Here is a 41,814-nt window from a genome sequence, read left to right as displayed (position 1 = left end):
GAATCTTAGCCAAGATACCCTTAGTATCCAGGCTGCATAATGCCAGCAATTCCTCGCGACTACCTTGCTCGACGAAGCGATCCGGCAGGCCGATGTTCAACACCGGCATCAGAATGTTCTGTGGCTGCAAGAACTCGTTCACCGCACTGCCGGCACCGCCGGCAATCACGTTCTCTTCAACCGTGACGATCACGTCATGGCTTTTCGCCAGCTCTAGAATCAAGGCTTCATCCAGCGGTTTCACAAAGCGCATATTCACCACCGTCGCGCCCAGCTGCTTGCCGGCTTCCACTGACGGTGTCACCATACTGCCCCAGGCCAGAATCGCAATGCGGCTGCCTTGATGGCGGATTTCGCCTTTGCCGATGGGGAGTTCGGTCAAGGCCTTATCGACCGTGGCCCCCGGCCCCTTGCCGCGCGGATAGCGCACCGAGGCCGGGCCTTTGTGCTTGAAACCGGTGGTCAGCATCTGCCGGCACTCGTTCTCATCGGCCGGCGCCATCACCAGCATATTCGGAATACAGCGCATATAACTATAATCAAACGCCCCGGCATGGGTCGGACCGTCCGGCCCCACGAGACCCGCTCGATCCAGGGCAAACAGCACATCCAGATTCTGCAAAGCGACATCGTGGATTAACTGATCGTAAGCGCGTTGTAAAAACGTCGAATAAATCGCCACCACCGGCTTGGCCCCCTGACAGGCTTGACCGGCCGCCAAGGTCACCGCATGTTGCTCGGCAATCGCCACATCGAAATAGCGTTTCGGAAACTGCTGGGAAAACGCCACCAAGCCCGAGCCTTCGCGCATCGCTGGGGTAATCCCTAACAGCCGCTCATCCTGCTTGGCCATATCGCACAACCAAGTGCCGAACACTTCCGTATAGGTCGGGTGTGGCGAACGCGCGGCTTTAGGTAAATAATCCTTGCTCGGATCGAAAGCCGGCACCCCGTGATAGGCTAACGGATCTTTCTCGGCTGGCGCATAGCCTTTGCCTTTCTTGGTCACCACATGTAAAAACACCGGCCCGGACAAATCCTTCAACTTCTCTAAAGTCGAAACCAGCATCGCCACATCGTGGCCGTCGATCGGCCCGAAATAATTAAAGCCCAACTCCTCGAACAAGGTACCCGGCACAATCATGCCCTTCACATGCTCCTCGGTTTTCCGGGCCAGTTCCCACACCGACGGCATACTAGCCAAGGCCTTCTTACTCTCTTCCCGTACCGACGAATAAAACTTGCTCGACAACACCTTGGTCAGATAATTATTCATCGCGCCTACTGGGGGCGAAATCGACATATCGTTATCGTTCAAAATCACCAACAGATTGGCATTCACATCACCGGCATGATTCATCGCCTCGTAGGCCATGCCGCCGGTGATCGAACCGTCACCGATGATCGCCACCATCTTCTTGTCTTCCCCGCGTAACTGCGAAGCAATCGCCATGCCCAGTGCCGCACTGATCGACGTTGACGAATGGCCGACGCCAAAGGCGTCGTACTCACTTTCCGAGCGGCACGGAAACGCCGACACCCCGCCCAAGGTGCGAATCGTCGGCATCCGCTCTTTCCGCCCCGTCAAAATCTTATGCGGATAAGCCTGATGGCCCACATCCCATACCAACTGATCCGAAGGCGTATCGAACACATAATGCAGCGCCACCGTCAGTTCCACCGTGCCCAGGCCAGCCGAGAAATGGCCGCCGGAGATACTGACGGTATGGGTCAGATAGCGACGCAACTCATCGGCCAGGGGTTCGAGTTGTTCAGGCTTCAGGGCCCGAACGTCGGCGGGAGTCTGGATGGTGTCTAGGAGCGGGAAATCAGAGGCTGTCATGGGTTAAAAAATTCCTTTATATGTTTGCGCCGCAATATTCCGCGCCAGCCCAGTAGACGCAAGCGGAAAACCGGAAGGATTGTGGCGCAAGAAGTATAAATCGTGCAGTTCGCTACGCTTAGTGTGTACGTTCGATGATATACAGCGACAAATCGCGTAACAAATCCGCTTCGCTGCCAAAGCCGGCTAGGCTGGCGACGGCTTGTTCATGCAGCTCCTGAGCTTTTTCCTTGGCGCCGGCCATTCCCAACAGTGCCGGGTAAGTCGGTTTGTCGTTATCGACATCTTTCCCTTGGGTTTTACCCAGTGTAGCGGTGTCGCTTTCAACATCCAGAATATCGTCTTTGACTTGAAAGGATAGGCCTATGCATTTGGCGTAGTGATCCAGTTTTTTTGCGACTTCGGCATCGAGATCCGGTTTGGATAGCGAAGCCAGATTGACGCTGGCGCGAATCAACGCGCCGGTCTTGTGGATGTGCATGTTTTCCAGTTCCGGCAGAGTCAGCTTGCGGCCGACAGAACCCAAGTCGATGGCTTGGCCGCCAACCATGCCTTGCGAGCCGCTGGCGCGGGTCAATGCCGCGATCATTTTGACTCGGGCTTCCGCGCCCGCTTGAATGGCTGGGTCGTTGGCTAATATGTCAAAGGCCAGTGCTTGCAAGGCATCGCCTGCCAAAATCGCAGTGGCTTCATCGTAAGCCTTATGACAAGTCGGTTTGCCGCGGCGTAAGTCGTCGTTGTCCATCGCCGGCAAATCGTCATGAATTAAAGAGTAAACATGGATAAATTCCACCGCGCAAGCCTGAGCGTCCAGCTGGTCTTCACTCAAGCCCAAGGCTTGGCCGGTGGCATAAGTCAGCAACGGGCGAGTGCGTTTGCCGCCGTCCAGTACGCTGTAACGCATGGCTTGATGCAAGGTTTGCGGCAGAATGTTCTCGCCGGGTAGCCGGGCGTCCAACGCCCGTTCGACGCGGTTCTGGCAGGCGGTAAGGTAGGCTTTTAAGTTACTCATCGGTGAATGGCTCCAAAGTTTGCTGGCCGTTTTTTTCTAATAAAATTTGGACTTTCTGCTCGGCGTCTTGCAGTGCTTGCTGGCAGGTACGAGTTAGTCTGATGCCGCGTTCGAAGGATTTTAAGGATTCTTCCAGGGAAATATCGCCGCGTTCCATCAGCTCGACCAATTTCTCCAGTTCTTCCATCGCTTCCTCAAATTGGGATGCGTTTTTACGTCTCGACATATTATAAAGTGGCTTGCGGTGCTCAAAAAATGACCAAGCATTATAGTATGAATTGCTCTGCCATTGAGTTTGGATTGCATCTGTTGTTTTCGATTTAGTGGCAGCAATTCGGTTCGTTCAGTTGTTCGCTAATACTGAGGCGTCAGCGGCTGCAGTTACAGTGACATTTTTGAGGTTGCCCAGGTTTGCCTGGATTCCAAGGCTCCAGCTTCCCGAGCCATTCACGTGCTCCGAACCTAAACACTTAGCGGGGGAGGCATCCGAAATGTCACGTTGCAATTATCCCTATCCCGTGTCCACCTGAACCGCTCTCCGCTTACGCCCTTATGCGATAGCTTTTACGCCGCTCGGTACGAACCGTTCGCAAGCCAGACCAATTAACCTTTCGAAGTTTTACGATATTTCGTGCAAAAAACGATATGCCGTGGGCGATAGGCTGTATTAGCGGTGCTGTTTGTCGATGGCGGTTTAAAAATAATTGTTTTTATTCAATGGTTTATTTTGTTGTTACTTGGGTTTTTGGAAAGTGGCATTCCATTTGCCATTACAAGTCGAAGTTCATCGATTTTTACGACAGATTGTTTAAACATCGGATCGGTGGCTTTCTTCTAAACCAAATTATCGAACCGTTCGGCCGCCGTTTAGGCGCACCGAATCAAACTTTTTGAGGATATATCATGAAAACAACCAGCCGTTTTATCAGCGTTTTATTCGGTGCAGTCGTGGTCTCGTCAGCCAGCGGCGGCGCCGTTGAGAATGTCATAGACAATTCCGCCCCGTTGGTTTATTACGAATTCAGCGCCGGAGGAGTCACCACTTATTTCACCGATTGCAAAGGCATGGGTTCGCAGAACGAAGTGGAGCAAACCAGGGTTAGTGCGCGGGGAGAGAACCTTACAGTTAAGATACCCGGACGCTTATCGGCTAAAAATATTACCTGCAGTAAAGGTTTGACCAAGTCGATGGATCTCTGGACTTGGCGACAACAGTTTGTCAGCGGTAGGTCGGGCCGGTCGCGGGTCGATGCGACGCTGATAGCCTATGACCAGGCGATGACGCCCATCGCGGAGTGGAGCTTCAATGGCTTGTGGCCTGCTGCTATCGATTTCAACGAAACAACGTCCGGCAAAGAAACCATTGTGTTCGCCGTCGACCAAGTTCTACGTATGCGCTGATCGAAACCGGGGCTGGCGCCAAACAGTTGGCTTGTCGTCAAAAATCGGTGGCGGCGCCCTGGAAAACGGCGTGGGTCCGGCTTTTCCAGTGCTTAGGTAATTTCAGATGGCGCTTACGGAAGTCGAGGCATGGTGAGCCGGTTGATGAGGACCGGTGTTCCGGAGCCTCTCTGGCGCGCGTTGCTGACATATAATGGTCAGCCGACACACTGTTATTTCCTATTACGAGACATCATGACCCAAGAATATAACGCGGCCGCCATAGAAGTACTGAGCGGCCTGGACCCGGTGCGCAAGCGCCCCGGTATGTATACCGATACAACCCGCCCCAACCATTTGGTGCAGGAAGTGGTGGACAACAGCGTGGACGAAGCCTTGGCCGGCCACGCCGATACCATCAATGTTGTACTCTATAAAGACGGCTCGGTGCGGGTGGATGATAACGGCCGCGGCATGCCGGTGGACATACATCCCGAGCAGGGCATTCCCGGCGTGGAAGTGATCCTGACCCAACTGCATGCCGGCGGTAAATTCTCCAACAAAAATTATCAATTTTCCGGCGGTCTGCACGGTGTCGGTGTGTCGGTAGTGAATGCCCTGTCGGAAAAACTGCTGGTTGAGATCAAGCGTGGCGGCGGTGTTTATCAAATGGCGTTCGCCGGCGGCGACAAGGTTGGCGAGCTGCAGCAAAGCGGTACGGTCGGTAAAAACAACACCGGTACTAGCGTGCATTTTTGGCCGGACGGTAAATATTTCGATTCCAATCGGGTATCGGTCAGCAAGCTGAAACATGTGTTGCGCGCCAAGGCCGTGTTGTGTCCGGGCTTGAAAATTATTTTAAATTCCGAACTCAGCGACGAACAATTCGAATGGTGCTACCAGAACGGCTTGCAGGAATATCTGCTGGACCGGGTCGGCGACGCCGAAATCTTTCCGCAACCGCCGTTCATGGCCAACATGGCGGCCAGCAACGAAGCGGTGGAGTGGGGCATAGTTTGGACGCCGGACAGTTTGCCGGAAACCATCGCCGAAAGTTATGTGAATCTGGTGCCGACTGCCCAAGGCGGTACTCACGTCAACGGCTTGCGCGCCGGCTTGACCGAAGCGATGCGTGAGTTTCTGGATTTTCGCAATCTATTACCGCGCGGGGTGAAAATTGCCCCGGAAGACGTTTGGGAAAGCTGCCATTTTGTATTGTCGGTAAAACTGGAAGACCCGCAGTTTTCCGGGCAAACCAAGGAGAGGCTGAGTTCGCGCGAATGCGTGACCTTTGTATCCGGCGTCGCCAAGGATACGTTCAGCCTGTGGCTGAATCAGCATCCGCAGGAAGGCGAAAAGATCGCCGAAATCATCCTGGCTAGCGCCCAGAAACGCCTTAGAGCAGGCAAAAAAATCGTCCGCAAGAAAATCACCAGCGGCCCGGCTTTGCCCGGCAAACTGGCGGATTGTTCCGGACAGGACTTGAGTCGCACCGAACTGTTTTTGGTCGAGGGCGATTCGGCCGGCGGCTCGGCCAAGCAGGCGCGGGACCGAGAATTCCAGGCCATCATGCCGTTGCGCGGTAAAATTCTGAACACCTGGGAAGTCGATTCCGGCGAGGTGATGGCATCTCAGGAGGTACACGACATCGCGGTGGCGCTGGGTATAGAGCCGGACAGCAACGACCTGCAAAATCTGCGTTACGGCAAGATCTGCATCCTGGCCGATGCCGATTCCGACGGTAACCACATTGCGACTCTGATTTGCGCGCTGTTTTACCAGCATTTCAATGCCTTGGTCAGAGCAGGGCATGTGTTCGTCGCCATGCCGCCGCTGTACCGGATCGATGTCGGCAAGAAGGTATTTTACGCGCTGGACGAATCGGAGCGCTTGGGCGTGTTGGCGCGCATCGAAGCCGAGAAACTCACCGGCAAGATCAACATCCAGCGCTTTAAAGGCTTGGGCGAGATGAATCCCTCGCAATTGCGGGAAACCACGATGAATCCCGACACCCGCCGCCTGGTGCAGTTAACGGTAGCCGAAAACGACGATACCCGCGAACAGATGGATCTGTTATTGGCGAAGAAGCGTGCCGGCGATAGGAAAAGCTGGCTGGAAGATCGGGGTAACTTAGCGCAAATATAAGCGACACTCTGGCCGGAGTTAGAGGGCTCCGGCTGGCTTGACCGTCAAATATCCATCAACAGCATTGGAATGCCGTAGGTCAGTATGAAGTAACTAAATGCGTAAACTACGCTGACGCTGGTTGGGTAACTGAAGAAAGCCCGAAAAATATAGCTGACGATAGAGATATACCAGACAACCAAAAACACCGCGATGCCTATGCCAATTTCTTCGCGGTAGATATGGTGTTGCAATACCAGCCAATAGTCGAGAGCCTCGGCAGCGACAGCCAAGGTCATGATGAAATTCTCGCAGACGAAAATCGAGGTATACAGCTGATTAAAACAGACCCATTTTTTTTCCATCAGCAATAAGATCGCCACCGAGCCGAAAGCCATGACGGTGCGGCCCAAAACTTCCAATGTGCCGTCCGCCGGATCGGAGATCAAGCCTTCAACAATCATCCCGGAAATCAGATAGAACGCCACGTTTTTCCACATAAACGAGTTGGGCGGGACTAACTCGGAGGGGTTGTTCAGAAACCAGCAAGAGGATAGATACTTCAGCAGTAGATTCATAGTCGACACTTATATTCGATAAAAGCAGGTTTTATCGAATTGAAAAAACCGTCCATTATAGACGGGCGCTAGCATAACGGGGTTTTGACTTCGTTTTAGGTGCGTATTTGGAGTATAAGGTGCCGCCGTTTAAGGAGATGCAGCCTGCGGTTTTACCGATTCGTTTGTATAATAGCCCTTCATTTCTCCGCGTGTGGCCAGCAAGTGCCAACGCTCATGCCCAATCAAACTCCGGAACCTTCATGATCGAACTAGGCAAATTCAACACTTTAACCGTCGTCAGCCAACGTGATAATCAGTATGGTCTGGATGGTGGGGCGCTTGGCGAGATTGGCTTGGCGGACAAAGATGCTGCGGATAATCTAAAGGTTGGCGATACTGTAAACGCCTTTGTCTTCATTGACGGTAAGAATCAAACTATCGCTACCCTGCAAACGCCGCTTGCGCAAGTCGATCAGGTAGCTTGGTTAAAATGTATATCGCTCAGCCATGCCGGTGCGTTTTTGGGATGGGGATTGCCCAAGGATTTGTTGTTACCGTTCAGCGAACAGAAGGGGAAAGTCGTCGAAGGCCGTTCTTATCTGGTGCGTCTGTTTTTAGACGAAAACAACCGCATCGCCGCCACGATGATTTTGGACGATTTCATTCAGGATCAGGCGTTTTATTACAAAGACGGTCAGGCGGTGCAACTCATTATCGCCGACGAAACCGACTTGGGTTTTAAAGCGGTGGTGGATAATCAATATTGGGGCGTGTTGTATAAAAGCGAGACTTTTCAGCCCTTGCAAAAAGGCCAGTCATTGACCGGCTATATTAAAAAAGTCCGCCCCGACAATAAGCTGGATTTGGTCTTGAGCCAGGAAAAATACGGCCAGAAAGTCGATGCCACGTCTGAGAAGATTTTGACGATACTGGCGAAGCGCGGTGGTTATGTGGCGCTAACCGACAAAAGTGCGCCGGAGATTATTTACGACACCTTTGGCGTCAGTAAAAAAGTCTTCAAGCAGGCCATAGGCGGCTTGTATAAACAACGGCGGATCGTCATCGAAGAAACCGGTATCCGTTTGGTCGATCAAGCTTAAAGAAAATGGAGAGACGCAATAGTTTGCGTCTCTCCCGAGGATCAGCTTTAGAGACTAAGGCCGATATTGCGAGAACACGTAATCGGTTTTTTGCTCCGATGCATGGCAGGCAAAGCAAGAAGTGCCGCCGTCTTTCACCAGCCGTTCGGTTTTGCTGTTGCCGGCAAAGCCTTCAAAACCCCAGCCGCCGGTCGCGGCAAATTTTTTCGCGTCTTTCAGCATCACGCCCACCAGTTTGCGCTCGCCTTCCTGTATGGTTTTATCCTTCTCCTGATACTGCAATAAATCGAACACCAGCACCGAGCCGTCTGCGTACTTACCGGTTTTCAAACCCGCTTCCGCTTGTTTATTGGCGTAGACATGGTGCAAGCCTTGAAACGGATTCTCCAGGGCGTGGCCGGGTTGAATCAGCATGCTTTTAGCGTGCAGCCAGTTGCGATAGCCCTCCGGAAACGGTACGGCCTGATCGGCCGCAAACGCGGTAAAGGCAACTGTGCCTAGCAGGCCCGCCATCAACAACGAAATGCTTTTTTTCATGATCGTATCCCCCATAAAAAGTAAATGCCATATAATTTCGAATCGAAACTATAGGGTCTTTTTAAGCGGGTTTGCGGATTTTGTCAAACAAATAGTGATGCGCTATTAGTTTGCTTGGCGAAGCGCGGCTGAATAGTAGGTGCGGTGTTAAGCGGGAATGGCGGTTAAGACGAAAGCAGGGGAGGGAAAGATGGCGTGGCGTTGGGCTGCAAAGGCTTGCAACCCAAGTGACCAGCTAATTAAATCTTACCGTCCAACCCCATCTGAAAATATTTATGGGTGATTTTTTCTTGGTTTTCCAGCAGCCAATCAATATCCGGCGTGTTGGTCATGGCTTTATGAATGGCTTTGGCCATGGCCTCGCGGTGGATGTTGAACAAAATTTGATGATCCAGCTTGTCATCTTTGATCACGCTGGGATTCAACCATACCGAGCAAATAATCCCCAAGTCGTTGGCTTTTTCTTTGGGAATATCACCCGCGCGCACCGCATCGAGCACGCCGTTGGCAATCGCCGCCTGCACGGTGCCCATTAAAATATTGGTGTAACGGCTGTTTTTAACCGTCACCTTGCTGACCATCAGCGTGACCGGGCGTACCTGAATATCGGTATTTAAAATCGCGAATACTCGGGTGTGGCCTTGCACTTGATCGCCGGTTAGGGTGGCAATCGCGGTGCCGACCGGTCCGTCCAGTTCGCCGATGATGATTTCCGGTTCTGCGGCGGTACCGGCTGGTCCGCCCGCTACCAGGGCTTCGCCGGTGCGCATAATGATTCTTTCGCTCATGTGGGTCTCCAAATGTATGTTGAGGTTAGTAATTTTCCGGAGGGAGGGGGAGCTAGGCGTCACCGCTCAACACCATCGCCCCGTATTCTTCCGGTGTGATTATCCCGCCCAGACTTTCCGCCACGTGACTATCGCAAGCTGGCAACACATCCTGCACCGCATCGATACGCTTCCATTGCGGCAACGGCGTGTCTTGATGGGCTTGCGGGACGTATTTTGAGCGGGAAACGCGGCTCATGCGATGGATATAACGCGGACAGTTGATAAATATCTCGCTGATCGCCACACGCACGATTAGCTCGGCGCCAGGGTATTCGGCCAGCAGCGGATCGTTGGTTTCAATGCGGGCGTCGCCATGCACTCGAATTCGGTGCGGTGTTTCGAAGTCGATAAACAGCATGCCGATTTTCGAGTTGCCGTTGATATTGCCCATCGACAAAAACATGCCGTTGCCGTCGTAACTGGGGAAGGCCAGTTCTCGTGGATTAACCACTTTCACCAAGCCGGGATTGCCGCCCTTGTAAGAGCAAGTCGGATAACCGCGTTGGTCGATAGTCGTCAGAAAGAAAAAATCCCGGCTCTCGATAAATGGTTGATGTTGCTCACCAATTTGCCGTTCCACTATCATTTGTTCCAGACGGTCCGCGAGCTTGACGGTGTCGTGTTGCTCTTGCAATTGCCGGTGCTGTGGGCTGTAAAAGTCGCTCATGGGCGATGCTCCTGTTTGGGGTAGTGCGGCGATTCTAACAGGAATGATGGCTAGTCAGGTTTTACGGTTGCATGAAACAGAACGCCGGTTCGGATTGCTGCGAGGAGCGTGGGAACGATAAAAAACGCCTTATTTTCTCAGCCAATTGAACGCCGCGCTTAATTTGCGCTTGGCGTCGTTTTCGATGATTTGGTCGTGAGCCAGCACAATCCGCTCAACATCCAACGCCAGCAGCGCATCGACCGAGCGCGCCAATTCGGTTTTATCTTTAACCAGCAGTTTCATGGTTCGCGACATTGCCAGTTGATCGTAGACGCCGAGCAGTCTCGCTACCACGCGCGCTAATCCGATGTGTTCAGCGCCGAAGCAAAACAGCAGATCGGTAAGAATCAACGTACCCGTTGCCTTGTGAAACCAAACCGTCTCGTTGATGATGGGTAGGCCTTCCACAAATACGGGGATTAATTCGGTCGTCCAGGCCGGTGTTTCCGATGGCGACAACTCCGGATAAGCACACAAGTCCGGGCGCTTATCGGCTAAGCCCTGCGCAATATAGCCTTGGGCATTCGGGAACGCCTTCATGAATGGCGTAAAAAACAGGTGGTGGCTCTTGTTTGGTGCAAGCACATAACGCACCGGCCCGATTTCGGCAATTTCAGCCACCAGTTGGGGTGACGGCTCGATCGGCGAATGCACCCAAATCGAGCCGTCCCGCAGTTTGACGAAAGTGGCTCTGGTGCTTAGATTTAACGGACCGAATTGAATGGCTTGTTGCGCATACCAGATTTGGCCGGGAACGAGAGTTTTTAGGACCACTTGAGCTTGGGGGGCTGGGTAAAACTGGATATGCTAAAAGACGAAAAGTACGATGTCAAAGCCTTGAATGGACAAGAAGAGTTAGTCCGCGTGGGCACAAAAACCGTGCGCACCCTAGGCAGCTAAAAATGCTGTTGTAGCTCGCGATCCACCTCCTGTATTAGCATCATAGTCTCACGGCAAAAGGTTAATGCCGGGACAACGTTGTTCGATTGAATAACAAACTGGAAACCTTCGGGGAGCTCTTGGCTGGATGACATAATCGATAGTGGGTAGTGGTGAGTATTTCCTCTACGAAGCTCATAAAGCTGCTTTATGATGATGTGCCGCCCAAAAGTGCTTACATAATCTGGTTTGTTTTGTTTTAGGAATACACCGACATAACGATTAAGAGTAGCCAGCACCTCGTTGTTTTTGATTGGGGTACCCGTTTTTGGGTCGCAAAAGCCGTAATAGGCGCGAAGTGCACTTATCTCAAAATAACTGTAGGCTGCACCGAAAAATGCACTAATAAGCCAACGAAATTTATCCTTATCTTTTTCTTGAGTCGCAAGATCAAGAAAATACTTGCATTCAGCAACTTTATCGTTTTGATCGGCAAGGGCCTCAAGATGATCGAGAATATTAAGCCCGTCATTAAACTCATTGGGGTCGTAATGCATTTACTATCATCGCTCAATTCAAAGAGGGTAAAGGTTTGTACAAAACTTCCAACACAACTAAAAACGCAATTCTTATTGAATCCAGATGTCTATTATGAGTAATAACTCTCTGAGTTTCTAATAGGCCAGTTTAAGAGCGTTTTGATTAGTGTGATTTATCTCTGGTAATTTAGTGATTGACGTCTCGCTTGAATTAAATTGAAGCGTTCTAATCTTAAAGCATTAAACTCAGCAAAAGATATTTGTTGTCTGTCAAGTCGTTCAGCGAGGGCAATGCAGTAAGCATGGTATTCCTCGTCATCCTGATCATATTTCCAGTTTGCATCAAGGTCGGTCCGACCCGCAAGGTGCTTGTCCATATCTCGCGTTTCCTTTGCGGCTTGAACCCAGGTGATCTGGCCTGCAGTTGCTTTTTGCTCTAGCCGTGCCTTTGACGTTTCAAAGGCATTCTGGACTCTGCGATTATCGAGGCCGAGTCCCAGACCAGCGCAGGCGGGTAAACAGCAGAGCAGAAAAAGAACAATGAATTGCTTTAGCATTGTGAGCCTCTATTTACAATAGGTTTGTTGCTATTCGGATAGACTGAATGTGCTTAATTGGGGGCCTGAGAAGGATGTAAATTTTGAACAGGTAGAGATAGGAATCTCGATCAAATTCTTCTGGCTATCTGTGAACAAATAAGACTTTGGCGGTAAGATTCGTTAAAGTTAAATCAATTCTATTCAAGCAAACACCTTCCAAAGCATCGCCATAGTAAAAGCCAAATTAAACCCAATCATCCATTTCAACAGCTTAAACTCGCCCTCGGCATACATTTGATACTTCAGCATTTGTTCCTGAACAAAGTGCAGATGATCTTCCTTGCTGAGTTGCTGGATGGCTTCCGCAGCCTTGATTGCCTTGGACTCGCTGACGCCGGCTTCTTTCAGCGCTTCGTAGACTTCTGTAATCATCGTGGCCATGTTGTTCCTCCGCTAACGTGTCGCCAAAGTATACCAAGTTTCATCGGCTCGATATTTCAAGCCGATTTAACATTCCCCCCATGCAACCCACACTCCTTCTTCGCTGCATCCTCCCACCACCAACGTCCCGCGCGCTCGTGCTGATTCGGCAATACCGGTCGGGTGCATGGCTCGCAGCCGATGCTGATGTAGCCGTGTTTATGGAGTTCGTTAAACGGTACCTGATAGGCTTCGATGTAATCCCACACCTGCGCCGACGACCAGTTCAGCAGCGGGTTGAATTTGATCAGCTGTTTGCCGGGACCCGCGAAACCGGCGTCCAGTTGCACTTCCGGGATGTCGCCGCGGGTGTCCAGGCTTTGGTCTTTGCGTTGGCCGGTAATCCAGGCGTCCAGCGTCGCCAGCTTGCGTTTTAAAGGCTCAACTTTGCGGATGCCGCAGCATTGTTGGTGGCCGTCTTCGTAAAAACTGAACAGACCTTTTTCTTTGACAAAAGCATCCAACTGCTCGCGATCCGGGCTCAAGATGTCGATGTTGATGCCGTAATGCTTGCGCACTTGTTCCATGAAACGGTAGGTTTCCGGATGCAAGCGGCCGGTATCCAATGAAAACACCTGGATGTCTTTTCTGATTTGCAAGGCCATGTCGATCAGCACGATGTCTTCTGCACCGCTGAAAGAGATGGCAATGTTATCGAAATTAGCCAGTGCGGCTTTTAAGATGGTGCGCGGATTTTTGCCTTGCAGCTCGGATTGGGCGGTGCTTAAGTCGAATTCAGTCATGGATTTAGCTCTGGGCAAAGTAACGGGATAAATACTCGTCAAAGTCCAACTTGTCGTTGGCTTCGATGTCGGCTTGTTTTTGCAACGACGCGGCAGCCATGTCCTCGAATTGCCGTTGCGTCTCATCGTCCAGGGGTTCGGCGTTGAAATAATGTTTATGCAAGGCCGAGGTGTTACTGGCGAAGCAGCCAAACTCCTGGCCGTTCTCGCGCATGCAGGCCAGAATCCGTGCCGACGGCGTCAGCGCCGGGTTGTCCACTACTGCCAACTGATGTTGCAAAGCCAATTGGTAGGGGCGTTCCAAACTGCCTCTATCCAGTACCGCGCATATAGGTTGCATGGCATACAGGATGCTATGAGCCCATTGCTGTAAGGTGACGGTGTCGCCGTTGCGGTTTAACTGTAAACCGGGGCGGCGGCCCTCATTTGCGACCAGCAATTGGTTGCTGTTGTTAATCTGGAATTCGTCCGGGCCTTGTGGCGGGCTGTCCTGCAATAGGCAGTACAACAAAAACGCCTCGACAAAGCGGGCGGTGCTTTCGTCGATGCCGATCGGATTCAGCAGATTCAAGTCCAGCGAGCGCATTTCCACATACAGCACGCCGCGCCGTTTCAGCGCCAGCGTCGGCTTCTCGCCGGATTTGGCGATCTGCTTGGGGCGCATGGTGCTGTAAAACTCGTTTTCGATTTGCAGGATGTTGGCGTTCAGCTGCTGATACTCACCGTCCACTTTAACGCCGATGGCTTCGTAGTCCGAATAGGGTGTGTTGATGGCTGCGCTTAGGCTGTCCACGTAGCCGTCCAGCGAGTTGTAATCGATCTTCAAGCCCGCCTGGTTCTTGCTCTTGTAACCGATGTCGCTCATGCGCAGCGAGGTCGCATAGGGGTGGAACACGGTGTGCTCGTCAAACTCCTTGAATTGCTCCATCAATTGCGGGCGGCTTTTGAAAAAAGTTTTGCAAATCGCCGGCGAGGCGCCGAACAGATACAAAATCAACCAGCCTTGGCGGTGGAAGTTACGGATCAAACCGAAATAAGCGTTGGAGATAAAGTCTTCCAGGCCTACCGTGCAGCCGCTTTGCTGGTACAGCGCCGGCCACAACGCTTCCGGCACCGAATAATTGAAATGGATGCCGGCGATGGCTTGCATGGTGCGGCCGTAACGGTGCCACAAACCTTTACGGTAAACGTGCTTCATCTTGCCGATGTTGGATTTGCCGTACTCCGCGATGGGGATGCTCAAGTCGCCGTCGATACCGCAGGGCATGCTGGTGGCCAGCAGCATTTCCTCGCCTAGATGCGGGTAGACAAACTGGTGGAGCTGGTGCATGTAGTCCAGGGTTTGGCGGATGTCGGCAAACGGCGGAGTGATGAATTCCATCAGCGCTTCCGAATAATCGGTGGTGATGTAAGGGTGGGTCAATGCCGAACCGAGCGCCGTGGGGTGAGGCGTTTGGGCGATCTCGCCATGCTCGGTGATGCGCAGGCTTTCTTTCTCGATGCCTTTCAGGCCTTGTTTTAACAGGTATTGTTGATCGTTATCGATCAAATATTTAAGACGGTCGGGTAAACGGCAGTAAGTAATGAGCATAGAAAATTAGGCGCCTTCCGCGGCTTGGGTAAGCGCGGCATTATATAGGGTGGATTTTGAATTGTTGAAATCGGCGTGCTGTACATTGAATTAAGGAGATTGGGGATGTGCGTTACTATTTCAAGGCGTAGAAGGCCGTAGCGGATTTCGCATGGATCGGGCGGTTGCGGATGATGGCCTGATCTATGGTCTAATACCTCGACAACTTTTTTGCCGGTTTAGATTTAGCAAGTAATGATTTATGACCAATAACCCCGCCCTGCAAACCCTGCGTAGCGTGTTCGGCTACGACAGTTTTCGCGGCCAGCAGCAACAGATTATCGAACAATTGATCGGCGGCCGGGATGTGTTGGTATTGATGCCGACCGGCGGCGGCAAGTCCTTGTGCTATCAGATTCCGGCCCTGGTGATGGACGGCGTCGGCATCGTCATTTCGCCGCTGATTGCGCTGATGCAAGATCAGGTCAGCGCCTTGCATCAAGTGGGCGTGCGAGCGGCCTATTTAAATTCGACGCTGGCGCTGGAGCAGGTGCGCGAGATCGAACAGAAGTTGCAGAACGGCGAGTTGGATTTGCTGTACATTGCCCCTGAGCGCTTATCCAACGCCAGAACCCAGGCCTTGTTCGCCCGCTGCAAGATCGCTTTGTTTGCCATCGACGAGGCGCATTGCGTATCGCAATGGGGCCACGATTTTCGCGCCGATTATTTGTTGTTGTCGGTGTTGCACGAACAGTTTCCGCAAGTACCGCGCATCGCTTTAACCGCCACAGCGGACGAGCGTACCCGCCAGGAAATCATTACCCGGCTGGCGCTGGAACAGGCTCAGGTGTTCGTCAGCGGTTTCGACCGGCCGAATATTCGCTATCGGATCATTCAAAAAGACAATGCCCGTCAGCAATTATTGACCTTTATCCGCAGCGAACACCCCGGCGACACCGGCATCGTTTATTGCTTGTCGCGTAAAAAAGTCGAGGAAACCGCCGAGTGGCTGAACGGTAAGGGCTTGAAAGCCCTGCCGTATCATGCCGGCATGGAGCATAGAGAGCGGCAGAAGAATCAACACCAGTTTTTGATGGAAGACGGTTTGATCATCGTCGCCACCATTGCTTTTGGCATGGGCATAGACAAGCCTAACGTGCGCTTCGTGGCGCATCTGGACTTGCCGAAAAGCGTGGAAGCCTATTATCAAGAGACGGGCCGGGCCGGCCGCGACGGCCTGCCGGCCAACGCCTGGATGGCTTACGGCTTGCAGGACGTATTGACGCTAAGGCAAATGCTCGGTTCATCCAATGCCGACGAGGCGCACAAGCGGATTGAATTGCACAAACTGGATGCGATGCTGGCCTTGTGCGAAATGGTCAGTTGCCGGCGGCAGGCGCTGCTTGGCTACTTTGGTGACGTTCTGGAGCAGGGCTGCGGCAATTGCGATACTTGCCTGGAGCCGGTGGAAACCTGGGATGGCAGCGTTGCCGCGCAGCAAGCCTTGTCGTGCATCTATCGCACCGGCCAGCGTTTTGGCGTGACCTATTTGATTGATGTGTTGCTGGGCAAAAGCGACGACCGGATGCGCCAGTTCGGCCATGACAAGCAGTCCACCTTCGGGATCGGTAAAGCGCTGGACGAAAAACAATGGCGCTCGGTGTTTCGGCAATTGGTCGCCAAGTCTTTGGTGGAAATCGATTTCGAAGGTCACGGTAGTTTGAAATTGACCGACGCCTGCCGGCCGGTGTTGCGGGGTGAGCAAACTTTGATGTTGCGCAAGGATGCGCAGATCGCCAAGACCCGCCGCGAAAAACCCGAAAAACGCCAACCGGGTGGCGCGGCGGACAGCGCCTTGTGGAATGCTTTGCGAGCCAAACGCAAAGAATTGGCCGACGAGCAGGACGTGCCGCCCTATGTGATTTTTCACGATGCGACTTTGATGGCGATGGTCGATGCTCGGCCGCGTAATCATCAGCAATTGAGCATGTTGTCCGGTATCGGCCAACGCAAACTGGAATTATACGGCGATGAGTTTTTGGCGGTGTTAGCCCAATTCGACGACGAGCCGCCGGTGTCAGCCACCGACACGGTTGCGGAAAGTCTGGATTTATTCAGATTGGGCTATAGCGTCGAGCAAGTGGCGAAACAGCGTGGCCTGAGCGAGGACACGATTTACAATCACATGGCCAAAAGTCTGGAACTGGGGCTGGTGGCGCTGGGCGATGTGTTGAGCTTGTCGCCGGCGGAAGTCAGTGAAATCGAAGCGGTGTTGTTAAGCTTGCCGGAAGAACAACGCAATGCCTTGAAGCCGGTCTACGAGCAACTGGGCGGCGCTTACAGTTACGGCGTGTTGCGTTGTGTCAGAGCGGCTTTACAGCAGCAGCTTGGTTGAGTTTGTCGTGCGTGAAGCGGTAATCAGTCTTAAGGCAATGATCCAGCCACTTTTGCAGGAAATAGTTTAAGCGCCATTTGTAGTTTCTGATTTCCACTAGACTGCCGGGATCTTGGTAAACCTTATCGACTGTCGGCCGGTCAATGTCGCGCAGCACTTCCGCCAATTGCGCATCCAGATAAATCCGAATTTTCACCGCCGGCACGATGTGCTCTGACAGTTGTTGGTCGAAGCAATGGCTAAGTTCTATCGTCAAGGTGTAGGGGTTACGCTCCAGCACTTGCAGATACAGCGCCGGTTTGTTTTGAGTCAGGCCGACGGCGGTTTTATCAAAAGAGCGCAGATTCGGAATCAGCCTGAACAACTTCTGATAATTGGATTCGCAGATCTTTTCCAGGCAGAGTGCGGTGTTGACCGGTTGCACCAAGCTCATGCTTAGTCTTCCCGATAGCAAGCATTGGCGCTGGCGGTTTCCCACAACACCACTTGATCGACATTAAAGCCTTGTTGTTTGACGTGCTGGTAAATCATCTTACTCAGTACTTCGGCGGTGGGATGTTCGTCGATTGCCAAAAACTGTTCGTGGTTGGCGACCAGGGCCGGGATGATAGGGTCGTCTTTATGCAGTAAAAAGTTGTGATCCAGCACCTTATTGATAAAGCCATCCACGCAGTCTTTCACGTCGGAAAAATCGCAGACCATGCCTTGGTCGTTTAGGCTGTTTTGTTTGATGGAGATGCTGGCTTTGACGCTGTGGCCGTGCAAGTTGCGGCACTTGCCCGGATGGTTCATCAGGCGGTGGCCGTAGCAAAAATAAACTTCTTTGGTGATGATATACATAGCGTGCTACGTCCTTGTCAGGAGCGGGTGTTGTCCTTAATTGCCTTTAATGCTTTTGATTGATGCGGCTATTTCAAAGCTGCCGTCGCCTTGTTTGACGCTACGCACCACTTCGATGAAGGCCGTCATCGGTGGGGTGATTTGGGTTTTCGGCATGATGCTGACTTCCATGGCTAAACCGACATCGAACGGCCGGTTGGCAATAAACGATACGCCGGCGCCGCTCAGCGTTGTGCATTTACCGGTACTGACCTCGCTGGAATCGGCCAGCTTATAGGTAATGTCACAGTCCACATCCATACGGATGTAATCGCGTTTTTCATCATGATTCAGCATTGGCTTCCCCCGATTCGGATTGGCAGTGGTTGGGTAAAAAATCAGTCGCAGGGAGTTTACTATAAAAATCCGTGGCTCTGGTTAGGAAATAGTGGCTCATATCGCCCGAATCAGCGGATTTTTTGGGCGGGCTGTGACGCAGTTGGCATCCAGGCAATTGCCAGGTTCGGCGGTTTTATTGCCTGACTATCCCAGGCTATTTGTGTAAAATTCCGCCACTTTTTCATTACAGACAGCGCAGGCAGCAGCATGAGTAAATCCATTGTCCTTACCGGTATCACCACCACCGGCACGCCGCATCTTGGCAATTACGCCGGGGCGATCCGGCCGGCGATCAATGCCAGCAAAGACGAGCAGGTCAGACCGTTTTATTTTCTGGCCGACTACCATGCGCTGATCAAATGCAACGAGCCTGCCAGGGTCAAGCAATCCAGCCTGGAAATCGCCGCGACCTGGCTGGCGCTGGGATTGGATACCTCCAACGCGGTGTTTTACCGCCAGTCCGATGTGCCGGAAATTCTGGAACTGACCTGGATGCTGACTTGCGTGACCGCCAAGGGCTTGATGAATCGCGCCCATGCTTATAAAGCCGCCGTCGCCGAAAACGAAGAAACCGAAGGCAACGATCCGGACAAAGGCATCACGATGGGCTTGTTCAGTTACCCCATCCTGATGGCCGCCGATATTTTGATGTTCAACGCCAACAAGGTGCCGGTGGGCAAGGATCAAATCCAGCATATCGAAATGGCCCGCGACATCGCCAGCCGCTTTAACCATATTTACGGTGAACATTTTGTCTTGCCGGAAGCGGTGCTGGACGACAACGCCGCTACCTTGCTAGGCCTGGATGGCCGCAAGATGAGCAAAAGCTACAACAACACCATCCCGTTGTTCGAGCCGGAAAAGAAACTGCGGAAACTGATCAACAAGATCAAAACCAACTCGCTGGAACCGGGCGAACCCAAGGATACGGAAGGTTGCACCTTGTTTGGTATCTATCAGGCCTTTGCCAATCACCACGAAGTCGAAGCGATCCGCCAACGCTACGCCGAAGGCATAGGCTGGGGCGAGATGAAGCAGGTGTTGTTCGAGAAAATCAACGATGAAATCGCCCCGGCTCGCGAGCGTTACGAAGCCTTAATGGAAGCGCCGGAGCATATCGAGCAGCAATTGCAGGAAGGCGCCGAGAAAGCCCGTGCCATCACCCGGCCGTTTATCAATACCTTGCGGGAAGCGGTGGGGATTTCCAGATTGGCGATATAACCGCGCTAAGCCTTTAGAGACGCAAAAACCTTGCGTCTCTAGTTCACTCCCAATGTGGTTTGTCTATAGCCATATTGACTAATACTTGCTCAAGGATGATCGTGTCCCATGTCCATCATCGCTATCTACGTTATCAAGCTGCTGTTGTTGCCGCCAACCTCTTTGGCGATGCTGGCGCTGGTTGGCTTGCTTTTGCGCAAGCGTAAATGGGGAAAGAACATGGCGATAGTCTGTCTGGCACTGTTGTGGTTATTGAGTTTGCCGATTGTGGTTAAGCACTGGGCCATGCTCTGGGAAAGGGTTCCGCCTCTTTCTACCGAAGCCGTGCAGCAATTTAAACCGCAGGTCTTGGTGGTGATAGGAGGCGGCATCGAAACGTCAGCGCCGGAATATCCTGGGCAGGTTACTTTACATGTCAGAACCTTGCTGCGTGTGCGCTATGCTGCCAAGTTGGCCGGGGAGCTGGGTTTGCCGATTTTGGCTTCCGGGGGCGGTATGCTGGAGCCGGATGAAATTCCCGAAGCGGATTTGATGGCGCAAACCTTGGAGAGCGAGTTTAAAACTCCAGTGGCCTGGCGGGAGCCGCGCAGCAGCAATACTGCCGAAAATGCCCGTTTCAGTCGCGAGCTGTTGAATGAGTTAGGTATTAATAAGATTGTCCTGGTCACCCAGGCCTACCACATGCCGCGAGCTGCTTTGGAGTTTCGTAAAGCCGGTTTTGAGGTCTTGCCGGCGCCAACGGCCTTTATCGGTCACGCAGGCAAATCCCGCTGGCTGGATTGGTTGCCGTCTCCAACAGCTTGGTCCAACAGCTTCCTGCTGGCCCACGAAATGGTCGGCATGTGGTGGTATCGAATGCGTTACTGATATAACGCTGCTCCACCTGGCCCGTTCATCAACGGCGCGGCCGCCGGGCAATTGGCTATAATGGCAGGCCGCTTTCTTACTTGACGCCATCATGTCCAAATCGCCCACCAAGGAAGGTCTCCGCCGCGCCGCGGACGCACCGCCATTACCCGCCAACCCCTGGCGTTTTATCCTGTTTTGCTTGAAGCCGTTCCGCTGGCTGTTGCTGTTGATGCTGATACTGGAAACCGGCCAAGCAGCCGGCAGCATCTTGGTGCCGTATGCGATTAAAGCCTTGATGGACGCGGTTGCTAGTCAGCCCGTGCCGGTTGTTGATTGGCTGGAGACTTTCAAACAACCCTTACTATTGCTGGCCGGCCTGAATCTGGCGGAGATTATTTTCAGCCGCAGCAGCGGCGCGGTGCTGATCATCATGGGGCCGCGCTTGCGGCAGGGCACGGCAAGGTCCTTGTTCGCTTATCTGCAAAACCACGCGCCGCGCTACTTTGGCAACCATTTCGCCGGCGCGCTGGCGCATCGCATCAGCGAAACGGCGATGAGCGTCAATCACACCACCTGGTCCATCATCTGCGATTTCTGGCCGATCGCGGTGACGTTTACGGTGTCAGTCACGCTATTGCTGGGCGTGCATCAAGGCCTGGGTTTATTCGTGGCCGCCTGGGTGCTGCTGTACGTTTTGATCTCCTATTGGCTGGCCACCCGTTGCCAACCCTACGCCCAGGATTTTGCGGCCACCCGCAGTATGGTCAACGGTAAGATCGTCGATGCGGTGACGAATATTCTCAACGCCAAATTGTTCGCCCGCTTACAACACGAACGCGAATATCTGGACGGCTTTCTGGCTACCGAATTAAAAAGCGCCCGCCGCACCTTTTGGTATATGGAGCGGGTGCGCTGGTTTCAATTCACCGCTGCCGCCATTTTAAAGATCGGCACCATCGGCTACGCCTTGCAGCTGTGGCAAGCCGGGGAAATCAGCGTCGGTGCCTTTGCCATGAGTACCGGACTGGCGATTTTGGTGATCGGCGATGCCCGCAATTTGAGTCGACGCTTTCTGGAGTTTTTTGAGTACGTCGGCAACGTCGCCAACGGCGTCGACACCATCATTCAAAGCCACGAAATCATCGACCTGCCGGACGCCAAACCTCTGCAAATCAACCAAGGCCGCATCGAATTTAAAAACGTCTGCTTTAGTTACGAGCCGGGCCGACAAGTATTCGATCATTTGAATGTGGTGATCGAGCCGGGGCAGCGGGTGGGTTTGGTTGGCTTCTCCGGTTCCGGCAAATCGACGTTTGTGAATTTGATCCTGCGCAACTTCGAACCGCAAGCCGGGCAAATCCTCGTCGACGGCCAAGATATTTTACTGGCGACCCAGGATTCCCTGCATGCGCAAATCAGCCTGATTCCGCAAGATCCCAGTCTGTTTCACCGCAGTCTGAAGGAAAACATCGGCTACGGCAAATTGGACGCCGACGACGCGCAAATCAGCTTCGCCGCCAAACTGGCGCATGCCGAAGAGTTTATCGCGGCCATGCCCGAAGGCTATGAATCACTGGTCGGCGAGCGCGGAGTCAAACTCTCAGGCGGCCAACGCCAGCGCATCGCCATCGCCCGGGTGATGCTGAAAGATGCCCCCATCCTAATCCTGGACGAAGCCACCTCCAGCCTGGACTCGGTCACCGAAAAAACCATTCAGGAAAACCTGGAGCGGGTCATGGGCCGCAAAACCGTCATCGCCATCGCCCACCGCCTCTCCACCATCGCCCATCTGGATCGGGTGCTGGTGTTCGATCAAGGCCGTATCGTCGAGGATGGCAGTCATCAGGAATTGTTGGCTAAGCAGGGTTTTTATTACCGGCTGTGGACGATGCAGGCGGGTGGGTTTTTACCGGATGAGGTGGTTTAGTTGATTGAAATTGGAAATCAAAAGGGTGGGCTATGCTGTTGTGCCCACCGTTTCATCGGTGCAAGGTTAGTTCCGCGTAGGCACAAAAGGCGTGCCCAACCTACAAGGCTTTAGCGCCTAGAAGCCAAGTGTCAGGGATGGTATAGTTTTCTCTAAGTTTATGGGTGTCGTATTTTTCACCGCCACTTGGAATGTTAAATTTCCACTCACACTAAAAATCAATCATTTGAGCGCAAACAGTAAGAGTTATGCGTTAAATGCGCCAGTTTATTTGACAACTGATGTCATAGCTTACGTTAGTGATCACGTTCATACATCATGACAACTGCCACAACAGCACTGGACGAATTGGTTAGCTTCTTGAATGAGCAGGTTGCGCGACTCATTGCTGCATCTGAAATTGATGCTGTGGGGCAATTGGACCTGAGGGATGAAATTGCCCGCCAGCAACTAAGCCGCACAGCAGAACTAGTGCGCGGAGCTGCTGCATTGGGTGCTAACCATAATGCTGCTTGCTTAGGCATTATTGGGCGCTGTCTACTTGAGCAACTGATCACAGTCCTGTGGGCTATCCGTTCGATTGAAAATGCTCAAGAACATCAGAGCTCGGCAACTGCAGAACTCGCCAAAGCGCTCAAGATCAACTTGAAGGCCGGAACGGCAAAAATCAAGAACAGGCATACAGGAGAAGAAGCTACCGCAGAGTTTCTAGAAACCGAGCAAATGAAAAACATTCCCAAACGGAGGAGCGTAGAAGAGTTAGCCAGGGAAGCTGAGGTTTCGGATTTGTACACGGTCTTCTATCGGTTCATGTCACTAGAGACGCATGGCCATCATGACGTGTCTACGGAAGCCTCAGATCCAATCTCTCTATGCGAAATGCATCTCCAAAGCATTGGTGCTATCAGCCGAGCAATTGGGCAGGCCTGCGTTTGGTGGCTTTTGCATCGGAGCGGGCCAGACAATGAATCCATACGTGATGTTTTGGGGCTCAATAGCAAGTAGCCTCGATGGAATCGAGGTTTCGAAGGCCAATATCCTGCAATTGCCAATATGTGTTTGGTGGTCGGTAAGCCGACGCCCTCGATTCCGCTGACGCTGCATCGAGGCTACAATGGCTCATCGCTACGAAAAGATAGACTGGCAAACAACAACCTTATTCGTGATCTCGCCCATGTCGATACGTCTTGCTATTCCGGCCGATGCAAAAGCCATTGGTCAAATTCGCGTGGCGGCTTGGCGCGCTGCTTACCAGCCGTTCATGCCGTCGGAGTTCTTGGCGTCGTTAGATCCTTCCGCAAACCTGGACGCACTAACAGAACGGTTAACTAATCCAACCAGAGAGTTCATGGTGTTTGTTGCGGAGGACGAAGGCAATACGGTTGGCTTTTCAATTATCGGCGCACCTCGTTATCCGACACAGGAACTGACTGTTGAACTTTGGGCGCTCAATGTGTCGCCTGCCCATTGGCGCCAAGGATTAGGGAGAAAACTCGTTGATCGTTCAGTGGCGGAATCATTCAATTTAGGTTTTGCCTGCATCGAGCTGTGGTGCATCAAAGGCAATTCCCCTGCTGAAGCTGCGTATGCGGGTTGTGGTTTTACACTCACCGATAAAGAGCGCACATCGTCGGCGTTGACGGGACATCCATTGCACGAAGTTCTTTACTCAAAGATACTCTAAGATCACTTCGAAATGGATGTGACAGTAAAGTAACCGTCCAGGCTGCTATCTAAAGCAAGTAGTTTCGAAGGTTATTTCCTCCCAATTACAGACAAGAGTTTGGCGGTCGGTAAGCCGACTTCCTCTTTCAGGGCTGTGGAAGTGTTGAACAGCCTGAAGCGCATCGTTCGTGATTGCTCAGGGTTGGAAATTCGGTATGAGCTAAGCGCTATTTCTGGTCGGCTTGGCTGGTGGGATTCAATCTAGTAGGTCGGGATAGGCATAAGCCGCAACCCGACCTAGTCATCTTTTATGCCTCAGCCGGCGCGTTCAGTCCTTTGATAATATCCAACACCGCCTGCGCATGTCCTTCATGGTTAACACCATACATGGCTTCGATCAGTTTGCCGTCTTTGCCGATGATGAAAGTCGAACGAACGATTTTCCATTTTTTCACCCCGTCTTTTTCCACTTCCTGCCAGACGCCGTAAGCTTCGCACAGGTCGCCGGAGGTATCGGCCAGCAGTTGTACGTTCAGGCCGTATTTGGCGATGAAGTCGCGGTGGCTTTGGCAATCGTCTTTGCTGACGCCGATGATCACGGTGTCCTGGGCGTCGAATTCGCCGGCCAGCGCGGTAAAGTCGTTGGCTTCAATGGTGCAGCCGGGGGTGTCGTCTTTGGGATAGAAGTACAACACCACATTTTTGTCCTCTTGGTAATCGGACAGGTAAATGAGTTTGTTGTCTTGATTGGCGGATCTAAAAAAGGGCGCTTCCTGGTTTTTTTGTAATTGTGACATGCGATTCTCCTCTTGTTTTTGGCCGGATAAGTTCCAGCACGCGGGCTGTTGGCATCGATTTAAAGCGGCGCCAGGTTTTTACGACCGGCGTCGTTGAAACCGAAAGGCTCTGCCGTAAAAGGCTGCTCTCGGCGATTATGAACCAGGTTTCCGGTGGCATCTACCACAAATATGGTGAGATTTAGGTGGACTGCAGTGCCGGGGTAACTTGAGTCTATCTCAACAAAATGCATTATGACTGCCAACCGCCGCCCAGCGCTTTGTAGAGTTCTACCATGGCGCTAATCTGCTTTTGCTTGGTTTCGATCAGTTCCTTTTTCGCTTCCAAGGCATCGCGTTGCGTCAGCAATACCTCCAGATAATCGGCGCGGGCCGAGATGAACAACTGGTTGGCTACGTCGATTGATTTCACCAAAGAATCGACTTGCTGGCGTTTGAGCTGGTAGTTTTTGTCCAGTTTATCGATGTTGGACAGTTGATTGGCGACTTCAGCATAGGCATTAATGATGCTTTGCTCGTATTCATAGGCCGCCTGCACCTGCTTGGCGTTGGCGTTTTTATATTCGGCGGTAATCGCGTTTTTGTTGACCAGCGGTGCCACCAGTTCGCCGGCGACCATGGCCGCCAATGATTCCGGCGTGTTGATCAGATATTTCAAGGCAAAGGCTTGAAAGCCGACGCCGGCCTTGATGCCGAACGACGGGTAGAAATTAGCCCTGGCAACGTCGATATTCAGGTCGGCAGCCTTCAATTCCAGTTCGGCTTTGCGGATGTCCGGCCGGTTTTGCAACAGCTCCGACGGCAAGCCGGCGCTCAACGCCTTGGGCTTGATGCTCATGAAACCGGCCGACGAACGTTCGATAGGCTGCGGGGTTCGCCCCAGCAAGGTGTTGATACGGTTTTCTACAACGGTAATCTGCTGCTCGATTTCATATTGCCTGGCCTGGTTTTTCGCCACCTCGGCTTCGTAACGCTTCACTGCCAACGTATTGGTGCGCGCATAAATCTGCAATTGCCTGACTACCAGCAAGCCATTCTGCTGCAGCGCGATGTTTTGCTGCAAATTTTCCAACTGGTTATCCAGGGCCAGCAGTTCGTAATAGGCATGCGCCACTTCCGCGACCAGATGAGTCAACAGGAAATTACGGCCTTCACCCGAAGCCATATATTCGTAGACCGCTACCTGGGTGGCGTTCCTGAGCTTCTTCCAGACGTCGATTTCCCAAGTCGAGAACAAACCGAATTGGTAGTCGCCGAGGAAAGCCGGGAAGGCCTGGCCTTTGGCAATCTCCAAATTTTCTTCGACCGCGCCGTTGCGGGTGTGCTTTGCGGTTTTCTCGCCGCTTGCCGCCGCGCCAAGTTTGACGAAGGGCAAATATTCCCCTTTGCGGGCCTGGATTTCGTTTTCGGCGATGCTGATGCGTTGCAGTGCGATGTTGATTTCCTTGTTATTGGCAACGGCGGTATCGATCAAGCTCAGCAGATGCGGATCGTCGAAAAATTCTTGCCATTTCACGGTCGCAGAACTGGCCTGCTCAATGACTCCCGGCTTGAATTGGTCGGGCAGCTGCTTATCCGCCATCTTGGTGGTCATGTCCGGAATGCCGCAAGCTTGCAGCAGCAAGCCGGCTGCCACCGTTGCGGCTAAACATTTAATACTCATCGTCGTCTCCATAGTGATAATGCTCGGTTAACGGTTCGACGTCTTCGTTTTTGACCAATGACTTACCTTCGATTAGGTTGGCGAACAGGTAATAAAGCGCAGGGATCAGCACCACGCCGAACACGGTACCGAACAACATGCCGCCCAGTGCCGAGCTGCCTATGGTGCGGTTTCCGACCGAGCCGGCGCCGGTGGCCACCACCAAGGGGATCAAGCCGGCGATGAAGGCGAACGAGGTCATTAAAATCGGCCGGAACCGCGCCCTCGCGCCCTCAATGGCCGCGTCTTTGACCGACATGCCCTGGCCGTGTTTTTGCACCGCGAATTCGACGATCAATACCGCGTTCTTGCCCAGCAAGCCGATCAACATCACCAAGCCGACTTGGGCATAAATGTCATTGGCTAGCCCCAACGCTTTCAACAGAAAGAACGAACCAAAGATGCCGGCCGGCAACGAACACAACACCGCTAGCGGCAACACGAAGCTTTCGTACTGCGCCGCCAATACCAGATAAACGAACATCAACACTACGCCGAAGATGATCAGCGCTTCGTTGCCGCGCGCCGCTTCGTCAAACGACAGGCCTTCCCAGGCAATGTCATAACCGCGCGGCAAGGTTTTGGCCGCCACGTCCCGCACCGCGTCAATTGCCTCACCGGTGGTGTAACCAGCCGCCGGCTCGGCACGGATCGCTGCCGAGTTGTACAGGTTATAGCGGGTAATTTCGTTTGGGCCCTGGCGCTGCTTGATGGTCATGAACGACGAATATGGGACCATTTCACCGGCATCGTTTTTGACGAAAAACTTCAAAATGTCCGACGGAAACCGGCGAAACTCCGGCGAAGCCTGGGCATACACCTTGAAAAAGTTGTTGAAGCGGATAAAGCCCTGCTCATAAGTACTACCGATCATGATGTCCAGGTTTTCCATCGCCTTATCGATGGACACGCCTTTCTGCATCGCCAGTTGGTTATCGATGACCAGTTCGTATTGCGGGTAATTGGCAGCGTAAAACGTGAACAGTCCGGTCAATTCTTTGCGCTTGCCCAGCGCGGCCATAAAGTCCTGGTTGATCTTGTCGAACTTTTGATAATCGACATCTTCGGACTTATCCAGCAGACGTAAGGCCAGACCGGACGCCGCGCCGTAACCCGGCACCGGCGGCGGTTCGAAAAATTCGATCAAGGCGCCAAAATCCTTGGTTTTTTCCTCCAGTTCTCGAATCACGTCGTGCACCGACATTTTACGTTGCGACCAATCCTTGAGATTGATGATGCAGGTGCCGGCATTGGAACCGCGGCCTTCGGTCAATACTTCGTAGCCGGCCAGCGACGATACCGATTGCACACCGTCTATCGTCGTTGCCACACTTTGCAGCTGGCGCGCAACCTGGTTGGTCACTTCTAGCGTTGAACCGGGTGGGGTCTGGATAATGGCGTAAATCATGCCTTGGTCCTCACCGGGAATGAAACCGGCCGGCAAGGTTTGATTGACGAGAAAAATGCCGAACGAGAATCCACCCAAAGCCAGCAAAGTGACAATGCGCCGAGCCACCACGACGTTCAGCACTTTAACGTAGCGGCCGGTGACTTTTTCGAACAGATAGTTAAAACCGTCGATGAACAGGCCAATCGGGGTTCTGCGCTTCGGCTGGCCGTGGGTGTTTTTCAAAATCATCGCGCACAAAACAGGCGCCAACGATAAGGCGACAATCGCGGAAATCACGATGGACGATGCCATCGCAATCGAGAACTGCCGATAAAACACCCCGACCGGGCCCGACATGAAGGCAATCGGCACAAACACCGACGTCATGACCAAGGTGATCGCGATAATCGCGCCGCCAATTTCGCCCAAAACTTTTTGCGAGGCGACGTAAGGTGTGACGTGTTCCGCTTCCATCTTGGCGTGTACCGCCTCCACGACCACGATGGCGTCATCGACGACGATACCTATCGCCAGGACCAACGCAAACAGCGTGATCAGGTTAATCGACAAGCCAAAAGCCGACATCACCGCGAACGAGCCGATCAACGATACCGGCACCGCCAAAATCGGAATCAAAGTCGAACGCCAGTCGCCCAAGAAGATGAACACCACCAAGGCCACCAGCACGAATGCCTCGCCCAAGGTATGCAGGACTTTCTCTATCGAGGCATCGAGGAAGCGGGACACGTCGTAATCGATTTCGTAATCCATGCCTTCCGGAAACGAGGCTTTCAATTCCTCCATTTTGGCTTTGACGTCCTCGATTACCTGGCTGGCGTTGCTGCCGTAGTTTTGCTTGAGCACAATCGCCGCCGACGGGAACGAATCTTTGTTGGAATAAATATCGTAAAATTCGCTGCTCAGATCGACCTTGGCGATGTCTTTTAAATGCAGAATTTCGCCTTCCGAATTGGCGCGGATGATGATGTTTTCGTACTGCTCGGGTTTGTTATAGCGGCCTTGGTACACCAGCACATATTCTTTGGATTGGGCGGCGATACCGGTGCTTTGCCCAATTCGGCCCGGCCGGCCGATGATGCTCTGCTTGCCTATCGCGTCCATCACCTCGTCGATTGACACCTTGTAAGCGCGCATCCGGTCCGGATTCAGCCAAACCCGCATCGCGTATTGACGGCTACCCAAAATCTTGGCCTGAGCGATGCCGAACACCCGCTGAATTTCCGGGATGACGTTGACGTTGGCGTAATTGAACAGAAATTTCTCGTCGGCGTTCTTGTCCTTGCTGTACAAATTGACGTACATCAGCATGCTGGGTTGCACCCGTTCAACGACGACGCCTTCCAGTTGCACCAGCTTCGGCAACCGGCTCATCACCTGATCCAGGCGGGTCTTGACGTTGACCATTGCCAGGTTGGGATCGACGCCCAAGCCAAAAATGACTTGAATCGTCGCTTCGCCGGCGCTAGTCGCGTCCGAGACAATGTACTTCATACCCGGTACACCGTTGATTGCCCGTTCGATGGTGATCAGCGACGATTGCACTAACACGTCGGCGCTGGCACCGGGAAACGCTAACGAGACAATGACCCGCGGCGGCGCAATATCCGGGAACTGCGAGATGGGTAAGGATTTAATCGACAGCGTGCCCATGAACAGAAACAACAGCGACAATACAATGGCCATCACCGGGCGTTTGATAAAGATATTAAACATGGCTTATCCCCGACTGGCGAATTACTCGGTATACAATTCCAATTCGGAACGAATTTTTTCCGGCGGAATTAAATTAATCTCCACTTTTTCGCCGGCGTGGACCTTGCGCAACCCCTCTAATAGCACCTTGTCGTCGTCTTTCAAGCCCTCTTTTATAATAAATAAATGCGGCAATTCGGCTTCGATTTTGACTAGCCGTTGCTCCAATTTTCCCTCTGGATTAACGACATAAACGTAGGTTTTGTCGAGAATATCGAAGGTGGCTTTTTGCGGAATTAACAACGCATTTTTATAAGGCTTTGTCATTAATATGGTGCCGGTTTCGCCGTGTCTTAGAAGTTTATCCGGATTGGCAAAAGTGGCGCGAAATTCGATATTGCCGGCGGTATTGTCAAAATCAGCTTCTATGGTTTCTATAATACCGTTCTGATTGTAAACTTGGCCGTTGGCGAGCTTTAATTGCACCTTGGTTCGGGTGTCTTCATCCTTGTGTAATTTATAATCAAGATATTCCGCTTCCGGCACATTAAAATAAACCCACAATTTACTGATATCCGATAATGTGGTTAATAAGGCGCCGTCTTCCAGTAAGCTGCCGGTCCGCACATCCAGATGATCCATGATGCCTTCGAATGGCGCATTAATATTGGTAAAACCCAAATGGGTTTCCGCCAGCTTCACTTCCGCGTTAGCCTTGTCCAGCTTGGCTTTCGCCAAGGCTAGCTCATTGGGTGAGACGATTTTTTGATCTGCCAAACCCTTGGTGTTTAGGTATTCGATATTTATCGCATTGGCTTCGGCCTGGGCTTTTAATAATTCGGCCTGGTAAATATTTGGCATAATTTTGAACATCGGTTGGCCTTGATGAACCAACTGCCCTTCATCGACAAATATATTCTGCACATAGCCCCGTTCCAATGCGCGAATTTCAATATGTCGAAATGCGTGAATCTGGGCAACATACTCCTTAGTTACCGCAGTATCTTCGCGTAGCGGCATGGTCGCTTCCAGTTTGGGTATTTCTTCTGGATGCTCAGTATCGGAGTGATTGCATCCGCTTATTAAAGCGGCCAATAATCCCATAAATAAAGTTGTTTTATATTTCATTTTAAACTGCCTAATTTACAATACGTATAAAATATCTATTATTAATCTTTAATTTAATAGAGCGAATTAAGCCTGCGACTGAAATAAACGTAAAATATTCATTTGAAATCGACTAGATTTGAGCAAATTCGATGCCAGTATTTTTTTGTGCTATTGATCAGTGAATAAATACCAGCAACGTATAGGGGATTTACCTTTGGTCTTAGATATAGCGTGAGTTAGAGGCGCAAATACTCCGATTTAAGGGTGTTTGATTTTTGATAAGCTTTAAGCTCCTAGATTGGTTGTCTGGTTGAAATCCACCGGCCAAAGGTTTGCAGTCCGGCAGGTTGGGGGTTTCGTGATAAGGTTTTCAAACATGACTGTGTTCTTGGATACCATGGAGCGACGCCTGGCGCGCGGCTCACCCTGTTGATACCCGCAGTCATTAACCTTTCAAGATAGGAAACAAAGCATGCGAATTTTATTAGTCGAAGATGACGCCGCATTGGGGGACGGCTTGTCGCGAACCCTGAGCGATTGGGGCTTCGACACTACGCTGGCCAAGACCGGGAATTACGCCGGTAGCGCGCTGATGACGCAACCCTACGATCTGGTGATTCTGGATTTGGGCCTGCCTGACATCGACGGACGGGAGGTATTGCGGCAGTTACGGGCGCGCAAATCGGTGATCCCGGTGTTGATATTGACCGCCCGCGATGCGCTGAACGATAGGGTTAGCGGTCTGGAACTGGGCGCCGACGATTACATGACCAAACCCTTCGAACTGCGGGAGTTGGAAGCCAGGGTCAGGGCGTTGTTGCGCCGCAGTCACGGCGGCTTTAATCATGACATTCGTTTCGGGGCATTGACTTTGGATACCCGCAATCAGCAGATCAGCGCCAACGACATGCCGATGGCGCTGCCGCCGCGGGAATATGGCGTATTGGAGGCCTTGCTGTTGAGCAGCGGCCGGGTGGTCAGCAAGGACAATATTGCGCAACGGCTGGCGGCCCATGCCGAGGAACTGGCCGACAATGCCATCGAAGTGTATGTGCATAGGCTGCGCAAGCGTCTGGAACCCTTGGGGATCAATATCAGAACCCTACGCGGGCTGGGTTATCTGCTGGAGAAAAGTCAGGATGAATAAACCGCAAAGTCTTAGGGCCCAGCTGCTTTCCAAGCTGACTTTGCCCCTGCTTTTCGTGGTATTGCTGGATGCCGCTGCTTCTTATTTCGTGGCGATGCACTATACCGATCTGGCCTACGACCGCTGGTTGCTGGATTCGGTGAAGTCGTTGACGCAAGAGGTGCATGCCCAACAAAACCACGTCACTTTCGAATTGCCGCCCATCGCTGTCGAAGTATTTCGTTGGGACGACGTCGATAAAACCTTTTTTAAAGTGGAGTCGCAAGCAGAGGGCTTCATGGCCGGCGACGCCGACTTGCCCAGTCCAGCGATTAACACGTTAACCAGTAATGAACCGTTTTTTTCGAACGGCGAGATAGCCGGCCACGAAGTGCGGATTGTTTCGGTGCTGACCACGCCGACGCCAAGCTCGGAGCACGTGTTGGTGTCGGTGGCGGAAACTCTGAACAAGCGCCGCAGCATGATGACCGAGATTTTACTGGCCGTGGTGCCGCCACAATTTTTGCTGCTGTTCATCGTCGGTTTTCATGTCTGGACCGGCGTTAATCGCGGGCTCAGGCCGCTGAACGATCTGGCGGCGCACCTGGCCGAGCGTTCGGCTCGCGACTTTAATCCGATCCTGGATGCCGACGTGCCCTTGGAAGTACGCTCGCTGACGCATACCATCAACGATTTATTGCAACGGCTGGGTTCGACCTTAATCACCCAACAGCGTTTCATCGAAAATGCCGCGCATCAACTGCGTACACCGCTGGCAGGTCTAAAATTACAGGCCGAGCGTGCTCTCGGTGCCGACAACCCGGAAGCGATGAAAGCGGCGCTGGGCCATATCAAAAATGCCGCCGACCGCGTTGCTCACCTCAGTACGCAATTGCTGGTTCTCGCCCGCTCGGAATCGGTGTCGCAAAGCGCTCCGGAATTCAAACCGGTCGATTTGGTCAAGCTGGCACAGGAATCGTGTATGGATTGGGTGACCAGGGCTTTGGATCGCAATATTGAACTGGGATTCGACGCGCCGAACGTGGCGGTGACGGTCGCTGGCGACGAAGTCTTGCTACGCGAATTGCTCAGCAATCTGCTGGACAATGCCATTTGCTACGGCAACAGCGGCGGCTATATCAATGTTGGCGTTCTGGCTTTGCCGCATGCGGCGCTGATTGTCGAGGACGACGGCCCCGGCATTTCGATTATCGAGCAGGAGAAAATTTTCGAACGCTTTTATCGAATCCAGGGCAGCCAAGGGGAGGGTTGCGGTTTGGGTCTGGCTATTGTCAAAGAAATTGCCGATTTGCATGCGGCACGGGTCACGGTAGTCAGTGGCGGCCAGGGTAGGCAGGGTACTCGCTTCGAGATTGTTTTTAATGCTGACGAAAGTGTATTAAATAGTTAGCAGATGCTTTTGGGATAGCCAGCCGTTCTTTGAAAGGTTGATGAAAGGTTAAGCCGTTAATTTAGCCTCACCATCAACTCAATAAGGAATGTGCGTGCCATGCCTAACAAACTGCTTTTAGAAAACAAAGCCTGGTCTCAACAACTGGTAAACAGAAATCCGGACTATTTCGTCAATTTGGCCAAGGAGCAACGTCCCGAGTTTTTATGGATAGGTTGCGCCGACAGCCGGGTGCCGGCGGAGACCGTGGTCAACGCCCAGCCGGGAGAAATTTTTGTGCACCGCAACATCGCTAACCAAGTCGTTACCACAGACTTTAATTGCCTCAGCGTGTTGCAGTACGCGATTGAAGTACTGAAAGTCAAACATGTGATTGTCTGCGGTCATTACGGTTGCGGCGGCGTTAAAGCGGCATTGCAAGCGCAAAATGTCGATTTGGCGATCACCAATAAATGGCTGATGCATATCAAGGATGTCTATCGTCTGCATATGGACGAGTTGGATCATATCAATCCGGAGAAGCAGCTTGATCGGATGGTTGAGTTGAACATTATCGAACAGGTGTATCGCCTGGCGCATACCTCCATCATTCAATCGGCCTGGAAACAGGGTCATAAACCAACCGTGCGCGGCTGGGTGTATGGGCTTGACGATGGCTTGATTGAAGAGCTGATCAAGCTTGACCATAACACCCCGATCAACCCCATTTACCGTTACGCAGCTTGATTACGGCTGCTTTTTAAACAAAAAAGCGGCGTTTGCAATGGCTAACTGATAGGAAGAAAGGCAATGGTGTTGCTATTAAGGTAGCGATTCGCTATCTTAATGATGTGTGAAGGGGCATTTTCAAAAATCAAAACTGGGTCAGGCCAGATAACAACAGGAGCCGCAATTCATGTTTATTCCATTAGCTTCGGGAAAAAGCGCTGCACGGATAAGTGCCGCGTATTTAATCAGCGTTAGTTTGCTGATGTCCGCTTGTGCAACTAGGGAAAATGCCGAGTATCCCCATGCTGTTGGTGTGAAGACTGTCTTATCCGCTGTGGCGTCATCCACAACGGCTGCTGACAGCGCGTCTTCGACGCCGCAGCTTAACCGAGTTGCCGCAACGCTTACTCCGCATTCCGACGATATGCTGCAATCCTTTGAGCAAGCGTCGATGAAGATGGATCAATTGCATCGGCAAAAGGGCGAATGGAGTTTCTAACTTTTTTATTCCCTCCGTACCTTTGCCGAATCAGGGAGTTGGTTAAGAGTGATTGTAAAAACAGCACATTGCATTAGAAAACATTGTGATCACAAATAATAAGAAAGGAGACCATCAATGAAAACTAAACACTTAGCATCGCTACTGATTGCCGTCGGATTGCTGTCTGCTTGTGCGACAGAGTCTGGCCCCAAGCCGCAAAGTTGGGCAAAAGCGGTACAGACCGCTGATACCCGAGATGCGCATATACGTCTTGCCGATCATTACGAAGATGTCGCTAAAACGCTGGATGCGGATGCCCAGGAAGAGCGGGAAATGCTGGATCAATATATAGCCAAACCCTGGAAGTATGGAAAACGCATTCAGGATTTGAAGGCGCGGGCTGACGCGATGGTCAGAGATTTGGAGATGGCCGCTAAAGAAAGCAGGCAAATGGCGGAATACCACAGGCAAATGGCCATGGAAGAGCGCTAACCGGCCAGGTTGCGTTTGTTATTCACAAATCCTGGAGAATTGAGATGATTAAAGACCATCTTGACTTGGTTATCGTGGGGCTGATCGCGCTATCCATCGCCATGTATGACATGGTGATTGATTTGTTTATGAATGTTCTGCATCTGTGTTTCGAGCTACTGCATTTTCTGTACGAATGGTTCGAGCTAGGCATAGAGCACACGGTTGAACACCTATTTCATACCTCCCGGCACGGTAGCCAGATCGTCACGTTCTATATTCTGTTATTGATCGCCGGTTTGTTGTTGTACGGCTTATGGCGGCTTATGCCGCGCCTTTACCGCAAGTGTGTAGAGTGTTTGCGGTTGACTTGGGAACGCCGAAAAACCGAATGCCATTATTACTGGCTGTCGCTGCCTTTGCTGAATAAAGTGCGGCTGATTTCCACGGCAACCGGGGTTTTTAGTTTGACGTTTTATTTCGTAACGTGAGGGTAAACCGCCGAATGGGTGAGAACCTGCCCATTCGGCGGCATTGCTTGGGGTGGCTGTCGTCTGTTCGCAGGCACTAGGCCCACTGCTCTTCGACTTGGCCGTCTTGACCGCAGAATACTGCGCGGGTCAGGCCGCAGAAAATGCCGTGTTCGACAATGCCCGGAATGGCATTCAGCTGCTCGTTCAGGGTTTTGCCGTCCGGATTGGATGCGAAGGCTACATCCAGCACCAGGCTGCCGTGAGAGGTAACCACCAATCCGTCTTGATTAGCCGTTTGCCGCAACGAGCCGTGGCCGCCAATCGCCGCAACACTGCGCTGCACCAGCCGCCAGGCAAATGGGCTGACTTCTATCGGAATAGGGAGTTTCTCACCGATGCGATTGACCTTCTTGCTGGCATCAATCAATACCAGAAACTGATCGGCGGCCTTGGCCAGCAATTTTTCTCGCACCAGGTCGTAACCGCGGCCTTTCAGCAAAGTCAGGTCGGGCGCTACTTCGTCGGCACCGTCGACATACAAATCCAATCCGTCGATATGTTCCATGCCGAGCAAGGACAAGCCCAGTTGTTTGGCTTTGTTGGCGCTGACTACTGAACTGGAAACCACCTTGAACTGCAGGCCTTCCTCATTTTGCCGACGCGCCAGTGCTTCGATGAAAAAATTGGCGGTGGAACCGGTGCCCAGTCCCACTATCATGCCCGGTTTGACATGTTGTACCGCGTGTTCCGCGACCCGCTGTTTGTCGTTCATGATTCTGTCCTGTTGAGTGGTATAGAAATGTGCCAAGTTGTAGGGGCGAATTGATGCGCTTTGGGCGATTTAAAGCGCCCCTACAAACCTGCTTACTCTTCCAGTTTGAGCACCCGAGCTTCCAGCGCCTTAAATTTTTGCAGCATCTCCGGCAATTTGGCCAAAGCGGCCAATTCTTTCCAAGCCACTTTGCGATCCTTGGCCGGGCTGCCGAACACTTGCGCGCCGGGGTCGATGTCGCCGGAGATGCCGCTGCGGGCCATCACTACCGCCCGCGCACCGATTTTGACGTGGTCTGCTACACCGGTGCTGCCGGCTAGAATCGCGCCGTCTTCGATGGTGCAAGAGCCGGAGATGCCGGACTGGCCGCAGATAATCACATTGCGGCCAACGATATTGTTGTGTCCCAATTGCACCAAATTGTCGATCTTGCTACCCCAGCCGATTTTGGTGGCACCCAGTGCGCCGCGATCGATGCAGGTGTTGGCGCCGATCTCGACATTGTCGGCAATTTCCACGTAGCCGACGTGCGGCACTTTGACGTGCTGGTTGTCTCTGAATTTATAGCCAAAGCCGTCGGCACCGATTACCGCCCCGGCATGAATGATCACGTTATTACCTATGATGCTGTGGTCATAGATCACAGCGTTTGGATGGATATGGCAGTGTTTGCCGATCATCACATGATTGCCGATGCGGGCGCCGGCCTCGATGGTGCTGCTGTCGCCGATACTGCTTTGTTGGCCGACAGTGGCGAATGGCCCGACGTGTACGTCATAACCCAGCGTGGAGGTGTCCGCCAAAACCGCATGTTCCGACACCTGGCGTTTAAACACCGGTTCCGGATGTAGCAACTTAACCGCATTTAAAAAGCTGATCTCCGGGTCTTTACAAACTAGCAGTGTCAGGTTTTCCGGAATTTCGCCGTCTATCAGTTGTTCAGTGATGAAGCAGGCCGAGGCCTTGGAGTCTTTTAAATATTTTTTGTATTTGCCGTCGCTGAGGACGGTAATTTGATGGGGTAGGGCGGACATGATGTCGGCCGCGGAATTAATAAAGGTTGTCGAGTCGCCGCCCTGAGCGGTGGCGTCGCAACGCTGGGCAAGGTCCGTAATGAGCATGTACTATCCTATTTCCAAATGCCAATAATATGAGTGAAGTCGTCGGTCCAAGGCTGCAGACCGAAGGTCAGCGGTAGTTTCTGCCAATGCCCGAGCCGGCTTTGCTGCAAGCGTTGCAGGCGCTCGGGCTGTTTTGCTATCACTACCCAGTCGGTAGCGATGACCAGAGGGACATCGGTTTCCGGTTTAAATTCCTGCAACAAGGCCGCCAAATGCAATTGGTTGACGTGGTCGGCCATGACTTTTTTTAGCGCCAGATGGCGGTTGGTGATATGAAAAGCCAGTAAACCGTTGTCTTTCAGCTTGCTAAAGTATAGCTGCAAAGCCTCGCGCGTCAGCAGATGCGTGGGTACGGCATCCGAGCTGAAGGCGTCCATGATCAATAAATCGAAGCTGCCGTCGGCTTCCTTCAGCAGCGATTGCCGGGCGTCGCCGACGATCATTTCCGCGTGCTTGTTGCAGCGGCTTAGGTAGGTAAACCAGTCCGGGTTTTGCGCCACTTCCACCACCAGCGGGTCGATTTCATAGAATTTCCACAATTGGCCTTCCTTGTTATAGCAGGCCAGTGCGCCGGCACCCAGGCCCACCGCGCCGATATGCCAATGCTGGTTTTCGCCGTCAAATTCGGCAAACAGCTGGCCGATGGGTCCGGGGCGACTGTAGTAGGTTAACGGCGTGGTGACGTTGGCGGCGGTCAGGCGCTGTGCGCCATGTTTGGTGGTACCGTGATACAGCTCGCGGACGGTTTCCGGCCGTTGGTTTTCATCGGGGATGACGGTATCTCGGACCGACATCACGCCGAAGAAGCTGCGTTCCTGATAAATAGTGTTAGAGGCCATGCTGTGCAAGCCCAGCGTGAACAACAAAATCACCCCGGTCAACGCGCCCAAACCGATGGGGCTATGCCGTAGCGAATAACTCACACCGGCCAGCAGAATTAGCGCGCCGCCGATCAAGTCCAGGTAGTCGAATAGCTGGTGGCTAGTGAAGTAAATAGTCAGGCCGGTGATTAATAACAACATCGGGAAAATCGGCTGCAAAAACCAACGGCCGTTGAAAAAACCGGGGCGCAACAGCAAGGCGGCGACGATCATGATCGGATATTCGTAAACCGCGTTAAAGATAAACGGTGCGACGAAAGTATTGAACAAACCGCCCAACATGCCGGCGAAAGACATCACCAGATAAAAGCGGGTCAGATATTGCGGATGCGGCCGGCTTTTAGCCAGTTCGCCGTGGCAGACCATCACCGCCAGGAAGAAGGCCAGCAAATGCAGGATCAAATCCAGCCAGTAGGGCAATGTGGCCGGATTAATGAAGGAATATGCGATGAATACCGTCAATACTGCCGGTTGTGCAGCCAGCATCCAGGGTCGGATACGCTCGGCCCAGGTACTGAATACCAGGATGAAGGTCAGCAAATACAAGGTCAGCGGCACTATCCACAGCAAGGGTACGGCGGCGATGTCGGTGCTGATGAACTGCGTCAAGCCCAGTAGCAAGCTGGACGGTACGAAAGCCAGCGCCAGCCAGCGCAACTGCTCTAGCGTCGATGGCGGCTCGATGCCGGCATCGCTTAGCACTTCGTCGTCTGCGTTCTCGGCTTGGCTGCGCCAGAAGCTGAGCGCGCAAACGACAATTAACGCGCAGAGGCCAATATAGCCGCCGCTCCAAATCAGTCTTTGGTTCGCCAAACCCAAATTCGGCTCTATCAAAAAGGGATAGCTCAATAAAGCCAACAGGCTGCCGGCATTGCTAGCGGCGTATAAGTAATAAGGGTCGTCGCTGCTGTGGTGGCCGCTATGCGAAAACCACTTTTGCAACAAAGGCGCAGTGGTGGATACCACGAAGAACGGTAGGCCGATAGCCAGAAACAAGGTCCACACCAGCCATAAGGTAGGGTCGCCTTCGGTGGGTGGTGCGGCATCCTGCGGCAGCGCCACGGGTAGTGCGATCACGCTGAAAACCAGCAAGGCGGTGTGAATCTGTATCTGCCGTTGACTGCCCAACCGCGAACTCAACCAATGCGCATACAAGTAGCCTAGAAACAGCAGCGTTTGGTAAAACACCATGCACGTGTTCCACACCGCCGGCGTGCCGCCCAGCAGCGGTAGCAATAGCTTGCCGAACATTGGCTGCAACACGAACATCAGTGTGGCGCTGATAAACAGCGTGGCGGCGAATAAAATGACGGGTGATATCAAAGGTTTGGCGGTGGGCTGCGGAGTGTTATTCATTGTAATTATGCGAGTTCCGTACGTGTCCTGGCCCAATGATAAAGCATTTGGCTTTTAAAGTGGTTTTGGATGAGGTTGGGCTGGTACTTTGGATATCGAACCGATCCGGTCTTTTACGACTCTTATTTGATCGACTGGTATATGTTGAAGCAGTTCGCCCTTAGGATCACACGAAACTATAACTCTATCGATTTGGGCGGATATACTAATCTCCTTCAGCCATTTGTCAGAGCAACATTCTATGAGGCAAGGATTAGACGATCACGAAGCTTGGCTTGATACTTTAGATAAAAAGCTATTTGTCTCGAACAGCGAGGTCAAAGTTGAATTTGATAACCCAATCTGTTTCCCGCTTGATGAATGTACAGACCTGAAAGACCTTAAGGGAATGGCTCGCACTCTAAGGTCTGTTCTCTCATGTAACGAAACACCTTTACCTCGCAAATATTTGATCGAACGATTTTTGAGACTCGTGATCCGTGAAAATAGACTACCTACAACAGTAGAAAAGGCCATGCGAGAATTGAGAATAGATTGGAATATTTCGAATGAATATCAAGATTGGTAATTGCTGTGGTCAGTAGGATGCGGTAAACACGGTGTACCGCATTGATCGCGATTGGTGCGTTTCTTAATTCACCCTACTTACTGGGAAGAGGGCATTCATTGCCATAGATGGTAAGCTTCTAGCTATCCATGCCATTTGGATTTCGACATTCCCCGCGTGCCCTTGGGTATGCCGAAATGATGATTTTGAGGATGAGCGACGCATTCAGCTGGAGCAGCTTGCGAAAAAGGAATATCTTTAGGACAGAAATAAATGAAACCTCTTGAACCAAAAATTTATATTCTCAAAGTATTTTTCAAGCAGTCCGATTTTCTGCAAGTTAAGCGTTTATGCAGTGATCTTGGGATTATGCCGGAGAATACAAATGAGATTGGTGAGGATGACTGGGGGCATCGCGGTTATCTTGAGCTGTGGTTTCAAGAGGTTACCGACAAAAGCATCACTTTGCATATTCAAAAACAGCGGAATAAAACTGCAAAAAAGTACATGGAAAATCTGCAACAATTTTTTGACGACTTGTATTCTCTGGAATATGTTGAATATCTAGTTTATCTAGATTAGTTGTTAATGAATAGATGTGGTAATCAATATCCATCGCACGGTATTTAAAGGCCTGGTTAATATTCCTGCGTCAGATAAAACCGATCAATATCAGCAGTTTGAAAAACAATTTTCCTTAAAAAACATGACTACCAACACCATCCAAACCATCGCCCAACAAAGCCGCGTCGCATCGCGCCAATTAGCATCAGCCTCGGAATCGGCGCGCAATCTGGCACTGGCGAAAATGGCCGAAGCGCTGGACTCGGTCAGGCAGAAGGTGCTGGAGGTCAACGCCCAGGAAATCGTCAAAGCCCGCGACGAAGGGCAGTCGGAGGCGATGGTCAAGCGCCTGACGATAGACGACAAAACCTTTGATTACATGCTGTCGCGCCTGAAAAAAGTGGCGCAATTGCCGGACCCGTTAAACCGGATACTGACCGGGCATACCAATCCGGCCGGGCTGCGGGTTTACAAAAAATCGGTGCCGCTCGGCGTGATCGGCATCATTTACGAATCGCGCCCCAACGTCACCACCGATGCCGCCGGGGTGTGCATCAAAAGCGGTAATGCGGTGATTTTGCGCGGTGGTTCGGAAGCCTTGCAAACCAACGCGATACTCACCGATGCGATGATAGCCGGCGCGGTCGCGGCTGGTCTGCCGGAACATGCGATACAGATCATCCGCACCCCCGGCCACGAAGCGGTGGGCGAGTTGCTGAAAATGGACGAATATATCGACGTGCTGATTCCGCGCGGCGGCAAAGGCTTGATCAAGCGCATCGCCGAAGGCACGCGGATTCCGGTCATCAAGCATTACGACGGCATTTGCCACCTGTATCTCGCCGCCGATGCCGATCCGGAGCAAGCCGTCGCGCTGGCGGTCAATTCCAAATGCCAAAGTGTGCAAGTCTGTAACGCACTGGAAACCTTGCTGGTGGACAGTGCATGCGCCGCACAACTGTTGCCGTTGCTGCACACCGCATTTGCCGAAAACCGCATCGAACTGCGCGGCTGCGAACAAACCCAAAAGCTGTTGCCCGGTGTTGTTCCAGCGATGGAAGAAGACTGGCA

General features: G+C 52.3%; 41 protein-coding genes (1 of these 41 cut by a window edge). 18 read left to right on the top strand and 23 right to left on the bottom strand.

Annotated elements, in window-relative coordinates; translation table 11 throughout:
• The 3 genes from dxs to CWO84_RS07370 form a co-directional block, all read right to left on the bottom strand.
• Window positions 1-1,843, bottom strand: a 1,843-nt coding sequence (gene dxs, locus CWO84_RS07380; protein ID WP_101052198.1) for a 1-deoxy-D-xylulose-5-phosphate synthase, incomplete at its 3' end; no start/stop codon positions are given.
• 118 nt (window positions 1,844-1,961) lie between these two features.
• A complete protein-coding gene (gene ispA / locus CWO84_RS07375; protein WP_033157107.1) occupies window positions 1,962-2,855 on the bottom strand; it encodes a (2E,6E)-farnesyl diphosphate synthase in 894 nt (297 codons plus the stop codon).
• Window positions 2,848-3,081 (bottom strand): exodeoxyribonuclease VII small subunit, encoded by a 234-nt coding sequence (locus tag CWO84_RS07370; RefSeq protein WP_033157106.1) that lies wholly within the window; start codon window positions 3,079-3,081, stop codon window positions 2,848-2,850. The genes ispA and CWO84_RS07370 overlap by 8 nt, the downstream gene beginning before the upstream one ends.
• Before the next feature lie 677 nt (window positions 3,082-3,758).
• Here CWO84_RS07370 and CWO84_RS07365 point away from each other — a divergent pair.
• Both CWO84_RS07365 and parE read left to right on the top strand, forming a co-directional pair.
• Window positions 3,759-4,256, top strand: a complete 498-nt coding sequence (locus CWO84_RS07365) for a phage tail protein (protein WP_033157105.1) — start codon at window positions 3,759-3,761, stop codon at window positions 4,254-4,256.
• A 234-nt stretch (window positions 4,257-4,490) separates the two neighbouring features.
• A complete protein-coding gene (gene parE / locus CWO84_RS07360) occupies window positions 4,491-6,380 on the top strand; it encodes a DNA topoisomerase IV subunit B (protein WP_033157104.1) in 1,890 nt (629 codons plus the stop codon).
• Between the two features lie 44 nt (window positions 6,381-6,424).
• Here parE and CWO84_RS07355 read toward each other — a convergent pair whose 3' ends face one another.
• Window positions 6,425-6,937 (bottom strand): hypothetical protein, encoded by a 513-nt coding sequence (locus CWO84_RS07355; RefSeq protein WP_240617991.1) that lies wholly within the window; start codon window positions 6,935-6,937, stop codon window positions 6,425-6,427.
• 242 nt (window positions 6,938-7,179) lie between these two features.
• Between CWO84_RS07355 and CWO84_RS07350 the strand changes: the two genes are divergently transcribed.
• Complete coding sequence (locus CWO84_RS07350) at window positions 7,180-8,019, top strand: S1-like domain-containing RNA-binding protein (protein ID WP_033157102.1); 840 nt, start codon at window positions 7,180-7,182, stop codon at window positions 8,017-8,019.
• Window positions 8,020-8,073: 54 nt separating this feature from the next.
• Here the strand turns inward: CWO84_RS07350 and CWO84_RS07345 are convergent, their stop codons facing one another.
• The 9 genes from CWO84_RS07345 to gshA form a co-directional block, all read right to left on the bottom strand.
• Window positions 8,074-8,556, bottom strand: a complete 483-nt coding sequence (locus CWO84_RS07345; RefSeq protein ID WP_174843446.1) for a cytochrome P460 family protein — start codon at window positions 8,554-8,556, stop codon at window positions 8,074-8,076.
• A gap of 239 nt (window positions 8,557-8,795) precedes the next feature.
• Window positions 8,796-9,344, bottom strand: coding sequence for a formaldehyde-activating enzyme (gene fae, locus CWO84_RS07340; RefSeq protein WP_033157100.1), 549 nt, complete (start codon window positions 9,342-9,344; stop codon window positions 8,796-8,798).
• Between the two features lie 52 nt (window positions 9,345-9,396).
• Complete coding sequence (locus tag CWO84_RS07335; protein WP_101052196.1) at window positions 9,397-10,053, bottom strand: pyridoxamine 5'-phosphate oxidase family protein; 657 nt, start codon at window positions 10,051-10,053, stop codon at window positions 9,397-9,399.
• Between the two features lie 129 nt (window positions 10,054-10,182).
• The gene (locus CWO84_RS07330; RefSeq protein ID WP_165786282.1) at window positions 10,183-10,869 is read right to left on the bottom strand and encodes a DUF4336 domain-containing protein; all 687 of its coding nucleotides are present in this window, start codon (window positions 10,867-10,869) and stop codon (window positions 10,183-10,185) included.
• 122 nt (window positions 10,870-10,991) lie between these two features.
• Window positions 10,992-11,531 (bottom strand): hypothetical protein, encoded by a 540-nt coding sequence (locus CWO84_RS07325; RefSeq protein WP_101052194.1) that lies wholly within the window; start codon window positions 11,529-11,531, stop codon window positions 10,992-10,994.
• Window positions 11,532-11,686: 155 nt separating this feature from the next.
• Window positions 11,687-12,070: a hypothetical protein gene (locus CWO84_RS07320; RefSeq protein ID WP_101052193.1), complete on the bottom strand. Its 384-nt coding sequence runs from the start codon at window positions 12,068-12,070 to the stop codon at window positions 11,687-11,689.
• Between the two features lie 183 nt (window positions 12,071-12,253).
• Window positions 12,254-12,493 (bottom strand): integrase, encoded by a 240-nt coding sequence (locus tag CWO84_RS07315; RefSeq protein WP_101052192.1) that lies wholly within the window; start codon window positions 12,491-12,493, stop codon window positions 12,254-12,256.
• Between the two features lie 56 nt (window positions 12,494-12,549).
• Window positions 12,550-13,275 carry a phosphoadenylyl-sulfate reductase gene (locus CWO84_RS07310; RefSeq protein ID WP_101052191.1) on the bottom strand — a complete coding sequence of 242 codons (726 nt, stop codon included), beginning with the start codon at window positions 13,273-13,275 and terminating at the stop codon, window positions 12,550-12,552.
• Between the two features lie 4 nt (window positions 13,276-13,279).
• Window positions 13,280-14,866, bottom strand: a complete 1,587-nt coding sequence (gshA, locus tag CWO84_RS07305) for a glutamate--cysteine ligase (RefSeq protein ID WP_101052190.1) — start codon at window positions 14,864-14,866, stop codon at window positions 13,280-13,282.
• Window positions 14,867-15,107: 241 nt separating this feature from the next.
• Here gshA and recQ point away from each other — a divergent pair, with 241 nt between their 5' ends.
• The gene (recQ, locus tag CWO84_RS07300; RefSeq protein ID WP_033157093.1) at window positions 15,108-17,240 is read left to right on the top strand and encodes a DNA helicase RecQ; all 2,133 of its coding nucleotides are present in this window, start codon (window positions 15,108-15,110) and stop codon (window positions 17,238-17,240) included.
• Here recQ and CWO84_RS07295 read toward each other — a convergent pair.
• Genes CWO84_RS07295 through CWO84_RS07285 form a run of 3 tightly spaced genes read right to left on the bottom strand, consistent with a single transcriptional unit; the run spans window position 17,209 to window position 18,416 of the window.
• Window positions 17,209-17,673 carry a DUF1249 domain-containing protein gene (locus CWO84_RS07295; RefSeq protein WP_033157092.1) on the bottom strand — a complete coding sequence of 155 codons (465 nt, stop codon included), beginning with the start codon at window positions 17,671-17,673 and terminating at the stop codon, window positions 17,209-17,211. The genes recQ and CWO84_RS07295 overlap by 32 nt on opposite strands.
• A 2-nt stretch (window positions 17,674-17,675) precedes the next feature.
• Complete coding sequence (locus CWO84_RS07290) at window positions 17,676-18,080, bottom strand: 6-carboxytetrahydropterin synthase (RefSeq protein ID WP_033157091.1); 405 nt, start codon at window positions 18,078-18,080, stop codon at window positions 17,676-17,678.
• Window positions 18,081-18,116: 36 nt separating this feature from the next.
• Window positions 18,117-18,416, bottom strand: coding sequence for a PilZ domain-containing protein (locus tag CWO84_RS07285; RefSeq protein WP_033157090.1), 300 nt, complete (start codon window positions 18,414-18,416; stop codon window positions 18,117-18,119).
• A 249-nt stretch (window positions 18,417-18,665) separates the two neighbouring features.
• Between CWO84_RS07285 and CWO84_RS07280 the strand changes: the two genes are divergently transcribed.
• From CWO84_RS07280 to CWO84_RS07260, 5 genes are all read left to right on the top strand, one after another.
• Entirely contained in the window at window positions 18,666-19,679 is a 1,014-nt protein-coding gene (locus CWO84_RS07280) for a tryptophan--tRNA ligase (RefSeq protein WP_033157089.1), read from the top strand.
• 108 nt (window positions 19,680-19,787) lie between these two features.
• Entirely contained in the window at window positions 19,788-20,546 is a 759-nt protein-coding gene (locus tag CWO84_RS07275) for a YdcF family protein (RefSeq protein ID WP_033157088.1), read from the top strand.
• A 91-nt stretch (window positions 20,547-20,637) separates the two neighbouring features.
• The gene (locus CWO84_RS07270) at window positions 20,638-22,455 is read left to right on the top strand and encodes an ABC transporter ATP-binding protein (RefSeq protein ID WP_101052189.1); all 1,818 of its coding nucleotides are present in this window, start codon (window positions 20,638-20,640) and stop codon (window positions 22,453-22,455) included.
• Window positions 22,456-22,773: 318 nt separating this feature from the next.
• Window positions 22,774-23,460 (top strand): DUF5677 domain-containing protein, encoded by a 687-nt coding sequence (locus CWO84_RS07265; RefSeq protein WP_201799018.1) that lies wholly within the window; start codon window positions 22,774-22,776, stop codon window positions 23,458-23,460.
• A gap of 109 nt (window positions 23,461-23,569) precedes the next feature.
• Window positions 23,570-24,139, top strand: a complete 570-nt coding sequence (locus CWO84_RS07260) for a GNAT family N-acetyltransferase (protein WP_101052188.1) — start codon at window positions 23,570-23,572, stop codon at window positions 24,137-24,139.
• A 289-nt stretch (window positions 24,140-24,428) separates the two neighbouring features.
• Here the strand turns inward: CWO84_RS07260 and CWO84_RS07255 are convergent, their stop codons facing one another.
• The 4 genes from CWO84_RS07255 to CWO84_RS07240 all read right to left on the bottom strand — a co-directional run bounded on the left by CWO84_RS07255 (window position 24,429) and on the right by CWO84_RS07240 (window position 30,850).
• Window positions 24,429-24,917, bottom strand: a complete 489-nt coding sequence (locus tag CWO84_RS07255; protein ID WP_033157086.1) for a peroxiredoxin — start codon at window positions 24,915-24,917, stop codon at window positions 24,429-24,431.
• 232 nt (window positions 24,918-25,149) lie between these two features.
• Window positions 25,150-26,580 carry an efflux transporter outer membrane subunit gene (locus tag CWO84_RS07250; protein WP_033157085.1) on the bottom strand — a complete coding sequence of 477 codons (1,431 nt, stop codon included), beginning with the start codon at window positions 26,578-26,580 and terminating at the stop codon, window positions 25,150-25,152.
• Window positions 26,570-29,743, bottom strand: a complete 3,174-nt coding sequence (locus CWO84_RS07245) for an efflux RND transporter permease subunit (RefSeq protein ID WP_101052186.1) — start codon at window positions 29,741-29,743, stop codon at window positions 26,570-26,572. Before CWO84_RS07245 ends, CWO84_RS07250 begins: the two co-directional genes overlap by 11 nt.
• Before the next feature lie 21 nt (window positions 29,744-29,764).
• A complete protein-coding gene (locus tag CWO84_RS07240) occupies window positions 29,765-30,850 on the bottom strand; it encodes an efflux RND transporter periplasmic adaptor subunit (protein WP_101052185.1) in 1,086 nt (361 codons plus the stop codon).
• Between the two features lie 454 nt (window positions 30,851-31,304).
• On the opposite strand from CWO84_RS07240, the gene CWO84_RS07235 reads away from it, so the two are divergent.
• From CWO84_RS07235 to CWO84_RS07210, 6 genes are all read left to right on the top strand, one after another.
• On the top strand, window positions 31,305-31,979 hold the full coding sequence (locus CWO84_RS07235; RefSeq protein WP_101052184.1) for a response regulator transcription factor: 675 nt from the start codon (window positions 31,305-31,307) through the stop codon (window positions 31,977-31,979).
• Window positions 31,972-33,369, top strand: a complete 1,398-nt coding sequence (locus tag CWO84_RS07230) for a sensor histidine kinase (protein ID WP_101052183.1) — start codon at window positions 31,972-31,974, stop codon at window positions 33,367-33,369. Before CWO84_RS07235 ends, CWO84_RS07230 begins: the two co-directional genes overlap by 8 nt.
• Before the next feature lie 99 nt (window positions 33,370-33,468).
• Window positions 33,469-34,095 carry a carbonate dehydratase gene (gene can, locus CWO84_RS07225; protein ID WP_033157080.1) on the top strand — a complete coding sequence of 209 codons (627 nt, stop codon included), beginning with the start codon at window positions 33,469-33,471 and terminating at the stop codon, window positions 34,093-34,095.
• A gap of 169 nt (window positions 34,096-34,264) precedes the next feature.
• Window positions 34,265-34,576 carry a hypothetical protein gene (locus CWO84_RS07220; RefSeq protein ID WP_101052182.1) on the top strand — a complete coding sequence of 104 codons (312 nt, stop codon included), beginning with the start codon at window positions 34,265-34,267 and terminating at the stop codon, window positions 34,574-34,576.
• A gap of 117 nt (window positions 34,577-34,693) precedes the next feature.
• The gene (locus CWO84_RS07215) at window positions 34,694-35,050 is read left to right on the top strand and encodes a hypothetical protein (RefSeq protein WP_051670067.1); all 357 of its coding nucleotides are present in this window, start codon (window positions 34,694-34,696) and stop codon (window positions 35,048-35,050) included.
• Window positions 35,051-35,094: 44 nt separating this feature from the next.
• On the top strand, window positions 35,095-35,520 hold the full coding sequence (locus CWO84_RS07210) for a hypothetical protein (protein ID WP_101052181.1): 426 nt from the start codon (window positions 35,095-35,097) through the stop codon (window positions 35,518-35,520).
• A 76-nt stretch (window positions 35,521-35,596) separates the two neighbouring features.
• Here the strand turns inward: CWO84_RS07210 and rpiA are convergent, their stop codons facing one another.
• The 3 genes from rpiA to CWO84_RS07195 form a co-directional block, all read right to left on the bottom strand.
• Window positions 35,597-36,274 carry a ribose-5-phosphate isomerase RpiA gene (gene rpiA, locus CWO84_RS07205; RefSeq protein ID WP_101052180.1) on the bottom strand — a complete coding sequence of 226 codons (678 nt, stop codon included), beginning with the start codon at window positions 36,272-36,274 and terminating at the stop codon, window positions 35,597-35,599.
• Between the two features lie 92 nt (window positions 36,275-36,366).
• Window positions 36,367-37,395, bottom strand: a complete 1,029-nt coding sequence (lpxD, locus tag CWO84_RS07200) for a UDP-3-O-(3-hydroxymyristoyl)glucosamine N-acyltransferase (protein ID WP_101052179.1) — start codon at window positions 37,393-37,395, stop codon at window positions 36,367-36,369.
• A gap of 8 nt (window positions 37,396-37,403) precedes the next feature.
• Window positions 37,404-39,632 carry a fused MFS/spermidine synthase gene (locus CWO84_RS07195; protein WP_101052178.1) on the bottom strand — a complete coding sequence of 743 codons (2,229 nt, stop codon included), beginning with the start codon at window positions 39,630-39,632 and terminating at the stop codon, window positions 37,404-37,406.
• 241 nt (window positions 39,633-39,873) lie between these two features.
• On the opposite strand from CWO84_RS07195, the gene CWO84_RS07190 reads away from it, so the two are divergent.
• The 3 genes from CWO84_RS07190 to CWO84_RS07180 form a co-directional block, all read left to right on the top strand.
• The gene (locus CWO84_RS07190) at window positions 39,874-40,200 is read left to right on the top strand and encodes a hypothetical protein (protein ID WP_033157074.1); all 327 of its coding nucleotides are present in this window, start codon (window positions 39,874-39,876) and stop codon (window positions 40,198-40,200) included.
• Window positions 40,201-40,452: 252 nt separating this feature from the next.
• A complete protein-coding gene (locus CWO84_RS07185) occupies window positions 40,453-40,761 on the top strand; it encodes a hypothetical protein (RefSeq protein ID WP_033157073.1) in 309 nt (102 codons plus the stop codon).
• Between the two features lie 124 nt (window positions 40,762-40,885).
• Window positions 40,886-41,814, top strand: partial view of a glutamate-5-semialdehyde dehydrogenase gene (locus CWO84_RS07180; protein WP_101052200.1) — the 5' portion only. It continues 325 nt past the right edge of the window; only the first 929 of its 1,254 coding nucleotides appear in the window; its start codon is at window positions 40,886-40,888; the stop codon falls past the right edge of the window.

The sequence above is a fragment of the Methylomonas sp. Kb3 genome (assembly GCF_002834115.1).
Lineage (GTDB): Bacteria > Pseudomonadota > Gammaproteobacteria > Methylococcales > Methylomonadaceae > Methylomonas > Methylomonas defluvii.
The sequence above is the reverse complement of the archived record's forward strand: the minus strand, read 5'-3'. Positions and strand labels throughout refer to the sequence as shown.

Bases quoted from the DNA above. Each gene is read 5' to 3' on its own strand.
- can (WP_033157080.1), top strand. From the start codon at position 33,469: ATGCCTAACAAACTGCTTTTAGAAAACAAAGCCTGGTCTCAACAACTG.
- CWO84_RS07365 (WP_033157105.1), top strand. From the start codon at position 3,759: ATGAAAACAACCAGCCGTTTTATCAGCGTTTTATTCGGTGCAGTCGTG.
- CWO84_RS07285 (WP_033157090.1), bottom strand. From the start codon at position 18,416: ATGCTGAATCATGATGAAAAACGCGATTACATCCGTATGGATGTGGAC.
- CWO84_RS07190 (WP_033157074.1), top strand. From the start codon at position 39,874: ATGAGGCAAGGATTAGACGATCACGAAGCTTGGCTTGATACTTTAGAT.
- CWO84_RS07260 (WP_101052188.1), top strand. From the start codon at position 23,570: ATGGCTCATCGCTACGAAAAGATAGACTGGCAAACAACAACCTTATTC.
- CWO84_RS07370 (WP_033157106.1), bottom strand. From the start codon at position 3,081: ATGTCGAGACGTAAAAACGCATCCCAATTTGAGGAAGCGATGGAAGAA.
- CWO84_RS07310 (WP_101052191.1), bottom strand. From the start codon at position 13,275: ATGACTGAATTCGACTTAAGCACCGCCCAATCCGAGCTGCAAGGCAAA.
- CWO84_RS07345 (WP_174843446.1), bottom strand. From the start codon at position 8,556: ATGAAAAAAAGCATTTCGTTGTTGATGGCGGGCCTGCTAGGCACAGTT.
- CWO84_RS07315 (WP_101052192.1), bottom strand. From the start codon at position 12,493: ATGGCCACGATGATTACAGAAGTCTACGAAGCGCTGAAAGAAGCCGGC.
- CWO84_RS07290 (WP_033157091.1), bottom strand. From the start codon at position 18,080: ATGTATATCATCACCAAAGAAGTTTATTTTTGCTACGGCCACCGCCTG.
- CWO84_RS07220 (WP_101052182.1), top strand. From the start codon at position 34,265: ATGTTTATTCCATTAGCTTCGGGAAAAAGCGCTGCACGGATAAGTGCC.
- CWO84_RS07240 (WP_101052185.1), bottom strand. From the start codon at position 30,850: ATGAAATATAAAACAACTTTATTTATGGGATTATTGGCCGCTTTAATA.
- CWO84_RS07350 (WP_033157102.1), top strand. From the start codon at position 7,180: ATGATCGAACTAGGCAAATTCAACACTTTAACCGTCGTCAGCCAACGT.
- CWO84_RS07215 (WP_051670067.1), top strand. From the start codon at position 34,694: ATGAAAACTAAACACTTAGCATCGCTACTGATTGCCGTCGGATTGCTG.
- ispA (WP_033157107.1), bottom strand. From the start codon at position 2,855: ATGAGTAACTTAAAAGCCTACCTTACCGCCTGCCAGAACCGCGTCGAA.
- CWO84_RS07230 (WP_101052183.1), top strand. From the start codon at position 31,972: ATGAATAAACCGCAAAGTCTTAGGGCCCAGCTGCTTTCCAAGCTGACT.
- CWO84_RS07185 (WP_033157073.1), top strand. From the start codon at position 40,453: ATGAAACCTCTTGAACCAAAAATTTATATTCTCAAAGTATTTTTCAAG.
- fae (WP_033157100.1), bottom strand. From the start codon at position 9,344: ATGAGCGAAAGAATCATTATGCGCACCGGCGAAGCCCTGGTAGCGGGC.
- CWO84_RS07210 (WP_101052181.1), top strand. From the start codon at position 35,095: ATGATTAAAGACCATCTTGACTTGGTTATCGTGGGGCTGATCGCGCTA.
- CWO84_RS07250 (WP_033157085.1), bottom strand. From the start codon at position 26,580: ATGAGTATTAAATGTTTAGCCGCAACGGTGGCAGCCGGCTTGCTGCTG.
- CWO84_RS07275 (WP_033157088.1), top strand. From the start codon at position 19,788: ATGTCCATCATCGCTATCTACGTTATCAAGCTGCTGTTGTTGCCGCCA.
- CWO84_RS07295 (WP_033157092.1), bottom strand. From the start codon at position 17,673: ATGAGCTTGGTGCAACCGGTCAACACCGCACTCTGCCTGGAAAAGATC.
- lpxD (WP_101052179.1), bottom strand. From the start codon at position 37,395: ATGCTCATTACGGACCTTGCCCAGCGTTGCGACGCCACCGCTCAGGGC.
- CWO84_RS07270 (WP_101052189.1), top strand. From the start codon at position 20,638: ATGTCCAAATCGCCCACCAAGGAAGGTCTCCGCCGCGCCGCGGACGCA.
- parE (WP_033157104.1), top strand. From the start codon at position 4,491: ATGACCCAAGAATATAACGCGGCCGCCATAGAAGTACTGAGCGGCCTG.
- gshA (WP_101052190.1), bottom strand. From the start codon at position 14,866: ATGCTCATTACTTACTGCCGTTTACCCGACCGTCTTAAATATTTGATC.
- rpiA (WP_101052180.1), bottom strand. From the start codon at position 36,274: ATGAACGACAAACAGCGGGTCGCGGAACACGCGGTACAACATGTCAAA.
- CWO84_RS07195 (WP_101052178.1), bottom strand. From the start codon at position 39,632: ATGAATAACACTCCGCAGCCCACCGCCAAACCTTTGATATCACCCGTC.
- CWO84_RS07320 (WP_101052193.1), bottom strand. From the start codon at position 12,070: ATGCTAAAGCAATTCATTGTTCTTTTTCTGCTCTGCTGTTTACCCGCC.
- CWO84_RS07355 (WP_240617991.1), bottom strand. From the start codon at position 6,937: ATGAATCTACTGCTGAAGTATCTATCCTCTTGCTGGTTTCTGAACAAC.
- CWO84_RS07325 (WP_101052194.1), bottom strand. From the start codon at position 11,531: ATGCATTACGACCCCAATGAGTTTAATGACGGGCTTAATATTCTCGAT.
- CWO84_RS07255 (WP_033157086.1), bottom strand. From the start codon at position 24,917: ATGTCACAATTACAAAAAAACCAGGAAGCGCCCTTTTTTAGATCCGCC.
- CWO84_RS07280 (WP_033157089.1), top strand. From the start codon at position 18,666: ATGAGTAAATCCATTGTCCTTACCGGTATCACCACCACCGGCACGCCG.
- CWO84_RS07265 (WP_201799018.1), top strand. From the start codon at position 22,774: ATGACAACTGCCACAACAGCACTGGACGAATTGGTTAGCTTCTTGAAT.
- CWO84_RS07235 (WP_101052184.1), top strand. From the start codon at position 31,305: ATGCGAATTTTATTAGTCGAAGATGACGCCGCATTGGGGGACGGCTTG.
- CWO84_RS07245 (WP_101052186.1), bottom strand. From the start codon at position 29,743: ATGTTTAATATCTTTATCAAACGCCCGGTGATGGCCATTGTATTGTCG.
- recQ (WP_033157093.1), top strand. From the start codon at position 15,108: ATGACCAATAACCCCGCCCTGCAAACCCTGCGTAGCGTGTTCGGCTAC.
- CWO84_RS07335 (WP_101052196.1), bottom strand. From the start codon at position 10,053: ATGAGCGACTTTTACAGCCCACAGCACCGGCAATTGCAAGAGCAACAC.